Source organism: Alcaligenes sp. 13f (assembly GCF_020496585.1).
In the GTDB taxonomy this organism is placed as follows: domain Bacteria; phylum Pseudomonadota; class Gammaproteobacteria; order Burkholderiales; family Burkholderiaceae_B; genus Alcaligenes; species Alcaligenes phenolicus.
Map to the genome: position 1 here is coordinate 1 of NZ_JAHKKC010000018.1, position 56492 is coordinate 56492.

The window sequence follows — 56492 nt, forward strand, 5'->3', positions numbered from 1 at the left end:
TTCACGCGCCTGCGAGCTTGCCCCCGGCCCGCAAACGGCCTGATGGTGTGATCTGAGGCCTGATCGACCGAAAACCGTAGAATCGTGAGCGACACCTCATCGCCTGGGCGGGAGAACAAAAAAATAAACCCCAGGGCGCAAAACCAGGGGTTTATCAGCAGTCTGAGCCCTCTTTCGAGGGCTTTTTTTTAAGCAAACCTGTTGCTTATTTTTCTTTGCGGTAAGCGTCGTGACAAGTCTTACAGGACTTGCCCACATTACCGAAAGCCACGCGGAAAGCATCAAAGTCGCCCGAATCGGAAGCCACTTTCAGCTTGTCGATGGCAGCGGTGAAATCATCGGTAGCTTGCTTGAAACCCTGAGCATCGCTCCAGGCCTCAGCTTTGGTCTCGCCGCCTTCGGTACCAGCGCCAAATGCGCCCCAAGGCAAAGCCGCCAAAACCGTCAGCACTTCTACGTTTTTAGCGATTGCAGCCGCATCATACGGTGCTTCTTTTTTGGCCACGGGAGCCATACGACCAAAGTGCGAGCCAATCAGCGACATGCTGGCTTGACGGTAGTTCACGGCCTGTTCTGGCTTGGCAAACTGGGCGGTAGCAGGCGTGACAAACGCAGCGCACAAGGCGGCAGCGGCAGTCAGAAACGCGAATTTTTTCATGTGAACTCCTGTGTGATGAAACATAAAACACTTCATAAAGCACTGGCTCAAGAAACCCGGCCGGCTGTGCCCTTGTGCAAGAACACAGCCGTTTGGATTTAGATCGCCTGGGCCAACTTTACTGCCACGCCCAGATAGCTGCGTGGAGTTAGCTCAAGCAAATAGGTTTTAGCGTCGGCGGGCAGTTCCAGACCGCCAATAAACTCGCGCAACGCTTCCTGAGTAATACCACGACCACGTGTCAGGGCTTTGAGTTGCTCGTAAGGCTGGGGCAAACCGTAGCGGCGCATCACCGTTTGAACCGGCTCGGCCAGGATTTCCCAGCATGCGTCGATGTCCGCATCGACAGCCGCGGCGTTCAGTTCCAGTTTGCCCAGACCACGCAGGCAGGCGTCGTAAGCCACCACGCTGTAACCCAGAGCCACGCCCAGGTTACGCAGCACGGTCGAGTCGGTCAGGTCACGCTGCCAACGGGAAATAGGCAGCTTTTCGGACAGGTGGCGCAGCATGGCGTTGGCCAGGCCCAGGTTGCCTTCCGAGTTTTCAAAGTCAATCGGGTTGACCTTGTGCGGCATGGTGGACGAACCGATCTCGCCTTCTTTGAGGCGCTGCTTGAAGTAACCCAGGGAGATGTAGCCCCAGACGTCACGGTTGAAGTCCAGCAAGATGGTGTTGGCGCGAGCGATGGCGTCAAACAGAGCGGCCATCCAGTCGTGGGGTTCGATCTGAATGGTGTAGACGTTTTGCGTCAGACCCAGACCAGCCAGCACTTTCTGGCTGAAGGCTGGCCAATCAATTTCGGGGTAAGCCGAGAAGTGAGCGTTGTAGTTGCCGGTGGCACCATTCATTTTGGCCAGAGGCTGGACCGCAGCAATGGCCGCAATGGCGTTTTGCAGGCGAGCGGCCACGTTGGCAAATTCCTTGCCCATGGTGCTGGGGCTGGCTGGCTGACCGTGGGTGCGCGAGAGCAAAGGCTGCTCGGCGTGCAAGCGGGCCTGAGCCTTGATGGCATCACACACTTCTTGCAGTTGCGGCAGGATCACCTGCTCACGGGCACGCGTCAGCATCAGCGCATGCGAGGTGTTGTTGATGTCTTCAGAGGTGCAGGAAAAATGGATGAATTCAGCCGCAGCGGACAGCTCGGCGTGGTCGGCCACTTTTTCTTTCAACCAGTATTCCACGGCTTTCACGTCGTGGTTCGTAGTGCGCTCGATGGCTTTGATGCGGGCGGCATCGTCTTCCGAGAAGTTCTGCACCAGGCTCTTGAGTACCTCGCGGGCTTCGGCGGAGAAAGTAGGCAGTTCGGGCAGACCCGCGTCGGACAGGCCGATCAACCAGGCCACTTCGACCTCTACGCGATGCCACATAAATGCGGCTTCGGACAACAGGCCACGCAAGGGGGCGGTACGGCTGCCATAACGCCCGTCCAATGGCGACAAGGCATTCAGAGTGCTCAGGGTATCGGCTATGTGCATCGTTCTACAGAAAAGAAGGGGGAATAAAGTCAGCCCGCATTCTAACATTGCAGGCTGGCACCCGTATGCCACACGTTCAGCATGGGGTCAGAATGCGACGGCTGTTCGAGGCTTTGACGAATAAACCACAGTTTTCCAACATTGTTTCCAGCGACAGGTTCAGGCCCGGCCTGCGGGACGTTCGCCCATAGGTTCCTGCTATACTTTTTGAGCCTGCAACTTTTGATAGCTTTTTATGAAACTTCTAGCTTCCCTCACCAGCCCATACGCGCGCAAAGTGCGTGTTGTCATGGCGGAAAAAAAGCTCGACTACGAGCTGATTCTGGAGGATGTGTGGGCCGATGACAGCGATATTCTGAAGCACAATCCACTGGGCAAAGTCCCCTGTCTGATTATGGATGATCAGGCAAATCTGTTTGACTCCCGCGTGATCGTCGAGTATCTGGATACCCTCTCGCCCGTCGGCCGCCTGATTCCCCAAGCCGGACGTGATCGCGCTGCAGTCAAATGCTGGGAAGCCATTGCCGATGGCTTGCTTGATGCCTGCGTTGCCATCGTGGTGGAAAAACGCCGTCCCCAAGAGCTGCGTCTACCCGCCTGGATTGACCGCCAAAACAGCAAGATTACCGCCGCCCTGCAATCCATGAACAACACCTTGGGTGACCAGTCCTTTTGCATGGGCACCAGCTTTAGCCTGGCCGACATTGCCGTAGGCTGCGCACTGGGTTATCTGGATCTGCGCTTTCCTGAACTGGACTGGCGCTCGCAGTACGGCAATCTGCAACGCCTGGATGAAAAACTCCAAGCGCGCCCCTCGTTTGCCAGCACCTTACCGCCTACGCAGTGAGCGTTGCGCCAGCAAGCCAGGGCCCATTCTTTTGAATGGGTTTTTTTATGCCTGCTGGTTCAGGCCTCGCCCAGCAATCGGTACATCCAGAAGGCCTCATCAGACTTCATGCGCTGGGCGAACTGGGCAGGCGAAAAGCCCGAAACCCGTTTGACCTCTCTGCCAAAATGAGACTGGTCACTATACCCGGCTTGCAACGCCACATCAGACCAGACAGGATTTTCCTGCTGCTGCACCAAGGCAAAAGCACGCTCGGCACGCACATACAGCTGCAGCTCACGCTGGCTCTGCCCGGCCCAACGCTTGAATTGCCTTTGCATCTGACGCAAGCCCGTTCCCGTGCGTGTTGCTGCCATCCTCATCCCCAATGCCGTCAACCAATGATGCAAGGTGGCAGCACCTTCTGTCGCCAGACAGCCATGAGCACAACGATGAATTGCCGCCTCCAGTTGTTCGAATAAAGGGCCTTCTTCTGTGCCAGCTTGCCCAAGTGTCTGACAGCTGGCAGCGGGCAAGACCTGCTCCATGGGCAGTACCTGATCCAGAAAGTCGCTGGCCTCGATACCAAACACACGTTTCAAGGCATCCGGGTACAGTCCAATCGAAATCGCATGGACAGGCCCCGGAGACCAGCTAATGGAAGGTGTGCGCGAAGGCCCTGCAAACAGCATGCCGGGCAGGGGCTCTGACAGTACCGGACTCCCTCCATCCACGGGCGTCTGCACCATGTGCAGCTGGCCATGGAAAACCCAGGACAACACCACCAGGGGCGAAGCCGGATAACAGTTCAGACGTTGCTGCGGCAGCAGATCCAGAGCACGGGTATCACGCTCCACGCCCAGATGGATAATGGACGCCGTTTTTCGGCTAGGGTGATGCAAACGGGCACAAGGCAAAGCAGACATGGGAGGTCGTTTCCGTTCTATCCGGCCCAGGCAAGCCGGGCCACACTGAAAGTCCTTTTATCCTACTTCAGCCCCGCCCTTTTATGCCCAAAACTATCTTGCAAGGATCCTGGTCTCATCGTTGCCGAAGCGCCCTCGCCCTCTGGGCCACCACCATAGACGTACTGGCTCGACGTATCATCGCCAAACCGCTAGTGCCCGGCTGGTCCGTGCCTTTTGAAATCGCCACCCTGTTCGATCGCAAGCAGTTCAACCACGCCTTCCGCTTGCCAACCATAGCTGAAGGCCGCGCCTATTTTGACAGCTTGTACACGATTGCCGAACCGGACTTACCCGTCCAGATGCAGGCCAGCACGTCCCCAGAACCACGGGGTGACTGGTTCATTCCAGATCGCCCGAACAGCAGCAAAACCATCTTGTACTTTCATGGCGGCGGCTATGCTTTCTACCCAATCGTGTCGCGCCACTTCATTCGTCTGCTGGCCTACAAGCTGCAAATACCCATCTTCGCCGTGGACTACCGCCTGACCCCGGAGCACCCTCACCCGGCCCAACAGGAAGATGCGCTAGACGCCTACCGCTATCTGCTTGGACGTGGAATCCCCGCCCAGGATATTGTCCTGGCAGGCGACTCGGCAGGCGGACACCTGGTGCTGATGAGCTTGGTCAGCCTGCGTCAAGCGGGACTGCCCCAACCTTCTCTGGCCTTGGCACTAAGCCCCTGGACGGATATAGGACGACGCGGCGCCAGCCAGTTTGGTCATGATCGCTACGATATGGTGCAGGGCTATCAAACGCTGCAATACGGTCAATGGCTAAAGGGCAACGGCCCCTGGAGTGATGATCGGCTCTCGCCCATTGCACAGGATCTGCGCTATCTGGCCCCCATCTACATTCAGGCAGGCGGCAAGGAAATTCTGGTCGACATGATCCGGGATTTTGCCCGAGAGGCGCACAAGCAAGGGGCCAATATACGGCTGGATGTCTGGCCGGATATGACGCACGAATTTCATGCTTACGGCAGCACACTGCCGCAAAGCGAGCAGGCAATGACTGCGCTACGAACAGCAATTCACTGGACAGCTGGGGGAGTTTTTGAGCCGGCAGAAGAAACCGAGCTGAATGGGCTGGACTGTGCGTATGGCAAAGTCCAGCCAGAAAACATCAAGCCTGTGTGATGGCCTGCGTAATCATGTAGATCGCCAGCACAGTCAACATGCCAGCAAAGATGCGCTTGAGCGTCACCTGATCGATCTTGTGGGCCAGACTGGCCCCCAGGGGGGCGGTACAAATACTGGTGGCCGAAACAATCAACAAGGCCGGCCAGTAGATAAAACCAATCATGCCGGGGTGGCTGCCAAAGGTGGCCTGCCCGGACCAGATATAACCCACGCTATTGGCCAGAGCAATGAAAAAGCCCAAGGCGGCCGAGGTGGCGACGGCCTGCCGCACAGGCACATTGCCGCGCAGCATGAAGGGGACAGACAAGAAGGCCCCACCCGCCCCCAGCAGACCGGACACGAAACCGATCAAGGCTCCCATGGCAGCAATCCAGAATGGGGCTGGCAAAGAACGGCCTTGCACCGGGGCCGACTTGCGTGCCATTTTGGAGGCCGAATACAGGACGAACACACCGAACACAATCGCCAGCGCCGTGCTGTTGATCATGGCAAAAATCGCGCCGCCCGACAGCAGCCCACCCAGGATCAGGCCGGGCACCATGACCTTGACCACATCCCAGCGAATGGCACCATGTTTATGGTGCGCCCTCACGCTGGACAAGGAGGTGAACAGAATCGTGGCCATGGCCGTGGCAATGGAAGCATGCACGGCCAGCTCTTGCGGCACACCAAACAGCGGTAGCAGGAAGGTCAGGAACGGCACCAGAATCATGCCTCCGCCAATCCCCAGCAGCCCGGCGGCCAAACCAATACCGGCACCCAGCACCAGCAAACTGATGACAAGAATGGGATCCATGCCCGCCTCTTATTGAATAATGCCGCCGCCCAGGCAGCGGTCACCGTCGTACAGGACCACGGATTGGCCCGGCGTTACGGCCCATTGGGGCTGATCAAAATGAAGAGACAGGCTGTCGCCTTCGGCAGCCAGGATCGTGCAGGCCGCATCGGCCTGGCGATAACGGGTCTTGGCATGAATCGGGCCCAGCGCTGGCGGATGGCCCGCTACCCAACTGGTCTGCTCGGCCTTCAATTCAGACTGCAACAGCCAGGGGTGATCGTGCCCTTGCACCACATACAGCGTGTTCGTGGCCAGATCCTTGCGGGCGGCATACCAGGCGTCGGCGGTACCGTCTTCGCGCTGCTTGCCCTTGACACCACCAATGCCCAAACCCTTGCGCTGACCATAGGTGTGGAAAGCCAGACCCACGTGCTGACCCAATACCTGCCCTTCCGGTGTTTTGATAGGACCGGGTTGAGTGGGCAGATAGCGATTCAGGAACTCGCGGAAAGGACGCTCACCAATAAAGCAAATGCCGGTCGAGTCTTTTTTAGCCGCATTGGGCAGCTTCAGTTCCTCGGCAATACGGCGTACTTCCTGCTTGTTGATCTCGCCCAAGGGGAACAAGGTGCGCGACAGCTGCGCCTGGTTCAGGCGGTGCAGAAAATAACTTTGATCCTTGGAAGCATCCAGACCTTTCAACAATTGATAATCGGTGCCGCCCCCAGCCATGGGCACGCCACGCACACGGGCGTAATGGCCGGTGGCAATCCAGTCGGCGCCCAAGGTCATGGCGTGATCCAGAAAGGCCTTGAACTTGATTTCCGCATTGCACAGAACATCGGGATTCGGGGTGCGACCTGCCGAATATTCCCGCAAGAACTCCGCAAACACGCGGTCCTTATATTCCGCAGCGAAGTTGACCGCCTCGATCTCGACCCCGACCAGATCGGCCACGCTGGCCGCGTCCAGCCAATCCTGGCGCGAAGAGCAAAATTCGGAGTCATCGTCGTCTTCCCAGTTCTTCATGAACAGGCCCACGACTTCATAGCCTTGCTCTTTAAGCAGCCAGGCCGAGACAGAGGAGTCCACGCCGCCGGACATTCCGATAACGACGCGACCTTTTTTGGTGGAAATAGTCATTGCAGTGATGATGAGAGGTGCCGCATTGGCTGGGCTTTGCGCCCAGTGCGCACCTGACTAACTAAAAAAGGCATTGTACGCCTGCCCTGACACATGTACAGGCAGACACCGCCCGTACCTGGGGTTTCTGGAAAACTGTGCTGCCCAAGACACAAAAGCCCAGACGACATGGTCTGGGCTTTCAAGGCGACTACCGCAGAATCAGTCCAGAGGACGCGGGGGCAACATCTTGCCGGGATTCATGATGTTGTGAGGATCCAGCGCCTGCTTGATGCTGCTCATCACATCCAGTGCATCCTGACCGTGCTCGGCCAGCATGAACTCCATCTTGTGCAAGCCCACACCGTGTTCGCCGGTGCAGGTGCCCTGCATGGCAATGGCACGCTCTACCAGACGATGGTTCAAGCGCTCGGACTCGTCCCACTCTTCCTGACTATCGGCGTCCAGCAGCATCAGGACGTGGAAGTTGCCATCACCCACGTGACCCACAATGGTGTACGGGAACGGAGCCTGATCCATATCGGCCGCGGTTTGCGCCACACACTCTGCCAAGGCGGAGATAGGCACACAAACGTCCGTGGTGCTGGAGCGGCAGCCAGGACGCAGTTGCAAACCGGCAAAGTAGGCATTGTGTCGAGCCGTCCACAAGCGGGAACGATCCTCGGCCTTATCGGCCCACTCAAAGTCCATGCCGCCGTTATCACGAGTGATTTCCTGGACAACCTGGGCCTGCTCCTGCACACCGCTGGGGCTGCCGTGGAATTCAAACAGCAGCAAGGGCGATTCTTTCAGCGTCAGCTTGCTGTAGGCATTGGTGGCACGTACGGCGGCCGTATCCATGAATTCGACACGCGCAATCGGGATACCCATTTGAATGACCTCGATCACGCTTTGCACGGCAGAGCGCAGATCGGGGAAATTACAGATAGCCGCCGAAATGGCTTCGGGCTGCGGGTACAGACGCACCGTCACTTCGGTAATGATGCCCAGTGTGCCTTCGCTACCGATAAACAAGCGGGTCAGGTCGTAACCGGCGGAGGATTTCTTGGCACGGTTAGCCGTATCAATAATGCGGCCATCTGCCGTCACAACCTTCAAAGTCAGGACGTTTTCGCGCATGGTGCCGTAACGCACGGCATTGGTACCCGACGCACGCGTTGCGGCCATCCCGCCCAGGCTGGCATCCGCACCGGGGTCGATGGGGAAAAACAAGCCCGTATCACGGATGTGCTCGTTCAAGGCCATGCGTGTCACGCCAGCTTGCACTGTGGCGGTGAAATCTTCGGCATTAATCGCCACGATCTCATCCATACCGGACAAGTCCAGGCTGACGCCACCTTGAATCGCCAGAAAATGCCCTTCCAGCGAGGAACCAGCCCCGTAAGGAATCAGGGGCACATGGTGTTCATGACAATGACGTGCCACCCAGGCCACTTCTTCTGTGCTGCGAGCAAAAACAACCACATCAGGCAGCATGGGTGGATACGGCGATTCATCCCGTCCATGGTGTTCACGCACAGCGTGAGAAAGCGAGCAACGCTCTTGGAACTGAGCCTGCAAGGCTTCTACAAAACCTTCAGGTAAAGGGCGCCGCGCTAGGTCGGCATGACCGGGAGCATTCATGAGCATTCCAAAAAGGCAAAACCCTATTATGAGTGGCTAAGTGCCCCCTCTTCAAGAGCGACTCGCGCCTGACGACGCTGACGCACCGCTTCAGCCAGTTTTTCCAGAACCACCACCGTGTCATCCCAATCGATGCAACCGTCGGTAATGCTTTGGCCGTAGGTCAAAGGCTTGCCTTCCACCACGTCCTGACGGCCGCCTACCAGATGGCTTTCGATCATCACGCCGCAGATACGCATATCGCCGCCCGAGATCTGACCAGCAACATCGGCCAGCACTTCGGGCTGACGGCGGTAGTCTTTATTACTGTTGGCGTGGCTGGCATCGACCATCACACGCGGCACCATGCCGGCCTTGATCATGGCCTGGCTGGTTGCCTCAACGTTTTCAGCATCGTAGTTCGGTGTCTTGCCGCCGCGCAGAATCACGTGGCAATCGTTATTACCCACGGTGGACACAATGGCGGAGTGACCGCCCTTGGTGACCGACAGGAAATGGTGCGGCTGGGAAGCGGCCTTGATCGCGTCCAGAGCAATACGGATATTGCCATCCGTGCCATTCTTGAAGCCGACGGGGCAGGACAATCCGGAGGACAGTTCACGGTGAACCTGGCTCTCTGTCGTGCGAGCACCAATGGCACCCCAGGAAACCAGATCAGCAATGTACTGGGGAGTAATCATGTCCAGGAACTCGCAGCCAGCGGGCAAATCCAGCTGGTTGACGGCCAGCAGCAATTCACGCGCCGTACGCAAACCCTGATTGATGTTGAAGCTGCCATCCATGAAGGGGTCGTTGATCAGCCCTTTCCAGCCCACGGTGGTACGTGGCTTTTCGAAGTACACGCGCATCACAATTTCCAGCTCGGGGGCAAAGCGCTTGCGCTCGACCGTCAGGCGACGCGCGTAGTCCATGGCGGCTTCGGTATCGTGGATGGAACAAGGACCCACCACGACCACCAGACGATCATCGCGTTCGTGAAGGATCTTGTGAATGCTGCGGCGGGCCTTGTGAACCGTCGTCGATACAGCAGAGGTACACGGGAACTCGCGCATCACATGGGATGGGGGAGACAGCTCCTTAATTTCACGAATCCGTAAATCATCAGTATTGTGCGACACGATTGAACTCCAGTTGGTTTGCCAGGTCCGGGGGCAAACGAAAAAAAAGCCGCCCGGTCTATGCTGGCGGCTTATTTCAGGATTTAGGTCTTACTTGTGTTTGGTGCAACCCGTCCTTTCCTCCACCAGCGGCATCGGAAAAGCATAAAAATAAAAGAAGAAAACGGGGGTTGCGAAAGTCATGGGAAAAATCCTAACACAGTTCCTGACGCGCCGCCAACAAAACCAGCAAGATTCATCCACAAAAACGCAGAACAACAAAATATTTATACCAACAGGACCCTAAAAAACACCATCAAACGAAATCATTGTTTCGTTTTGAGTTTTTTATTGGCCCTTTTGTTTCGTGTTATCGCGAAAAACCACGATAAATCGTTTAGATGCCTTGTTTGTCTTATTTTTACATCTACATACAAACCTGATGACACACTGCCAGGCACAAATGCAAAAGGGCCAGAACACTGGGTTCTGGCCCTTAGCCGCCTAATCTAGCAGCAGGCTATACGCCCTTTGCCACCGTACCGGGCTTGCTGTCTCTCCCGGAAAAACTCGGCGTACTCCATCGGTTTCTGATCCGGGTGGTTCACCCGCATATGATTCAGATAGGTTTCGTAATCAGGCACGCCCACCATCAGACGCAAGGTTGTGGCCAGATAACGCCCGGTGCCCCGCCCTGCCTGGGCACTGCGCGAAATGGCTCCTGTCAATAATCCTTTCATATCAAGCTCCTGCTGCCGCTTGAGCCGGCAGTGGCTCGTACGGAGTCTCGGCAGAATGCGGCTCCGTGCTGCGACGTGCTTTCAGCACGCAACGGATGCCAAAGAACACCATGCTCAAGACCACAAAGATGAACAGACCGCACAAGGTGGAGTTCACGTAATCGTTGAAAATCACCTGTTGCATCTGCTCCAGAGATTTGGCCGGCGCCATGACAGTTTGTTCCGCCAGACCTTTTTGATAAACCTTGGCGTGGGCCAAAAAGCCAATCTTGGGGTCGGGGTGGAACATTTTCTGAAAGCCTGCCACCAGCGTGCAAATCAGCAGCCAGATAGTGGGAACCACGGTCACCCATGCGTAGCGGTCTTTCTTCATCTTGAAGAGCACCACCGTACCCAGTACCAATGCCACCGCTGCCAGCATCTGGTTGGCAATACCGAACAAAGGCCACAAGGTGTTGATACCACCCAGTGGATCGACCACACCCTGATACAGGAAGTAGCCCCACGCCGCCACGCACAAGGATGTGGCAATCAGGTTGGCGACCAGCGACTCCGTACGCCGCAAGCCCGGCACAAAAGTACCCATCAAGTCTTGCAGCATGAAGCGGCCTGCACGCGTACCGGCATCTACCGCCGTCAGAATGAACAGGGCCTCAAACAGAATGGCGAAGTGATACCAGAAGCTCATCATCGCCGGCCCGCCGATGACGTTATGCAAGATGAAGGCCATGCCCACCGCCAGGGTAGGAGCACCACCGGCACGGGAAATAATGCTGTTTTCACCCACGTCGCTGGCCATTTGGGTCAGATCAGCGGGAGTAATCAGGAAGCCCCAGCTGGACACCACTTGCGCGGCCTGCTCAGGCGTGGTGCCAATCAAAGCGGCTGGGCTGTTCATGGCGTAGTAAATGCCCGGCTCGATCACGCAAGCCGCAACCAGGGCCATGATGGCTACGAAGGACTCCATCAACATACCGCCATAGCCGATATAGCGCGCCTGGGTTTCGTTTTCGATCATCTTGGGCGTGGTGCCCGAGGAAATCAAAGCGTGGAAACCGGACACGGCACCGCAAGCAATGGTAATGAACAGGAAGGGGAACAAGCTGCCGGACCAGACCGGGCCTGTGCCGTCAATAAACTTGGTGGTCGCTGGCATTTTCAGCTCGGGCGCCACAATCACAATCCCGATGGCCAGACCCACAATCGTGCCAATTTTCAGGAAGGTGGACAGATAGTCACGCGGAGCCAGCAGCAGCCACACGGGCAGCACAGCAGCAATAAAGCCGTAAATAATCAGCGCCCAGGTCAGCTCTTCGCCATTCAGGGTGAAGAACGGCCCCCAGGTCGGGTGCGCCGCTACGTCCTGACCATAGACAATCGCGGCCAGCAGAAAGATCAGTCCGATCACCGAGACTTCGCCAATACGGCCCGGCCTCAGGAAGCGCAGATAAATCCCCATGAAGATAGCCAGCGGAATCGTCGCTGCCACCGTGAAGGTGCCCCATGGCGAGTTAATCAGAGCCTTGACCACAATCAGCGCCAGCACAGCCAGAATGATGACCATGATCATGAAAGCGCCAAACAAGGCGATCACACCGGGCACCGTGCCCAGTTCAGACTTGATCAGATCCCCCAGCGAACGCCCGTCGCGGCGCATGGAAATGAACAGCACCGTGAAGTCCTGCACCGCCCCCGCAAATACCACACCGGCCAGAATCCAGAGCATGCCGGGCAGGTAGCCCATTTGCGCCGCCAGCACTGGCCCGACCAAGGGGCCAGCCCCTGCAATGGCGGCAAAATGGTGCCCAAAAAGCACGTGTTTATTAGTCGGTACGTAGTCCAGACCATCGTTATGACGCCACGCTGGCGTCATGCGGGTCGCGTCCAGCTCAAAGACCTTGCGAGCAATGAAACGGCTGTAATAACGATAGGCAATTAAATAGACGCAGACTGCGGCGACTACGATCCATAGAGCATTGATGCTCTCCCCCCGGCTTAGTGCCACCGTTCCCAGGGCAAAAGCCCCCAGCACTGCAACCAGCACCCAAATCAAATGCTGTTTTATAAAACCGCCCTCTTCTCTGCTCATAGAGCCTCCACGATTTTGCATTAAGTAAGCCTGTCACCAACTTTTTCTTCTGGCCGCGCTTCTGATCTGAAGAAGTCGCCAGCTGCCAGCACAAGAGACGCAATACCGAGTGTGGCAGGCGTTCTTGCGGGGTCTGCACAGTCGCTTGGTACTGTGCATTTCCCAAACCAGCAGGGTTTGAAAGCGCGCCAAAGCGCACTTTCCAAAAGGGTGTCGGCGCGCCCGAAGGCGCGCCGAACTCATTCATGAATCAATCTGGGGTAGGCATAAGCCAGGCGCTTTTGAGAGGACAAGCGCTCTTTAATCCTTGGGAGCATAGTGAAAACACGTACTCAAGACACCACGCATTTTCCCTAAGACCTGCCACTTTCCTTATATAGAAAGGCTAAGCAGGCCCTTTACTTGATAGTTTCTATACATTTAATTTGAGTACGAATGATTTTATAAGCTATGATTTCCCTGCAAATCTTTCGTAAAACAAATCATTTATAACGAAATGGTATAGGCGAGAAAAGGACTCATGATGAAACTACAATCCAAGCCCCTCTGCGCGTTGGCCTTTGCCCTGCTGGGCACCCTGGCTGCCGCCTCCAGCGCCCAGGCAGTCACGCTGGAACAAGTCAAAGAGCGCGGCGTGATTCGCGTCGCCGTTGCTAATGAAATTCCGTACGGATACATGGACATGTCCGGCAAAGCCCAAGGCGCTGGCCCCGAAGTGGCCCAGGCCATCATGGAGCGTCTGGGCGTCAAAGAAATCAAATGGGAAACCGCTAATTTCGGTTCCCTGATCCCCGGCCTGCAAGCCAAACGCTTTGATATGGTGGCCGCCGAAATGGCCATCCTGCCGCAACGTTGCAATACCGTGCTGTTCTCCGAGCCCAACAGCTCCTACGGTGAAGGCCTGCTGGTCGCCAAGGGCAACCCCAAGAACATTCACTCGTACGAAGACTTCGCCAAGACTGATCACAAGATCGCCATCATGGCCGGTGCCGATCAACTGGAAATGATGCAGGCCCTGGGCGTGCCCGATAACCGCATGATCACTATTTCCAACAACGCGGATGCAATCTCCACCGTGGCAACCGGCCGTGCCGATGCCTATGCCGCAACTGGCCAGACTGCCAGTGATCTGGCCTCCAAAGGGGGCGGCAAAGTCGAGCTGGCCGCCGAGTTCAAGGACCCCATCATTGATGGCAACCCGGTTCGTAGCTGGGGCGGCTTTGCCTTTGCCAAGGAATCCGAAGACCTGCGCGACGCCGTGAACAAGGAGCTGGCCGAATTCAAGAAAACCGATGAATGGAAAGCCATCCTGAGCAAACACGGCTTTACCGAAGAAGACGCCAAGCACTCATTTGAGAAATCCACGGAACAGCTGTGTAAAGCCTGATCCTTCACCTGCGGGTAAGGCGGCCGCACGGGCCTGCGCGGCCCCTTGCAAGGGCCGACAGCGCACTGAAGGTGTACCGCCTGCCCTTGTCTGGAACCTGATATGGATTGGTTAAGTTACAGCTCGGCCCTGATGGACGGAGCCTGGGTCACCATACAACTCACCCTGTATTCAACCGTGGTGGGAGCCATCGCCTCCTTTGCCCTGGGCATAGGCAGGCTGTCCCACTCGGTCGCCTTGCGCTCGCTGTCCGTCACGATTATTGAAGTTTTTCGCGGCACCTCTTTATTGGTACAGCTGTTCTGGCTGTACTTTGCCCTGCCTATTCTGGGCGAGTCCATGGGGCTGGACTGGCGTCTGGACCCGGTCGTGGCCGGCACCCTGGCCCTGGGCCTGAACATTGGCGCTTACGGTGCCGAAGTGGTGCGTGGTGCCATCCAGGCCGTGCCACACTCCCAACTGGAAGCGGCCAAGGCCCTGGACTTTACAGAGCGCCAAACCCTGTGGCGCATCAGCCTGCCCCAGGCCATCCCAGAGATGATGCCCAGCTTCGGGAATCTGGCCGTGCAAAATCTGAAAGACACCGCCCTGGTCTCCCTGATCAGTCTGGGCGACTTGAGCTTCAGAGCTGAACAAATACGCAACTTCACCCAGGACAGCACCACTATCTATACCCTGCTCTTGCTGATGTACTTCGGCATGGCACTGGTGCTGACCGTCCTGATGAAATTGCTGGAACGCGCAACCGGCCGCTGGCGTGCGCAAAGGAGCTGAACATGCTGTTTGGTATTGAATGGGACACCAGCAGCAACGGAGCATTTGCGCTGTCTATCCTGCCTATTTTGCTTAAAGGCTTATGGGTCACCATCCAGGCCGCCGTACTGGGCTTTGGTGTTGCGGCTGTCTTGGGACTGATTCTGGCAGGCCTGAAAAGTGTGCGTCTGCGCCTGATTTCCTGGCCCGCCTATGTGCTGACCGAATTCCTGCGCGACACGCCTTTGCTGGTGCAATTATTTTTCCTGTACTACGTGCTACCGGACTACGGGATTGTGCTGCCCGCCTTTCTGACCGGCGCACTGGCGCTGGGGGTGCAGTACAGCGCCTATCTGTCCGAGGTCTACCGAGCCGGTCTGGAGTCCGTTACCCATGGCCAGACTGAAGCAGCCCGCGCACTGGACATTTCCCCGCTGCGTACCTTTATGGTCATCACTCTGCCCCAGGCCATCCCGCGCATCATTCCGGCCATGGGTAATTATCTGGTGTCCATCATGAAAGACGTGCCTGTACTCTCTGTTGTATCGGTACTGGAAGTTCTGAATGTGGCCAAGATTATCGGTGACCGTACCTTTAACTACATCATTCCCCTGTCCATGGTGGGCGGCCTGTATCTGCTGCTGACCCTCCTGGCATCCGCTGGGGTACGAGCGCTGGACCAGCGTTTGCCCAAGCAAGGAATCCCCCTGCGATGACTGACTCTACGAACCCCATCATTCAATTTGACAATGTCACCAAGAAATTTGGTGATGTCACCGTGCTGGACGCCTTGAACTTTCAGGTGGAACCAGGTGAAAAAGTCACCATCATCGGCCCTTCCGGTTCCGGTAAATCCACCGTGCTGCGCATTCTGATGACGCTGGAGACCATCGACGAAGGTGTCATCACGGTAGCGGGCAAACCCCTCTGGCACGAGCGGGTCGATGACAAGCTGGTGCCCGCCAGCCAGAACCACTTGCGCGAGATGCGCAAGGAAATGGGCATGGTGTTCCAGCAATTCAACCTGTTCCCGCATATGACGGTGATGCGCAATGTGACTGAAGCGCCCACCCATGTGCTGGGCCTGTCCAAAGAACAGGCGCGCGAACGGGCCACCAAGTATCTGGATCTAGTGGGCCTGATCGACCATGCCGACAAATTCCCCAGCCAGCTCTCCGGCGGACAGCAACAGCGCGTGGGCATCGCCCGGGCCCTGGCGATGGAACCGAACATTCTGCTGTTTGACGAACCTACCTCGGCTCTGGACCCGGAACTGGTGGGCGAAGTGCTGGGCGTGATTCAAAAGCTGAGTCAGGAACAGGATCTGACGATTCTGCTGGTGACCCACGAAATGCAATTTGCCAAGGAAGTCTCAGACCGCGTCTGCTTCTTTGATAAAGGCGTGATCGTGGAATCCGGCCCACCCGAACAAGTGTTCTGCCATCCGCAGGAAGCGCGGACGCAGGCGTTCTTGAGCAACTTTATTCAGGCGGCTTGAACACTTGCGCTCTACGTCACTTGAAGGTGGCTCTGCCCTGAGCCACCTTCAAGCAGCTTTGGCCGAAAAGGTAGCCATCTCCTGCAAAGGCAGCAGGCGGGAATCCTCAAGCGCTGCGCTACGATGAGCCAGCCCTTTCAAGTAGTCCGTATTATCAGCAAAAGCCAGAAAGGAATCCGCGCTTTGCTGCTTAACCAGCATGGCCAGATCCCAGCGCTCCGCTTCTGGCCCAATCAAGAATGACCCGCCAGAACCCAAAAATAAAAGCTGGCCACCACTTGCGTGCAGAAATGGCAGAGTGTGTTCGATATATCGCTCAAACGCCTCTGCTCCACTGATGGGTGTTTCAGGAGCCAGTTCTGGACAAGCGCAGTAATCCGCCACACGGCGAAAGCGCAGCAGATTTAACATGGTGACGCTGCCCTGCAAATGACGCATGACAAAAGCACGGCCTGACGCCTGTGTCGGCTCCAGATACACACGCGGCTCAGGATTGGCATTCATGATCTTTGTCCTCAAATCTTGTTAGGCCGAAAGTGTCACCGGAGTTTCAGCCAGCTTGATCGCATGCTCCCGCACATCTTCCGGCCAGCCAGCCAGCAGGGTTTTGAAGCGCTCCAGCTCATCAGCAAACAAGGCTCGCATCGCTTCCTCAAAGCCAGGCAAATCTCCACCGATTGCCGTCATGAAGTTATAGGCTCGTTCCTGCGCCTGGCGACGCTGATCTTTGACGGCGCTGGCACGGCGAGCTTCTTCAACCAGTTTGCGTAGCGCAACCGATGCCCCTCCGGGTTGAGTCGCCAGCCAATCCCAATGGCGGGGTAACAAGGTCACTTCACGGGCGACGACGCCCAGCTTAGGGCGGCCACGGCCGCGTGGAGCCTCTTCTTCTGTCTGCTCGACCTCTACTTCAGGAGCATCCACTGGCGCATAGCGTTGCGCCAGCTCTTCGTCCGTCCCTTGGGTGTTCACATCCACAAAACGGCCTGTCACATCGTCAAAGATCAGTACGGGATCGTTAACCCGGCTCTCCAGCACTTTCTTCACGGCCAGCACATTGGTCAGCATGGGACCGGACGCGATACGGCGGTGGCCCATAAAGCTGGTGTAGGTATTGGGGTAAGTCGTTTTCATGTCAAAACCAGAGCTTCAAGTAAGAAGGCTCTATTTTTACCCGGATGATATTAATCCGTCAATATTACCCGGATATAAATAAGCGATTGTTGCTAATTGGGTGCATTAACACAGTTGATCCCGTCCAGCAGCCATCACAAGGACTCCTGGACATGCCGAGTCATATCTGATGAGCATCTCCGATAACTGCTTTTCCGGACGCCGGCCAATCAGTACGGTGCAGACCCGTCATTTACCAACGCCCGCCCCCAGACGCTGGCCGCTCCCCTCTTCTTCACAATCCTGAGCCCACAAAAAAACGCCCCCTGAAATAAATCCAGGGAGCGTCTTATCCGGCCAGGTCTGCGCACAAGGCGCAGACCTTCTTTCTGCCTAGGACTCCAGCAGCGCTCCGTTCAACGGCGTCAGGACAGGGAACTGCCCGCGAGTGGCCACATGCGCAGGACGGGGTGTCAGCCCCTGCTTGGGATCACCCACGCAGTTTTCCACGCTGTTATAGACCGTAAACACATTGGCTCGTGGCCAAGGCGAGATATTGCTGGCCGAGCCGTGCAAGGTATTGCAGTCAAAAAAGATCACCGAACCGGCCTTGGCAGTAATGGCTTCAATGCCACCCTGATCCACCAGCAAACGCAGGCTGATCGGATCGGGTACGCCATACTCCTGCTTGCGCAAGGACTCCTTGTAATGGTTGTCCGGCGTTTGCCCCGTGCAGGAGATGAACTGACGGTGTGAGCCCGGCACCAGCATCAAGGGGCCATTGCACACATTATTGTCCGTCAGCAGCACCGAGCAACTTAAGGCGCGCATTTGCGGCATGCCATCTTCGATATGCCAGGTCTCGAAATCCGAATGCCAGTAAAACTCCTTGCCGGTAAAGCCCGGTTTCAGGTTGGCACGGGACTGATGCACATACACCTCCGAGCCCAGAATCTGGCGGGCCACATCCAGTACACGCGGGTCGCGCACCAGGCGGGCAATCAGCTCGCTTAACTCGTGCACTCGAAAGATCGAGCGCACGGCCTGACTGCCCTTTTCCACCACCGCTTCTTCACGCGACAAGATGCCGGGATCGGTGCTCATGGCTTCCACATTGCCCAGCAAGGCTTGCACTTCCTGCGCATTGAACAAATCAGGCAGCAGCAAAAAGCCATTGTCCTCGTACTCCCGCAGCTGGGACTTGTTCAAAGGCTGGCTACCTACCGGATCCGGATACACCACCGGCTCCTGGCGGCTGACGATGGCCGCCGTTCGTTCTGTACGGGATGTGTACAGATCGCTCATGGTCACTGTCATCATGCTCTCCTTAGGTCTTCAGTCTTCCACGATGGCTGGGTAAACCCCTTTCTCATCGTGAACTTCCTGACCGGTCAGGGGCGGATTGAACACGCAGATCACTCGCAGCGGCTCTTTGCCACCGCGCAGATAGTGTTCATCGTGCTGGTCCAGGGCATAAACTACGCCTGGGCCCAAATCGTATTTCTTGCCGTCGGCAACGGTTTCGATTTCGCCATCGCCCTCGATGCACCACACCGCTTCCAGGTGATTCTGGTAGTGGATGTGAGTCTCGGTGCCAGGAAAAATAACGGTTTCATGAAAGGAAAAACCCATGCCGTCTTTCTTGAGCAAAACACGGCGGCTGACCCAGGTGTCTGTGCGCACCTCGTCACGGGTTCCAATCACATCTTGTACGTTCTTGACCAACATTAGCGTGCTCCTCCAATCTTCAGAATCTTGGCCTGGCTGCCGCGCTTGGACAGGCACTGGGCCACGCTGCGTTCAATAATGTCCAGGCCTTGAGTCAGCTCTTCATTGCTGATCGTCAGGGCAGGCAGCAGCTTCAGAACTTCGTCGTGGGCGCCCGAGGTTTCAATCACCAGACCCTGCTTGAAAGCCTGTGCAGCAATTTCATTGGCCAGACCGGCACCGGGCGGCGTCACCAGGCCCTGGATCAGGCCGCGACCACGTACGCTCAAACCACGATCTGGATAGCTGTGCACCAGGTTTTCCAGCCAGTCGCGCACTTGACGCTCCTTACCCTGGATCTCGGCTTCAAAGTCCTCGTTGGCCCAGTAGCTTTCCAGAGCTTGAGCCGCAGTCACGAAAGCCAGGTTATTGCCACGGAAGGTGCCGTTATGGGCGCTGGGTTTCCATACGTCCAGTTCAGGACGCAACAAAACCAGAGACATGGGCAAGCCAAAACCGGACAAGGATTTGGACAAGGTGATGATGTCAGGGCTGATACCGGCCTGCTCGAAGCTGAAGAAACGGCCCGTGCGACCACAACCGACCTGAATGTCATCGACAATCAGCAGCATGTCGTGCTCGCGGCACAGACGTTGCAGTTCACGCAGCCAGCGCTGTGTAGCAACGTTCACGCCCCCTTCACCTTGCACGGTTTCCACGATGACCGCGGCAGGATGGTCCAGACCACTGCTGGGGTCTTCCAGCAAGCGCTCCAGATAAGCCATCGTATTGACGTCCGGTCCCAAGTAGCCGTCATAGGGCATGAACGAGGTATTGCCCAGGGCCACACCCGCTGCACTACGAAACTTGGAGTTCGCCGTCACTGCCAGGGAACCCGTGCTGACGCCGTGGAAACCGTGCGTAAAGGAAATCACATTCTGGCGGCCCTTGACCTGGCGTGCCAGTTTTAACGCCGCCTCCACGGCATTGGTGCCGGTAGGCCCCGTAAACTGCAAGCGGTAGTCCCACCCGCGCGGTTTGAGCAGCACTTTGTCCACCGTTTCAAGAAAGTATTTCTTGGCGCTGGTGGCCATGTCCAAACCGTGTACCAAGCCGTCGGTGTTCAGGTATTCAATCAGCTTTTCTTTCAGGTGGGGATTGTTATGCCCATAGTTGAGCGTACCGGCTCCACTGAAAAAATCGATGTATTGCCTGCCTGACTCGTCCTCCAAAACCGAGCCTCGGGCTTTGTTGAAAATGACCGGGAAGGACCGGACGTAGCCCCTTACTTCAGACTCCATCCGGTCGAATATTTTTAAATCAGTCATATTTCCTCTCCTGGTTATAGAACGGCGTGTCTTGAGCCGACAAACAACAATCAGCGAACCAGACCGGCTCTACCGTTCATTTGCGTAAAGTCCCCTCTTATCCAGAGTCCAAGGGGCCGATTCGTAATAGAGGTTCTGCCTCGTGAGCCTGTGCGGCAAACAAGGCGGTATCAAAGAATTCCTGTTCCTGCATGGGGGCGCCCCAACGCCGGGCCATGGCCGCAAACAGGCCACGCGAGGCCCGGTTACCGGGGCTGACCGTCGTTTCCAGATAGCGCAGGGAACGGCCACGCAGACGCTGTCGCAGATGCTCCAGCATGGCCTGCCCCAGACGACGCCCACGGGCGCGCTCATGCACGGCCACTTGCCACACAAAGAGCACATCAGGACGGTCGGGGAGAAAGTAGGCAGAGATGAAACCGTCTATTTGTTCCCCACGCTGCGCGACAACGCAGGTCTGGGAAAAGTGCTCGCTGAGCAGCAAATAGAGATATTCAGAATTCAGATCCAGTGGCGGGCTATCGGCAATCAGCTGATGGATTGCGGCCGCATCACGCAACAGGGGCGCACGCAGTATCAGCGCCGGGTCACTGGGGGCAGGGTCGGCGGCAGTCTTGCTGCCTGCCGAGCTGCCCGGACTAGGTCGGTCCGTCAAACCACCAACCCGGATTCGGGGGGTACATCCCCTTCCGGGACCTCAAGAATAGGCGAGGCCGCATCGTCGGCCTCCAGCACAACATCCGGGTCAGCATCGAGCAAGCGCACAATGCGCTCCAGGGACAAGGTCATGGTGGCCTGTTCCAGCTCGGGCAACTCTTTCAAGGCGTCCGACAACTTCTTTTGCAAGGGGGACGGCGTATCGCGTGCCAGGGTCTCCCCTTCTGGTGTCGCACTGACAAATACAATGCGTCGATCTTCACGACCACGCTCGCGCAGCACCAGCTTCTTGTCTTCCAGGCGGTCCAGAATACCAACCACGGTGCTGGGGCTGACGTGCATTTCGCGGCTGATGGCCGTGGCCGTCAACGGGCCTTTTTCGATAATGGTGCGCAGGCAGATCAACTGGGGCGCGGTGATATTGCTGTACGCCGACAGCTGCCTGGAATGCAGGGCAATCGAGCGCGTGATCTGGCGCAAAGCCCGCAAAATTCGTAAATCGTAGTGTTGATCTGTGGTCATTTAATTAGCCAAACAAAATAATTCAGCACGATTAATTCGTGTTGAAATGATATGCCTAGAAAAGATTCAAGTCAAACCGATTTACACTCAAAATCATAGAGAGCATAAACAAGAGGTTCTGACTCAAAGTCCCAAAAATGTAAGTACCCTGGCTTACGGGGGCGGACCAGCAAGGCGCAGAAAATACCCTGCCTGCTCCCCTTTTCGCCATGAGTGGCTCGAGCCGACACGCCGCTTACAGTAAACTGCCACGAGCCCTTGCCGTGGGGGCCTGTCGGTTTTCACTCAAGACCGGGTGTGCCGCGTCACAGCCCTGCTTGCAAACCGGCACAGTCTGATACAAACCCGGTCCATTAACCCATAAGTCTCTTGGCCAAGTAAAGCCTGCTGCTGTTCTCGCCGTGCCTTGCAGACACTGAAACCCGCATGAAGCAATCTGATAAGGCAACCCTGATTGGTCTGATCGCCATTGTTCTTTGGAGCATGATTGTCGGCCTGATACGCAGCGTCAGCGACTACCTGGGTGCGACTGGCGGCGCCGCACTGATCTACACCCTGGCCTCTGTCTTTCTTCTTTTATCGCTTAGCTGGGTACGCTTGCGCGACTTTCCGCGCCGCTACCTTATCTGGGGAAGCGTTCTGTTCGTCTGCTATGAGCTGTGCCTGGCTCTGTCCATTGGCTACGCCCACAACAGCCAGCAAGCGATTGAAGTGGGAATGGTTAATTATCTGTGGCCCACCTTTACCATCGTGGCCGCTATTTTGTTCAACAAGCAAAGAGCCAACTGGCTGATCGCGCCAGGCCTGCTCTTGTCCATGATGGGTATCAGCTGGATTCTGGGCGGTGAGCAAGGTTTGAGCCTGCACGGCATCTGGCTGAATGTGCAGGACAACCCCTTGAGCTACGGCCTGGCCTTTAGTGGCGCACTGATCTGGGCGGGCTACAGCACCATGACTGCACGCATCGGCCAGGGCAAAAATGGCATTACCTTGTTTTTCATGCTGACAGCCACCGTCTTATGGATGAAATATCTAGGCCAAGGAGCACCTGCAATGACCTTTACCCTTCCAGCACTGATCTACTTGCTGCTGGCGGCCATGGCGATGGGCTTTGGCTATGCGGCCTGGAACGTGGGTATTTTGCACGGCAATGTCACCATACTGGCCGGCGCCTCCTACTTCATTCCAGTATTGTCAGCCGCCCTGTCTACTTTTTTGCTGCAGGCTCCCTTGACGTCAAGCTTCTGGCAAGGCTCGGCCATGGTGTGTTCGGGCGCCTTGTTGTGCTGGCTGGCCATCCGGGTCCGCAAACCCAGGCCAACGAAAAGTGCTACCTGAAAAACCATATTCATTAATCCGGGCACGGCTGTGCCTGATGAGCAAAAATCAAAATTAAATTCTATTTGCTGCACTGCAATAAAAGCAGCATAAAAAAACCGCCCAACCTTGAATTAAGGGGGGCGGTTCTTTTTATCTATTTTGATTAGCCAGCAAATTAAATCAGGCGGTTCCACCTACGGTCAGATTTTCCATCCGCACGGTAGGAATACCGACTCCAACCGGAACGCTTTGACCTTCTTTACCGCAAGTCCCCACTCCTGAATCCAACTGCATGTCATTACCGATCATGCTGATTTGGTTCATGGCATCGGGGCCGCTACCAATCAAAGTGGCACCTTTGACGGGATACATCAGTTTGCCGTTTTCAATCACCCAGGCTTCCGAGGCCGAGAAAACAAACTTACCGCTAGTAATATCGACCTGGCCGCCACCGAAGTCTACGGCATATAAACCCTTTTTAACCGAGGCAATAATTTCCTGAGGGTCTTTATCGCCACCCAACATAAAGGTGTTGGTCATGCGTGGCAAAGGAAGGCTGGCGTAGGACTCGCGTCGACCGTTGCCCGTAATGGCAGCGCCCATCAGACGCGCATTATGGGTGTCTTGCAAATAGCCTTTCAAAATACCGTCTTCAATCAAGACGGTACGTTGTGTGGCATTGCCCTCATCATCCATATTCAAGGAGCCACGGCGGTTTTCCAGAGTGCCATCGTCAATGACGGTCACGCCCTTGGACGCCACGCGCTGGCCAATACGACCCGAGAACAGGCTGCTGCCACGACGGTTAAAGTCCCCTTCCAAACCGTGGCCCACGGCTTCGTGCAGCATGACACCTGGCCAACCTGGGCCCAGAACCACCGTCATCTGACCGGCAGGCGCAGGTTTGGCTTCCAGATTCGTCATGGCCGAACGCACGGCCTTATCCACGTAGCTGCGCAGCATATCGTCGGAGAAGTAGGACAGATCAACCCGTCCACCACCTGCCGCCGAGCCGCGTTCACGGCGGCCATTTTGTTCAACAATGACCGACAAGGACAAATGCACCAAGGGGCGTACATCGGCGGCCAGACGACCATCGCTACCAGCTACCAGCACGACATCGTATTCCGCACCCAGACTGGCCATGACCTGCACCACGCGCGGGTCCGCTGCACGAGCCAAGGCATCCAGTCGCCCCAACAGGGCTACTTTGTCAGGAGCAGGCAGGCTGGCAATAGGGTCTGTGCCCGTATACAAGGTGGGGCGCTGCGTGTCGGCTGGCACCAAAATGCCGCTTTTGCCTGAACCGCCCTGGCGGGCAATCGAGCGCACCACACGAGCCGAAGACAGCAAAGCCTCGGGGCTGAGGGAATCCGAATAGGCAAAGGCGGTTTTTTCGCCACTTAATGCGCGCACACCCACGCCCTGCTCAATGGAAAAGCTGCCGCTTTTGACGATTCCTTCGTCCAGCGCCCAGCCTTCGCTGCGGGTGTACTGAAAATACAGGTCGGCATAGTCAGCCTGATGGGTGAAGATCTCACCGAGCGCGCCGGACAAATGGCTTTCATTCAAGCCCCAGGGCTCAAGCAACAGTCCACGGGCGCATTCCAGGGCATTGATAGCCGGATCAACTAACTTCATCGTTTATTCCTACTGACAGATCCCCGGCAAACCCATGGCTGCAAGGGACGAAAATGGGTACCAAAAGACGTGCTGACATCAACTTGGCTTCCGTCCATCTGAGCATTAAAACAGAATGTGCCCCCGTATGCGATGCCGACGTACTGATCGGGCAGTTTCCTGGCTTTCAGAACCATGAATCAGCCTGTTGAACTAATAGGTTCAAAAATTCCAATTACGACATTTTCTGATACGGAATTAAAACTATTTTAAAATCTTCCTAATTAGAAACCCACCTATATGGTTTTGATATAAACCCATTCAAATTCATGATAACCCCTGATTAGATTAAATAATCAAGAGCCATTGAATTGTCTAATGACCTTAAATAATTACAAAAACCAAACACCTTTTTGATTAAGCGTTTATTTTTTATCCAAACCACTTATCTTTTCAAGAAAATCAAAGTACACTGTTTTCGCATGATAAACACGAGCTTGTACAGGCAGGGTTTATCAGATAACTACAATCATGAAACAGGAATCCCATATGTCAGTCGAAACTTACAGCTCCGCGAAGCAAAAGATAGAAAAAGAGATTCTGCGTCTGCAAAAGCAGATGAAATCCCTTCGAGTCAAACAGCGTCGTCCTGTCATCGCGTCTATCGTCAAGTCCATGCAAGATAACGAGATCACGATTGAAGAAGTCGCTGAAGCGCTGGAAAATTCCGCCCGCCGCGGCGCTGGTGCTGGTTCCAACGGCCCTAAAACCAGCCTGCCTCCAAAATACCGCCACCCCGGCACCCAGGACACCTGGACGGGCCGTGGCCGCCCACCACGCTGGATTATCGATGCTGAAGCCAATGGTCGCAGCCGTGAAGAGTTCCTTATCAAATAAGTTTTGGGAACCAAACAAAAGAAAGGGACCGCTTGAAAAAGCGGTCCCTTTCTTATTGATATAAATCCCCTACATAATGCCGGGGTTCTGGCGACTCAATCCCGAGCTAATGGATATCGGATATCAATCACTTGTCCATTATTACCCGGGAAACCATCAAATATGGCCTGGGACAAAAACGGCATCTGCTGGTCCAGGTTGTCGGAATGGCTATAAGACACGGCGGTGGCGCGATACACTTCTGCGCCCGAGTTTTGATTATCTGTAATGATTACATTTAGATAATTTTTATACACAGTGACAGGAACATTCACTACATTCGGAGAATAAAAGAAACCTCCGCCCCAACCATCATTTGGCGCATAATAGCCGCGCCCGATTCCCCACGCCGATGGACCATAAAAACTATCTGCAAATTGAGGCACCCAGCTTTGTTCTTGCGGATTGCCATAATCCATTTGCACCACAAAACGCGCAGACTTCAGATCCGCTGCTTGCACCAGTCCGGTCACACCAATAGAGGCCCGTACAGAATCTGCAAAAGACTGGTATTGCAGACTACTGCTTTTGTCCGGCGAGGACTTGATGTAATAGGTATCGCCACTGGTCGCCGTGGGCCATTGCTGATAACGCGTCAATTTGGCGGACCAGCTAGGCGCAGCGCAAGCCGTGGTCAAAACCGCCAATACCAGGCTCATCAGGCGTAGGGCGCGCCAGGAAAACCCTTCAGAAAATAACGTCATAGTTTCACCCTTGCTTGTTTTTCGCTTGCACGTTCAAGCCCGATTAATGGCAGCGCCGTAGCGCCGACGAACAATTAGTTTACTGCCTGTTTCTGGCGTCCAGTGTGGGCGTTCAAACAACATTACAATAGACCATCTTTTTCGATTGTCGGACCAGGATCACATGCGCACAGACACCTTACCTACGATCTCCCGCCACGATTACCAGCCCTACCCTTATCAAATAGATAAGGTACGGCTGGAATTTGATTTGGCGGCCGAGCAAACCTTGGTTCGTCTGGCTTTTCGAGCCAGCAGCCGGGACGGCCAGATCCGCCCCCTGGTACTGGACGGCGAAGACATTGAACTGCTTGAAGTCAGCCTCAACGGGGTCGCCCTGACCGCCCAGGATTACCAGCTTGATGAACAGGGCCTGACGCTCTCGCCCCAGACCGCAGAATGTGATCTGGTGCTGGTAAGCCGTTGCCGCCCCCAAGACAACACCATGCTGATGGGCTTGTATGTCTCGGGCCAGAACCTGTTTACCCAATGTGAAGCCCAGGGCTTTCGTCGTATTACCTTCTTCCCGGACCGTCCTGATGTGATGTCCCGTTATGAAGTGGTCCTGCGCGGCGATGCCAAGCTCTATCCTTATCTGCTGTCCAACGGCAATTTGCTGGAAAGCACTACGCTGGACGATGGACGCAGCCAGGCCATTTGGGAAGACCCATTTCCAAAGCCTTCTTATTTATTTGCACTGGTTGCTGGCGACTTTGATGTGCGCGAACGCGAAATCAAAAAAGCCAATGGCCAGCCTGCCCTATTGCAGGTTTATTGCGATCGTGGTGACGGCGATAAAACAGAATGGGCCATGGAATGCCTGGAACATTCGGTACGCTGGGATGAGCAACGTTTTGGGCTGGAACTGGATCTGGACCGCTTCATGATTGTGGCCGCTCGCGACTTCAATATGGGCGCGATGGAGAACAAGGGCCTGAACATCTTTAATGCCGCCTACGTGCTGGCCGATGCACAAAGCACTACCGATGCGTCCTTTCACGCCGTGGAAGCAGTTATTGGCCATGAGTACTTCCATAACTGGACCGGCAACCGCGTCACTTGCCGCGACTGGTTCCAGCTATCCCTGAAAGAAGGTCTGACGGTTTTCCGCGATCAGGAGTTTTCGGCCGACATGCTGGCTCAAGGGCTGGACGGCGCTCAAGCCGCCAGCGCCCGCGCCGTCAAACGCATTGATGATGTCAGCGTCCTGCGCGCGGCCCAGTTCCCTGAAGATGCCGGCCCAATGGCTCACCCCATCCGCCCCGAGAGCTATCAGGAAATCAGCAACTTTTACACCGCCACAATTTACGAGAAAGGTGCGGAAGTCATTCGCATGCAGCACACCTTGCTGGGTGAAGAAAACTTCCAGGCTGGTATTCGTGAGTACTTCAAGCGCCATGACGGCCAGGCAGTCACTTGCGACGATTTCGTGGACAGCATGGACAGCGTGTATCGCCAGGTCAAACCCGGCCAAAGCCTGGAGCAGTTCCGCCGCTGGTATCAGCAAGCGGGAACGCCACGCGTTCAGGTCAGCCTGCAGCACGACCCTGCCACTCAAACCGCTACGCTGACCCTGCGTCAAAGCAATGCGCCCGCCGGGATCGAAAACAAATCCACACCCAAGCCACCTTTGCACATCCCCTTTGCCTTGGGCATGCTGGATCAGCAAGGCGCACCACTGACCCTGCACCTGGATGGTCAGCAAGGCGATACGCTGGTACTGGATTTCACGCAAGCCGAACAAAGCTGGACCTTCACGCAGATTCCTGAGGCGCCCGTCCTATCCTTGTTGCGCAATTTCTCTGCGCCTGTGCGGGTGGACTACTACCGTCCGGATTCCGAGCTGGCCTTGCTGGCCCGTCACGACACGGATCCATTTGCACGTTGGGAGGCGGCTCAACTGCTAGCGACCCGTCTGATCTTGTCCTCGGCATCGGGACGCACACCGTCGGCCGCACAATTGGCGACCGTGGTGCAAACCTGGCATGCACTGGTCCAAGACCCGGCCTTGAGCCCTGCTTACAAGGCGCGCATCCTGTCCCTGCCCAGCGAGCGCGAATTGCTGGAACAAACCAAGCCCATGACCCCGCGCGCCGTGGTTCAGGCCCGTCGTCAGCTGCAACGTGAGCTGGGCCTGGCCCTGACTCCCTACTGGCAGGAACTGTATCAGTACCTGAGCCTGGAACAAGCCCCGTACAGCCCCGACGCCTTGCAGGCTGGCCAGCGCTCCTTGCGCAATCTGGCCCTGAATTACCTGCTGGTTGCCGGTGTGAATACCGGCCCGCAGTTGGCACGCAATCAATACGATCAGGCCACCAATATGACTGATCGCATGGGTGCCTTGAGCGCTCTGGTGAATTACGGTGACCAAGAGGATCGTCAAGACGGCCTGGATGACTTTTTCCAGCGCTGGCAGGACAATCCTCTGGTGCTGGACCGCTGGTTCAGCTTGCAGGCCACCGCCCCCAGCACGCAAGTTGCCCAGGTGCGCGCCCTGATGCTGCATCCCGCTTTCTCGATGCGCAATCCCAACCGCGCCCGCTCTCTGATTTTCCAGTTCTGCATGAATAATATGCAGGCTGTACACACGCCGGAAGGCTATGCCTTCTGGGCTGAGCAAGTCATTGCCCTGGACAAGCTCAACCCGGAAATCTCTGCCCGTCTGGCCCGTGTGTTTGATAACTGGGCCCGCTTTGAACCCGAAGCCCGCGACCTGCTCAAGGCAGCGCTGGAGCGTATTCAGGCCGAACCTGGCCTGTCGGGCAATGTGGCCGAAATCGTACATAAAGCATTAACTCTTTGACCTCGGAGTCTGTCTTGAAGAAAAACCTTACTCAGTATCTGGTGGAGCAACAGCGCCAGAAGAAAACGGTCACCGCCGACGTGCGCCTGCTGCTGGAAACAGTGGCTCGCGCATGCAAGGCCATTGGCCATGCCGTCAGCAAAGGAGCGCTGGGCGGCGTTCTGGGTTCTCTGGACTCCGAGAATGTCCAGGGCGAAGTTCAGAAAAAGCTGGATGTGCTGTCCAACGAAATTTTGCTGGAAGCCAATGAATGGGGCGGTAACCTGGCGGCCATGGCCTCCGAGGAAATGGATACCCTGCACCGCATTCCCGATTACTACCCCAAGGGCGAAAACCTGCTCTTGTTCGATCCGCTGGATGGCTCGTCCAATATTGACGTGAACGTGTCCATCGGCACGATCTTCTCGGTCCTGAGCGTCCCACCTGAAGCACGTGATCGCGTCATCGAAGAGCAAGACTTCCTGCAACCCGGCGTGCGTCAGGTTGCCGCCGGCTATGCCATTTACGGCCCGCAAACCATGCTGGTTCTGACTGTCGGTGACGGCGTCGCCGCCTTCACTCTGGACAAGGAAATGGGCTCCTGGGTGCTGACCACCGAGCGCATCACCATCCCCGAGGACACCTCTGAGTTCGCCATCAATATGTCCAATATGCGTCACTGGGAAGCCCCGGTAAAACGCTATATCGACGACTGCCTGGCTGGCCCGGACGGCCCACTGGGCAAAAACTACAATATGCGCTGGATCGCCTCCATGGTGGCCGATGTACACCGCATCCTGACCCGTGGCGGTATCTTCATGTACCCGCGCGATGCCCGTGCCTCCGGTCGCAAGGGCAAGCTGCGTTTGATGTACGAAGCCAACCCCATGAGCTTCCTGGTCGAGCAGGCCGGTGGCATGTCGATTGACGGTACACAGCGTATTCTGGACGTGCAACCTACCGAGCTGCACCAGCGCATTGGCGTGATTCTGGGTTCGCGCAATGAAGTCGAGCGCGTGCGTCAGTACCACGAGCAAGGCTGACTCCTGTCCGCTGAATCTCAGCGGCTGCCGCACTGCTAAATAAAAATGGCCTCCGCTAAGGAGGCCATTTTTTATAAGTAGAACTATTGGGGCTGCGTGCTTATCGGGCTTTCGAAATACCTGACATACAAATCGGGACATCAGGAAAAACAAGCAACGCCAGAAGAGTGGATGCCTGACTTACACCTGTTATATCAAGCGCAGCGCTGAGCAAGGGCTAGCTGTTCATCCCCCTTCTTACCCGATAATCCGCCTTAATCCAGCGTCAACACCGTCGAGCCCGTGGTACGACGCCCTGCCAATTCCTCATGGGCCTTGGCAACCTGATCCAGCGGGAAACGCTGACCGATCAGCGGCTTGATCTTGCCTTGCAGCACCAGCTCGAACATTTCGTCAGCGGCATCTTGCATGGTTTCCTGTGTAGGCACATAAGCCCCCAGCACAGGACGGGTCACATACAAGGAGCCCTTCGATGCCAGCGTCGCCAGATTCACACCGGTTACCGGGCCGGAAGCATTGCCAAAGCTGACCATCAGGCCACGCGGCTGCAAGCAATCCAGCGAGCGCTCCCAGGTATCCTTGCCCACGCCGTCATATACGACAGGTACTTTCTGGCCATTGGTCAGTTCCAGCACGCGCTGCACCACGTCTTCGTGGGAGTAATCAATCACTTCCCACGCACCGTTCTCTTTCGCCAAAGCGGCTTTCTCGGGACTGGACACCGTACCGATCAACTTCACGCCCAAAGCACGTGCCCATTGGCAGGCGTACAAGCCCACGCCACCCGCAGCGGCATGAAACAGAATCGTCTGGCCTTCATGCACGCGATAGGTCTGGCGCAGCAAATACCAGCACGTCAAACCTTTGAGCATCATGGCCGCCGCCTGCTCAAAAGTGACGCCATCAGGAATGCGTACCACACGATCAGCAGGCACATTACGGGCCTCGGCATACGCACCCAGCGGGCTTTGACCGTAGGCAACACGGTCACCCACTTTCAGATGCGTGACACCCGAACCGACTGCTTCCACAATGCCGGACGCTTCAAAACCCAAACCATGCGGCAAGGGATTGCTGTAGAGGCCATTACGGAAATAAATGTCGATAAAGTTCAAGCCCACTGCTTTTTGGCGTATGGTGACTTCCTTCTCCTGAGGAGCGGGCAGCTCTACCGAAGCCCACTGCAATACCTCCGGACCACCATTACGCTCAATCCGTATCGCCTTAACCGTCTGCGTCATTGTTTTACTCCTTTGATGAGGGGCCCGTAGCAATGTCTTAGAATAATGCCTTGCTCTTATTGCCTGCCCGACCCACTAGCCCTATCACTGGCTGATATAAAACACCAGAATAGCCTAAATTGACTCCTTTTTTCTCGGATCGCTTTCCATGACGCATGGACGTGCTCTGGCTGCCATTCATGTGGCCGCCGTTCTGTTCGGACTGACCGGCATTTTTGGTGAACTCATTCAGGTTGGCGCCATGCTGATCACCGCGGGCCGAGCCAGCTTTGCAGTCCTGGCCTTGTTTATCAGCATTCGCTCTCAAGGGCGCGGTTTGGGTCAGGGCATGAAAGCAGCGGACTTTCGCACCCTGCTAATGGCCTCCATCATGCTGGCCATTCACTGGGCCACTTTTTTTGTGGCCGTCAAAGTGGGCGGCGTGGCCATTGCCACCTTGGGCTTTGCCAGCTTCCCGGCCTTTATTACCTTGTGTGAATGGGCCGTACTGCGCGAGCGCGTTACCGTATCGGAGTGGATCATTTTGGCCTTGGTCACCGTGGGCTTGTTGCTGGTGACCCCCTCTTTTGATTTCCAGGATCAATCCACCATTGGCCTGGCCTGGGCCATTGCCTCCGGCTTTACTTTCGCCATGTTCACCCTTATCAACCGACGCGCAGCCAAGCATCTGTCTGCACAGCAAGTCGCTTGGTGGGAAAACCTGTTTGTCGCCCTGATGTGCTGGCCTTTTGCCATACCGCTGCTGGGCGACAGCACGCTGGTGGACTGGGTATGGATTGCACTGCTGGGGGTGTTTTGTACGGCCTTGTCGCACTACCTGCTGGTCTCTGCGCTAACCGTTCTAAATGCTCGCAGTGCCGGGATTGTGATCGCCCTGGAACCTGTCTACGCCATCGCTTTTGCAGCGCTGCTTTTCGCTCAATACCCCAGCAGCCGTGCGCTGCTGGGTGGCGCCATCATGATTGGAGCCATCACTTGGGCAGGCTTGCGCCCACCCAAGTCCAACTGATGGCTTAAGCCATCGCTTCCAACACTTGGGCGATAGCCTCGCCTACTTGTGTTGTGCTGGCCTGACCACCCAAATCAGGGGTACGTGGGCCATTGGCCAGAACCTGCTCAATGGCTTGCACTACTTCGGCGGCTGCCTGGGGGTAACCCAGGAAATCCAGCATCAAGGCACCACTCCAGATCTGACCGACCGGGTTGGCAATGCCCTTGCCATAAATATCCGGAGCCGAGCCGTGCACGGGCTCAAACAAGGAGGGGAATACGCGTTCGGGGTTCAGGTTGGCCGACGGTGCAATGCCGATGGTGCCGGTACATGCCGGGCCCAGATCGGACAAGATATCGCCAAACAGGTTGGAAGCTACAACAACATCAAACCAGTCCGGGTGCTGCACAAAGTGTGCACACAGAATATCGATGTGATACTTGTCCCATTTCACATCCGGGTATTGCTCGCCCATGGCGGCCACGCGGGAATCCCACCAGGGCATGGAAATCGAAATACCGTTGGACTTGGTCGCAGCAGTCACGTGTTTACCGCGTTTTTTAGCCAGTTCAAAAGCGAACTTCAAGACTCGGTCCGTACCCGTGCGGGTAAAGACACTTTCCTGAATGACCACTTCGCGCTGCGTGCCTTCAAACATGATGCCGCCGCTATTGGAGTATTCACCTTCGGTGTTCTCGCGCACGATAAAGAAATCGATATCACCGGGCTCACGACCTGCCAGTGGCGAACACACACCAGGCATCAAACGCACAGGACGCAAGTTGATGTATTGATCAAATTCACGACGGAACTTGAACAGAGATTCCCACAGCGAAACGTGGTCGGGAACCAGATCAGGCCAGCCCATGGCGCCAAAGAAAATGGCCTCGGTATCCATTAATTGGGCTTTCCAGTCCGAAGGCATCATGGTGCCATGCTTTTGGTAGTAGTCCGAGCTCCAGTCCAGCACTTTCCAATCAAAATTGATGGCGTGACGGCGAGCGGCCACTTCCAGAATACGCAGCCCTTCAGGCATGACTTCCTTGCCGATCCCATCTCCCGCGATCACGGCAATACGATGAACTTTACTCATTCCTCTTTCCTTGTGGTTTTACATGGCCTCCACGGCCTTATTCTGAAAAGACGCTGCTCTGTTCACAAAACAGCAATTAGCCTGCCAGCTTCCACGGTGCCGGCAGGCTCGTCCAAATCGGTTCAGGATTAATAGCCCTGACTGTGATTCACCCGACCAGTCGCAGGCTTGCCTTGCTGCAAAAGCTCGATGCGCGAGCCAATTTGCTCCAATGCCAATTCACGAACGGTGATACCCGAAATATGAGGCGTAACCATCACAGAAGGAACACCCCAATACGGATGATCGGCTGGCAACGGCTCCTGGGTAAAAGCATCCAGCAAAGCGCCTGACAGATGACCGCTCTTCAGGGCGTCCAGCACATCGGCATCGACCAAGTGGCCACCGCGAGCCACGTTGATCAAATAGCCACCAGGCTGCAAATTCGACAATACGTCGCGGTTGATCAAACCTTCTGTTTGCGGAGTCAGTGGCAAGGCGTTGACCAGGATACGGCTGGCAGAGACGCACTCTTTCAAGCCCTCTTCACCGGCATAGCAAGGGAACTCCGCCTCGTGCAGACGACGCGACCAGCCATGTACGGGATAGCCCAGACTGGCGATGACCTTGGCAATCTTGCTGCCAATCGCGCCCAGCCCCAGCACAGCGACTGGCCATTGGCGGCGGTCGATCGGACGATAGGCTTTCCACTTTCCTTCACGCGCCTGTTCCTCGTAGGGCTGGAAACGGCCTACCGCACGCAGCACGCCATACAAGGCATATTCGGCCATTTGCTCGGCCATGCCCGCATCTTCCAAGCGGTACAAAGGCATCTCGGCCGGGATGGTCCCTGCGACGGCATCCACACCCGCCCCCAGATTGAAGGTGGCGCGCAAATGGGGTTCTTGCTTGAACAAGGCCGCATCCGGCTGCCAGACGATGGCGTAGGTCGCCCCGGTGCTGGGCTGACCCGCTACAAACTCATCAACTTTCCAATCGGGATAGGCTTTGCGGAATTCATCCGCCCAACGTGTTGTTTCTGATGGCCTTGTGGTGGCAACAATTAAATGAGGCAGTTGCGTGGGCATTAACGTTTCCCTCCAAATAAAGAACCCAATACCCCACGCAGCACTTTGGTGGCAGCCCGTTTGGTCTCGGTTTTGATCATGCTTTGCACCAGGCCGTCCTTCTTGCCACCACGCGGCCCGGTTGATCCAAACAGAAAGTCATTGACGACACCCATCAGGCCTTCGTCCTTGCCTGCCGCCGCTCCCGGCTGCGTGGCACCCGCGGCACCATTGGCAGCCGCATCAGCCGCTTTTTTGGCCAGCACCTCGTAGGCGGATTCACGGTCAATTGCCTGGTCGTACTTCAAGCCAAACAAGGACGCTTGTCGTACCGTTTGCCGCTCCGCATCGGTAGCGGGCCCAATTCGGCTGCCCGGGGCCACCAGCCAAGCACGCTCGGTAGGCGTGGGAATCCCCTTGGCATCCAGCATGGACACCAGGGCCTCGCCCACACCCAATTCGGTAATGGCCGCTTCAATATCCAGACCGGGATTGGGGCGCATGGTTTGCGCTGCTGTCTTGACGGCTTTCTGATCACGCGGTGTAAAGGCGCGCAAGGCGTGCTGTACTCGATTACCCAGCTGACCCAGAACGGTATCGGGAATATCCAGCGGGTTTTGTGTCACGAAATAAATACCCACACCTTTGGAGCGGATCAGACGCACAACCTGCTCGACTTTCTCCAGCAAGGCCTTTGGTGCACCTGTAAACAATAAGTGGGCTTCGTCAAAGAAGAAAACCAGACGCGGTTTGTCCAGATCGCCCACTTCCGGCAGACGCTCGTACAGATCGGCCAGCATCCACAGCAGGAAGACCGCGTACAAGCGGGGTGACTGCATCAGCTTGTCGGCTGCCAGCACATGGATCATGCCGCGCCCGGCCGAGTCGGTACGAATCCAGTCCATCACATCCAGCGCTGGCTCACCAAAGAAGCGATCCGCCCCCTGCGTTTCCAGGCGCAGCAAGGCGCGTTGGATTGCCCCCACACTGGCTGCCGCGATATTGCCATACTGATTGCGCAGCTCGGCAGCACGGTCCGATACGTCTTGCAGCACGGCGCGCAAATCCTTCAGGTCCAGAATCAACTGGCCCTCGTCGTCTGCCAGACGAAAGACGATATTGAGAATCCCTTCCTGGGTATCGTTCAACTCCAGAATCTGGGACAGCAGCAAAGGCCCCATGTCGGAAATCGTGGCCCGGACCGGATGGCCCTGCTCGCCAAAAATATCCCAGAAGGTGACCGGGTTCGCCCCCCAGGCTGGCTCGGGCAGGCCCAGCTTTTGCAGACGCTCCTGCAACTTGGGATTGGGTTGGGCGGCCTGGGAAATCCCGCTCAAGTCGCCTTTGGCGTCGGCCAGAAAAACCGGCGTTCCCAGACGGGAAAAGGCTTCGGCCAGTACCTGCAAGGTGACGGTTTTCCCCGTCCCGGTGGCCCCCGTAATACAACCATGCCGATTGGCCAGCGCAGGCAACAGGTAAATGGGAGTATCGCTATTCTGAGCAAGCAAAATTGGATCAGCCATGATTGTTTGTTCTCTTCCGGATAGAATGCCAAGTGCCTAGATTCTAGCGACTTTCGCCCAAGCTCGGGCCTTGTCGCGCAGACAGGTTAAAATAGATCTGTTTTTCTTTGAACGTAGTCTACTGAATTGGTAATACTTTATGGCCGGACATAGTAAATGGGCGAATATTCAGCACCGTAAAGGTCGTCAAGACGCAAAACGGGGCAAACTTTGGACCAAGATCATTCGTGAGGTCACCGTGGCCGCACGTGCCGGCGGCCCTGACCCCGAGTCCAACCCACGTTTGCGCATGGCCTGGGACAAGGCAACCGCTGCCAATATGCCCAAAGACAACATTCTGCGCGCCATCCAGCGCGGCGCAGGCGGCGCGGACGATGCCAACTACGAAGAAATTCGCTACGAAGGCTACGGTATTAACGGCGCGGCCGTGATTGTGGACTGCATGACCGACAACCGTCAGCGCACGGTCTCGGATGTGCGTCACGCCTTTACAAAAAATGGCGGCAATCTGGGTCTGGATGGCTCGGTCGTGTTTCAATTCCGCCACTGCGGTCAGTTTCTGTTCGCTCCGGGCACTTCGGAAGACACGATTATGGAAATCGGCCTGGAAGCTGGTGCCGACGATATCGTGACCGACGAAGAAGGCCTGATCGAAGTGCTGTGCGCTCCTACGGACTACCCGGCTGTGCAAGCCGCGTTCCAGGCCGCTGGCCTGACGCCTGAAGTGGAAGGCGTGGTCATGAAAGCCCTGAACGAAACCGAACTGAGCGGCGACGATGCCGTCAAGATGCAAAAACTTCTGGACGCACTGGAAGGCCTGGACGATGTCCAAGAGGTCTACACCACCGCCGTCATGGACGAAGCCGAATAAGCTATTTCTGAAAACTCCTCTTTGCGGGCCCTGCCCGACTCATCACTATGAAGCTACTTGTTGTCGGCAGCGGCGGCCGTGAACACGCCTTGGCATGGCGCCTGGCCCAATCTGCACGCGTGCAGACTGTCTACGTTGCCCCGGGCAATGGCGGTACCGCGCGTGCCGAACGTATTGAAAACCTGGCCATCACCGATATCCAGGAACTGATTGCCTTTGTGAAGCAAGAAAAAATTGCCTTCACTGTCGTCGGCCCGGAAGCACCGCTGGCCGCCGGCATTGTGGACGCCTTCCGTGCGGCCGGTCTGAAAATCTTTGGTCCCACCCAGGCTGCCGCGCAGCTGGAAAGCTCCAAGGACTACGCCAAAGCCTTCATGGTGCGCCACAACATCCCGACGGCAGCCTACGCGACCTTTACCGATCCGGACGCCGCCAAGGATTACATCCGTCAGCAAGGCGCTCCCATTGTGGTCAAGGCCGATGGCCTGGCCGCTGGCAAGGGCGTGATTGTGGCCACCACGCTGGAAGAAGCATTGGGCGCCATTGACGACATTCTGGGCGATGGCCGCTTTGGTGCCGCCGGTGCCCGCGTGGTCGTGGAAGAATGCCTGACCGGCGAAGAAGCCAGCTTCATCGTGATGTGTGACGGCAAGAATGTGCTGCCCATGGCCACCAGCCAGGACCACAAACGCCTGAAAGACGGCGATCAGGGGCCGAACACAGGCGGCATGGGTGCTTACTCCCCCGCCCCTATCGTCAGCCCCACGCTGCATAACCGCATCATGCGCGAAGTCATTCACCCCACCATGCAAGGCATGGCCAAGGAAGGTTTGCCCTACTCCGGCTTTCTGTACGCGGGCGTGATGATTGACGATGGCCCGGACGCTACCCGCCCCATCAAGGTGCTGGAATTCAACTGCCGCATGGGCGACCCTGAAACCCAGCCCATCATGATGCGCATCAAGAGCGATCTAACCGAAACCTTCGAACTGGCTCTGGCTGGCAAGCTGGACGAGGCCACCATCGAATGGGATCGTCGTACCGCCATTGGCGTGGTACTGGCCGCGGCCAACTACCCCGAAGAGCCTCGTACTGGTGATGCCATCACGCAATTTGCGAAAGACACCGACGAGTGCATCACCTTCCATGCAGGTACGCAAATGAAAGACGGCACCGTGGTCACCACGGGTGGTCGTGTACTGTGTGTCACCGCCATGGCCGACTCCATCCGTCGCGCTCAGGAAGCCGCTTACGAGGCCATTTCCCAAACGCATTTCGACGGCAAGCAATTTCGCACCGATATCGGCTGGCGCGCTCTGCCCAGCAGTGAATCCTGATTGTCGCAGCAAGGTCTTTTCATGTCTTTACCCATTGATACCGTCCAGGCTTATTTCCGTCAGTTGCAAAGCCACATCGTGGACACTCTGGAGCAGCTGGATGGCACGCCTTTCGAGTCGGACCAGTGGGATCGTCCAGAAGGCGGTGGCGGTCTGTCCCGCCTGCTGGAGAACGGCCCTGTTTTTGAACGGGCTGCCGTTCTGTTCAGCCATGTCAAAGGCCACACCCTACCTCCGTCGGCCAGCGCCCACCGCCCCGAACTGGCTGGACGCCCCTGGGAGGCCATGGGTGTTTCGCTGGTGATTCACCCGCGCAATCCCTTTGTGCCCACCACGCACATGAATGTGCGCATGTTTGTGGCCCAGGCCCAAACAGCGGATCAAGAGGATGTGTTCTGGTTTGGCGGCGGTCTGGACTTGACGCCCTACTACCTGCACGAAGACGATGCCCGCCATTTCCATCAGGTATGCCACGATGCTCTGGCCCCACACGGTGCGGATTACTACCCGCGCTACAAGCGCTGGTGCGACGAATATTTTTATCTGAAGCACCGCAACGAAACCCGTGGCATTGGCGGCATTTTCTACGACGATCTGAACGAACCCGGCTTTGAAGCCAGCTTCGCCCTGACCCGTTCCGTGGGCAATTCCTTTACCGATGCCTATGCACCTATCGTGCGTGCCCGCATGGATCAGGAATACACCCAGGCGCACCGTGACTTCCAGGCCATTCGTCGCGGCCGCTATGTCGAATTCAATCTGGTCTTTGACCGTGGCACCCTGTTTGGCCTGCAATCAGGTGGGCGTACGGAATCCATCCTGCTGTCCATGCCACCCCAGGCGAACTGGCGCTACAACTGGTCGCCTGAACCCGGTACGCCAGAAGCGGCCCTGGCGCAATACCTGGTGCCTCGCGAATGGATTTAAAGCGTGTCGGGCTCCTGGGTGGCAGTTTCGACCCCATCCATAAAGCTCATGTGGCGCTGGCGCTTGCTGCGTTTGACCAACTGCAGCTGGACCAGGTTCAGTTGCTGCCCGCTGCCCAGCCCTGGCAACGCGACGCCTTGGGTGCCAGCACCCAGGATCGTTTGGTCATGGCCGAGCTGGCCGCCCAAAGCCATCCGGGCTTGCAGGTCAACCCCGTAGAGATCGAGCGCGGTGGCCCAACCTACACCATCGACACGGTGCGCAGCTTGCCCGCCGGGTCGCGCTACTACTGGATTTTAGGCAGCGACCAACTGCATAATTTTTGCAGCTGGAATGACTGGCAAGAAATTCTTGAATACGTCGAGCTGGCTGTTGCCCAGCGCCCCGGCAGTCCTTTGGAGACGCCCGTCGCCTTGCAGCAGGAACTGAGTCGACTTCAGCGCCGTTTGCATCAGATTGACTTTCTGCCCATGGACATCTCGGCCACCCAGATTCGGGAGCGAGTGCAGCGCGGTGACAACATCACCGCCCTGGTCCCGGAAGAAGTCGCTCAATACATTGACAAAAAACGGCTCTATCTTTCCCACCCACAGGCGCGCCCTGTATAGTTCTTTTTATGAATATAGAAACACTTCAACGACTCGTCATCGATGCCCTCGAGGACGTCAAAGCTCAAGACATCAAGGTCTTTAGCACTACCCACATGACCGGCCTGTTCGATCGTGTGGTCATTGCCAGTGGTACTTCCAACCGGCAAACCCGCGCTCTGGCCCAGAGCGTGTTTGACAAGGCCCGCCAAAACAAGGTCGAAGTCCTGGCCCATGAAGGCGAGGACACCGGCGAATGGGTGTTGCTGGATTTGGGTGACATCGTGGTGCATTGCATGCAGCCGGCCATCCGCCAGTACTACAACCTGGAAGAACTTTGGGGCGAGCGCCCTGTCGAAGTGGAACTGCTGCCGCAATCGCGCCAGGTTCCACCGGCTGGCTTTTTTGCCAGCGCCGACGAAGACGAAGACTAAACCCTTCCTCTGCCCTGTCGGCAATACCCGGGCCGCAGCTTACGATGCGGCCTTTTTTCTTTTACGACATTCCATGAAACTCATTGTCATCGCGGTAGGTCAGCGCATGCCCGACTGGGTGGAACAAGGCTGGCAGGAATATGCACGTCGCATGCCTCAGGACTGCGCCATAGAACTGCGCGAAATCAAGGCCGAACCCCGTACCAGCGGCAAGACGCCCGCCCAAATGATGCAGGCCGAGGCCAAGCGCATTGAAGCAACCATTCCCGCCCAAGCAATGCGCATCGCTCTGGACGAACGCGGCAAGGACCTCACCACCGTCAAGCTGGCCCAGGAACTGGAGCGTTGGCGCAGCAGCGGTCAGGATATTGCGATTCTGGTCGGAGGCCCGGACGGGCTGGATGCGGCCTTGAAGCAAAGCTGCCACGGCATGCTGCGCCTGTCTTCCCTGACGCTGCCCCACCCTCTGGTACGTATTTTTCTGGCCGAACAGCTGTATCGCGCCTGGTCCGTCATGACCGGGCATCCCTATCATCGCGCCTGAACCTTCTTTTAGTCCTGTTTTTTCTTATGCCTTTTCAGCCCATCTACCTGGCCTCTGCCAGCCCACGTCGCCACGACTTGCTCAACAGTATCCAGATCACGCATGAAGTCCTGAACGTGCCCAGCCCTCCGGGCGAGGATGAGCCGCGCCTCGAACAGGAAGCCGTGCTGGACTATGTCCGTCGCACGGCCCGCGACAAGCTGCTGCGCGCCCTGGAATGGCGAGCACAAAATAGTGGCCTGGATCAGGAACGCGCTATTTTGAGTGCCGACACTACGGTCTGCATGGGCGAAGACATTTTTGGCAAACCTGCTGATGTGGCCGATGCCGCACGTATCTTGCGCGAGCTCTCGGGCCGCCGTCACAAAGTGATGACCGCCCTGTCATTGGGCGTGGGCGGGGTGGAATTTGAAAGCATCAGCATCAGCGAAGTCAGCTTCAAGACCCTGAACGAACAGGAAATTGCAGAGTACTGCGCCAGCGGCGAGCCTATGGGCAAAGCCGGGGCCTATGGCATTCAGGGTCTGGGCGGCGCATTCATCAGCCACTTGAGTGGCAGCTATACCGGCGTAATGGGCTTGCCCGTGCACGAAACCTACCGCTTGCTGGAACTGGCCAATCTGAAGATTCGCACACCCGGCTAAACCGGAGAAACAGCCTGATCAGAACAGGAATGGGGAACTATCCGCACAAGGCCTAGTCCCATTCTTTTATTCCATTTGGCTCTTAGTATATATTTTATGGATATATACATTCACCGACTGTTTTGCAGGATTTAACCACCATGTCGCTTTCTTCTTTTTCGATTCGTCTTGCCTTGGCCGGTTTGCTATGTACCAGCACTCTTGCTCACGCCGCCGACCGCCCCGCTGCCCTGAAGGCTCTGGAAGAACAAGGACTGTCCATTGTGGGCGAGTTTGATGCTCCCGGTGGCCTGAAAGCCTGGGGCGCGTATAGCGGGAATCGGGCACTGGCCATCTACAACTTGCCCGATGGGCAGCACATGATGGTGGGCACCATGATCGATGCCAATGGCGAAGAGGTGCGACCTGCCGGCCTGGACGAGCTGGTTCAACCGGCTATCGCCAAAGACATGCTGGGCAAGCTGGAAAAATCCCGCTGGATCAAGGATGGCGACGACAAGGCCCCTCGCGTGGTCTACGTCTTTACCGATCCAAACTGCCCTTATTGCATGCAATTCTGGCAAATGGCCCGCCCGTGGGTGGAGTCCGGCAAGGTACAGCTGCGCCACATCATGGTTGGCATTCTGGCCCCCAGCAGCAGCCTGAAATCCGCCGCCATCCTGGCCGCCAAAGATCCTACCAAGGCCTTGAACGAGCACTCTCTGGCCATGCTGAAAGATCGCAGCGCCGGTGTGAAAGGTCTGGACAGCGTGCCCAGCGACATCGAGGCCGACCTGACCCGCAATGAAGATCTGATGATGGGCTGGGATTTGCGTGCTACCCCCGCCATGGTCTGGCAGGATGAGCAGGGTCGCATCCAAATGCAGACCGGCGCTTCACCCGACATCACCGAACGCGTTTTTGGCCCACGTTAATTTCAAGCAGGACGTTTATTCATGAGCAGTCGTGTTCTCTTGCATGCCCCCACCGCCGATGCCCTGGAGCGCGCTCGCAGCAATGCGCGCAACTTGCTCAAGGACATACCGGATGCGCAGATTCGCATCATCGCCAATGCGCAGGCGGTTAAAGCCTGCGTAGAAGGCACAGAACACGAGTGCGACGCCTATACCTATCTGTGCCCCAACACACTGCGCAACCAAGCGCTCAGCGCACCAGAGCGCTTCCAAACCCTGGAGCAAGGAGCGATCACGGCGCTGGTGAAACTGCAGGCAGAGAACTGGATTTATATTCGGGCCTGAGCAGATGTAGGCTTGGCACAACAGACCATACAGGCCGGTCATGATTTTGCCTAAGCCCGTTCAAACCTTGATACGATAGCTAGGCCCGCGGCAAGCGGGCCTGTTTTTATCCCGTATCACAAGGAAATCTGTCATGCCCACCCTCGCCCGCTCTGCTCTGCGCCCCTGCCTGCTACTGGCTTTATGTGCTTTAGGAACCAGTCAGGCGCTGGCGCAGCAAACCACGGTTGGCGTGGGTGTGGGTTTCGCCCCCAAATACGAAGGGGCTGACAGTTACGATGGCCGCTTTTACCCCCTGCTGTCGCACCGCAATGGCCACTTCTTTCTGGCCCCCAAGGCAGGCATGCCTGCCATTGGTCTGCAGACCAACCTGACCGACAACTGGACTATCGGCACGTACGCCGCCCTGGCCCGCGCACGTAAATCCGGTGATGCTGACAGCCTGTATGGTACTGACGATATTGATCGTCACGGCAATCTGGGTGTTTTTACCGCCTATCAACTGGGCAATGCCAAGATCGAAGGCAGCTACTACCAGGCACTGAAAAGCGGTTACGGCGCCACTGCCGTTCTGGATCTGAGCTACCGCCTCTGGAACGACCAGGACAGCAGCTTCTCGCTGGGTGCGGAATTGAAATGGTCCAACGAAAAAGCCATGCGCACCTACTTTGGCGTGAAATCTCATGAAGCCGCTGGCAGCAATGGCCAACTGCGCACGTACCGCCCTGACGCTGGTTTGCGCTCTTACGCCTTTTACGGCCAGTACACCCACAAGATCAGCGAAAGCTGGTCCCTGCAAGGCTTGCTGGGCGTGAACACCTTGGGTGAAGAAGCCAAAGACAGCCCGCTGGTCGAGAAGAAAAGCAGCGTCTTTGGTGGCATAGGCTTGGGCTACAGCTTCTAAGTCCCGTCAGGGTCTGCCGACCCGCTTGACCGTCAAGCCGTTGTGTTCCAGGCGCGCCTGCACAACGGCTCGATGATCACCCTGAATCTCCAGCGTTCCCTCTTTCAGCGTCCCGCCCGCTCCACAGGCGTTCTTCAATTCCTTGACCAGCGCCTTGAGCTGCTCCTGCGGCATCACCAGGCCCGATACCACGGTCACGCCCTTCCCTTTTCGTCCCTTGGTTTCCAGACTCAAGCGCACCGGCCCCTGAGCCTGAGACAAAGCGTGTTCGCGCCTGTTTTCTTCGCAGCGGCACTGGTTTTGCGGCTGCCCGCAATCCGGACACATGCGTCCTTGCTCCGTGCTGTACACCAGCCGAGACAACTGATCCGATAAGCTGGCCATAAAATCTGGCTCCCTTTCCTGATTAAATAAATAAAGGCCCCCACGCTGCGCCTTTGGCTTGCGCTCCACCTCGCGGCTTGCATGCCGCTCGGATTCGCCAGGCACACAGCAGTCCGCAATGGACTGCTGTGTGTCCGGGCTCATCCCCAAGGGGGCTTTTTACCGGGGGCGCCGAGCCTTGGGGCGGCCCGACGGTAAAAAAAGCCCCCACGCTGCGCCTTCAGCTTGCGGCCCGGTGGTAAAAAAAAGCCCACCGAATTTCGGTGGGCTTTACGCTGGACCAGGCCCAGACGAATTACATCATGCCCATCAGGACCAGACCAAGCAATTGCTCCGAAGTGAAGCGCTGGCCGTTGATGTCGAACACGCGATCCTTGCCATCGTACTTGATAGCAGTGGAGATGCCGTTCTCGTCATTCTTGACCATATTGGACTCGGCGTAAGGAGCCACAGCAGCGTCCAGAATCATGTCCAGCATGGCAGCATTGCCTTCTTCAGGCGACAGGCCTTCAGCCTTGTCCATATCGGCAGCCAGACCACGCAGCATGGGTTTGGAGATCAGAAGATCCAGCTGAGCAGCAGGAATGGCTTCGACCCACATCTCGGGGCTGGTTTGCAGCTCTTGCAACGTCGCATCAGGCTTTTGGAAATCCACACGCAACGTGGCCTTGGACTCACCAGCGGCCGTGTACCAACGCAGAGGCTCAACACGCAGCACAGGCTTGTGCTCCAGTGCTTGCAAAACCAGTTCCATCATCTTCTGAGCCGTTGGGCCATCAACCGAATCCATATCGTTTTGCAGATTGGAGTCGGAAATCAGCTTGGACAGCGCGGAGATAGCGGGTGCGTACACACGATCAAAATTCATCGACAGTTCGACCGAACCCAGCTTGACCTTGTCTTCAAACACCAGATCGGTCAGCGCGTAGACAACCTTGGTATCGCTGATGGAGTCTTTGGTCACCGCATCGGAATTGATGGCGATCTGCTTGAAGGTGATGCCATCGGTCTCGGCCGTTTGCATCTTCACGCCATCGACGCTCAGCTTGCCGACCTGGGTGCCGTTCACGTTGATGTCGCCATCTTGCTTGAAGTCCACCACGAAGTTGGAGGCTTCCAGCTTCAATGGATCGTCGCTGATGTCATCAACGAACAGCTTGGGGAAGCTGCCGGTCACGACAATATCTTTGCTCTTGCCACCGGCCTTGGTGCGCAGTTGACCACCGCTGAAATCCACTTTGATTTCGTCGCCTTGGTGCTTGATGGCTTCAAAGTGCACGTTGGAGTCCACGGCACCGTCAAAACCAACCAGGCTGTCTGCCCACAAAGGGGTCTTGTCGCCAGTCAGCTTGTACCAGCCTTCCGTGTCCTTGGTCTTGACCAGGGTGCTGTGCGACAAGGCGGCAACAGGAGTGAAGTTACCCAGAGCCATTGCCGACACAGGCAAAGGACCGTGGCTGATCTTGTCATCAAAAGTCAGCTCCAGAGGCTTCTCTTCAGCGTCGGAAGGCTTGATGGTGATGGTGTAGCGAGCGGTAGAGGAAAACACGCCACGCTGGTAGTCCACCACGTTCATGACGACCGACTCGCTCATGCCCATTTGCTGCATCTGCTCGGCAGCCAGGGTATTGAACTGGGCCACTTTCTCACCCACCAGCGCTTCAGTTTTCTTACCGGTGTACCAAGTCGAACCGCCATATGCGGCCGCTAACACGACAACCAGTGTGACCAGCCCTGTACTTTTCTTCATGACTTCCCTTTTGTAGACCTACAGTCCCAACTTCAAATAGCCGACATAATACCGAAACTAAGTTTGACTGATGGTAGTTTATTCCCCGTAATTGTAACTATTCACTTGCGTAATGCGGGCGACGTCTTCTTCACCCAAACCCAAGCGATGGGCTGCACGATAGGTTTGCTGGGCCGCATGAGCCACAGGCATGCTGGTATGACTGACACTGGCCAGCCCCGCCACCGTATTCAAGTCCTTCAACATGGTGTCTACCGACGCCTTTACCTGATTGTCCTGCCGGGTCATGCGTGGCACGAACAATTGCAGCAAAATCGAATCCGCCCAGCCGCCCCCCAGGGCTTCACTGATTTTGGAGGCATCCACCCCATTGTCATTGGCCAGGCTCAATGCCTCGGCGATTGCAGTCAAGGTGGTGGCCACAATGGTCTGATTGCATAACTTTGTTACTTGGCCAGCCCCTACTGCCCCCATCAAGGTGACGCGCTGCGAATACGCCGCCAGCACGGGGCGTACCCGATCAAGCTGCGCCGCTGCTCCACCCACCATGATGGCCAAGGTGCCTTGCTCAGCCCCGCCGACTCCCCCCGAGACAGGAGCATCCAGCCAATCCGCCCCGCAACGCTGCTGCAGTTGAACAGCCATCTCGCGCGTGGCCTGAGGTGGAATCGAGGAATGGTCCATCACAATCTGCAAGGCTCCCTGCACAGTGGCCAGGCCCTGCTCGCCCAGAACAGTATCGTGCACCGCTTGCGCATCGAATACACACAAGAACACGGCCTCACATTGCTCGGCCATCTGTGCCGGGGTATCGCACCAGCGGGCACCCGCTTCAATCAAGGCCTGCGCCTTGTCCTTGGAACGATTCCAGATACGAACCTGATGACCGGCATTCAGCAAACGACGCACCATCGGTTGTCCCATACGGCCCAAACCACAAAAACCAATATTCATGTCTCGTCCTTTACGCCCCCACCGCAATTGATCTGGCTGAAACGGGGCAAGAAAAACCCGCCTGTCCGGCGGGTGGGTTCTGGTCGGCCCAAGTCCGGGCCGCCTTCATGCTGATGCTCAAGCTGCGTCGGGCTGACGGTCGGGAGCGGCTTCCTGGAAAGCGGACAGCTCAAGGCATTTCTCTTCGACGGCCAGCAGGCGGGGAAACGCGCTCAGATCGATTTCAAAGCGACGCGCATTGAACATTTGGGGAATCAGGCAAATTTCAGCAACACCGGGGGTATCACCGAAGATAAAGGGATGATCCTTTTTGCCATGACGCTGCACCAGGGCCTCCAGACCCTCCAGCCCTACCTGGACCCAATGGCGGTACCACTGATTGCGAGCATCCTCTTGGGCGTGCAGTTCGTTTTTCAAATACTGCAACACGCGCAGATTATTCAGCGGGTGAATATCGCAAGCCACCGTTTGAGCCATGGAACGTGCCCATGCCCGCTCTGCGGAGGCCTTGGGCAGCAAAGGCAGCTCGGGATAGCGTTCGTCCAGATATTCCAGAATGGCCAGGGATTGCGTAATGATCAGGCCATCATCGTCCAATGCAGGCAGCAACTGCACGGGATTGATCTGCACATAATCCGGCTGATGCTGCTGACCGCCATCTTTAAGCAGATGAACAGGCTTGATCTGGTAATCCAGACCCTTGAGGTTCAGACCAATCCGTACCCGGTAAGCGGCGGAACTGCGAAAGTAGCTATACAAAATCATCTTGTCTCCTGTCCACCCTGCAAAATTCGTTTTTTTATTTGTTCAGGCTTTCAATCTTGCGCGACAGCTCTCGGGGGAGCGGGAAGGCAATATTTTCTTCCACCCCATCCAGGGCACGCACTTTGCCTACGCCCAATTCCTGCAAGCGCTGAATCACCTGATTGACCAGAACTTCCGGTGCCGACGCGCCTGCCGTCACGCCCACGCGCTTCTTACCCACCAGCCAGGCTGGATCAATCATTTCCGGTTTATCCAGCAAATAAGCTTCCGCGCCCTTGCGTTCGGCCACTTCACGCAAACGATTGGAGTTCGAGCTGTTGGTACTGCCCACCACCAGGACCAGGTCACACTGTGGAGCCATGATCTTGACCGCATCCTGACGGTTCTGTGTGGCGTAACAGATATCGCTTTTCTTGGGTTCCACGATATTGGGGAAGCGATCACGCAAGGCCTGGGCCACCACCGCCGCATCGTCCACGGACAAGGTAGTTTGCGTCACAAAGGCCAGCTTGTCGGGATCAGCCACTTTCAGATTGGCGACGTCCTCGGGCGTTTCCACCAGGTACATGCCGCCATCGGCCTGCCCCAAGGTACCCTCAACCTCAGGGTGACCAACGTGACCAATCATGATGATCTCCCGGCCTTCGGCACGCATGCGAGAGACCTCGATATGCACTTTGGTCACCAGCGGACATGTGGCATCAAACACTTTCAGGCCACGCTTTTCGGCATCGTCACGCACCTGACGCGAGACGCCGTGAGCCGAGAAAATAACGATAGCGCCCGAAGGAGCCTCGTCCAGCTCTTTAATAAAGATCGCCCCTTTGTTGCGCAGGTCTTCGACCACGTAACGGTTATGGACGATTTCATGACGCACGTAAATCGGTGCGCCGTGCAATTCCAAGGCGCGTTCGACAATATCAATCGCGCGGTCGACCCCAGCACAGAATCCACGGGGCTGGGCCAGAACAACCTCAGCGTTCTGAACGGGAGTAGCTTGACTCATTACAGAATCCCCAAAATATGTACATCCAGGCGCAAGGCCACGCCGGCCAAAGGATGGTTGAAATCGAACAAGGCCGTCTTGTCGTCGATTTCCTTGAGTACACCCGAATAGCGGCTGCCATTAGGGGCGGCAAACTCCACCATATCACCGGGTACGAACTCCACGCCTTCGGCGGCATTGCTGGCCAGCATTTCGCGAGTGATGCGCTGCAAGAGGTCCGGGTTACGAGCGCCGTAAGCATCTTCAGGGGTGATGTCGAGCTGAAAGCGCTCGTCTTCACGATGCCCCAGCAATTTCTCTTCCATGCCAGGAGCCCACTGACCATTGCCCAGTTGCAAGGTCGCCGGGCGGCCCGTAAAGGTATCCGCAAACACAGAGCCTGCCGCCGGGCCACTGGCCAGCTCTATACGATAGTGCAAAGTCAGGTAGGAATCCTGACGGACAATTCCAAGCTCGGAACTAGCAGAGTTACTCACGATCGCTCACTATAGAAAATCATTCAATTACCGCATTTTAGCGTTTCTTATGGCCACATCCACTTTACGCCGCCAAGGGCCCCGTGAGCGCATGTTGGCGCACGGTCCTGCCTGTCTGAGCACCCCGGAACTGCTGGGTATTGTCCTGCGCACCGGTACACGCGAGCGCAATGCTGTCGAGCTGGGCCAGATGTTGCTGGACCATTTTAACGGACTCAAAGGATTATTATCGGCCGATGCGTCTGCCCTGCGCCAACTGGACGGAATCGGCCCGGCCAAATGCGCGGAACTGTTGGTTATCCGGGAACTGCAACGCCGCTGTGCCCTGGAGTCGCTCACTGACTTGCCAGTCCTGAACCAGGCAGACAAGGTGCGCGAATATTGTCTGGCCCATATCGGACACTTACCCGTGGAGCACTGCCTGGCCCTGTTTCTGGACAATCAGCTGCGACTGATCTGCGCCGAGGAAATCAGCCGGGGAACGGTGAACCAGGCCTCGGTCTACCCCCGGGAGATTCTGCGCGCCGCCCTGCGTCACCACAGCTGCGCCATCATTCTGGCGCACAACCATCCTTCCGGCGCGGCCTATCCCAGCGCTGCCGATATACGGCTGACCCGGCACATACGGCAGGCCTTGGCTCTGGTAGACATACGTTTGCTGGACCACATTATCGTCACGCCCAGCCAGACTGTCTCCATGGCCGAGCGCGGGGATCTGTAAACCATTCGGCCCGGCGGAAACTGCCGGATTTTTGATACAGTTCCATGAGCTTCCCCGTAAAATCCAGAACACACTACAAGAGTACGGAGCGCCATGTCTGATCCCGCCGTGAAGTCCTTTGTTGGACGCGTACGTGACATTCTTCACGATCTATCCCCATCAGAGCGACGTCTGGCGGAGTTTGCCCTGGATTTCCCAGGCGATCTGGCTGGCTACAGCGCGTCTGAGCTGGCGTCTCTGGCCCATGTATCCAACGCTACGGTTACCCGCTTTATTCGGCGTCTGGGCTATAGCAATTACGAAGCGGCCCGCAAGCAAGTGCGCTCTGAAAAGAAAGCCGGCTCCCCCCTGCTGCTGGCCGCGACCGAGACAGAAGCCGAACGTTCACTGGCCACGCAGCTGCAACAGAGCCAGAACAATCTGGCCTCTACCTACAGACGCATTCCCGACTCGCTGCTGCAAGAGATCGCCCAGGCCATTCTGGCTGCACGGAAAGTGTGGGTGCTGGGGTTTCGCTCCAGCCACGCCCTGGCCAACTACTTTCGCTGGCAGTTGCTGCAAATCGTCCCTGAAGCTCAACTGATTCCCGGTCCTGGTGAAACCATGGGAGAGCATCTGGCCGGCATACACGCCGACGATATGGTGGTGATCTTTGCCCTGCGTCGCCGGGTGCGCAATATGGATCAGCTTATTGGTCAAATGGCTCAGTTGAACCCGAATGTGCTGCATATCACCGATCAACTCAGCGCCGAGAAAAGCGCCTGTCGCTGGACGTTGCGATGTGATGTCCAGTCACCCGGTGTGCTGGACAACCACGTGGCGGTAATTGGCTTATGCCATTTGATTCTGAGCCAGGTAATGGATCAGGCCGGGCCGGCCGGACGTCGCCATCTAGGTATGGTGGAAGCTTTCCACGACAGTTTTCTGGAGCTGTAGGTCGCTGAGACTGGCATCACAAACCCGCCCACTCCTCCTGCAGCCAAGGAAAATCAGCTCAGCCCAAGTCAGGCTGCCAGCGGCTATCCCAGGAATCGAATAAGGATCATATGCAAAATGCGATGATCCTTTTTTTATTAAAATTCCTTTTATATCAATCGATTAATCAATCCAACGTAAAGCCCTGCAAAATCTTTCTCGTTAACCCTAGTTTTGAAAATATTTTTTCATACCAATAATGGCTGAAAAAATAATGTTATGGGCGGACGTGCCCTGCATGTCCTGAAACGAGGAGAAACCATGTCTAGCAAGCAGCAAACCTTGCCGGCCGACACCGGGCAGGCACAGGCCAGTTCTACGGCCAACAACCACACGGTTCAGCAGCAACTGGAAAACTCGCTGGAGACCATAGGCGTCACCAACTCGCACCGCAAAGTGCTGGCCCTGATTTTGCTGGGCGTGCTGTTTGACGTGCTGGAGCAAAATGCCGTGGGCCTGGTCGGTCCGCTTCTTCAGGAACATTGGGGGCTGACGCCTCGCGATGTCGGGTTTCTGAACACCCTGACCTTTGCCGCTGCGGCCCTGGGGCGCTTGCTGTCCGGCTATATCGCCGACCACTATGGTCGCCGCGTCATGTTGACCATCAATCTGGCCCTGTTCACGTTGGGCGCGCTGATCTGCGCCCTGGCCCCCAGCTACTGGGTACTGGGCCTGGGTCGCATGATTGTCGGCTTTGGTCTGGGTGGCGAGATCTCGATTGCCGTCACCATGCTGGCCGAGTTCTGCTCCTCGCGCTTTCGCGGCACCGCCGTCGGCACGATCAACGTCGCGGGTGGTGGTCTGGGCAATATGCTGGCCCCTGCCTTCGGCTTGCTGGTCTTTACCCTCTTTCCCGGCCCCGAGAGCTGGCGCTGGGTGTTTGGCCTGCTGGTCATGCCCGCCTTCATGGTGCTGTTCTACCGTCGCTACATTCCTGAAACACCTCGCTTTCTGGTGTCACAAGGGCGTATCGACGAGGCCAATCAGGTTTTGAATATTCTGGCCTCGGGCAAGCTGGGCCGACACGTTGCCAACCCCTACCCTTATCTGCACAGCGGCCCGCAAGCGCAAAAAGCAGAGCGCGTACGCTTGAGCGAGATTTTCCAGGGCCCGCTGGCGATGCGCACGCTGGTTACCGGTATTGCCGTGTGCATGACCTACGGCGCGCAGTTGACGGTTCTGACCCTGATGCCGACTCTGCTGGTAGAACAAGGCTACTCCCTGGTGAAAAGCTATACCTTCACCATCCTGATGCAGTCGGGCAGCTTGCTGGGTGCCCTGACTGCCTCTTACCTGGGCTCTCGCGTGCCTCGCAAACGCGTCTTCACCTTCGGGGCCTTGCTGGCCTGCGCCAGTGGTCTGGCCTTTGGCTTTCTGAGCTTCAATATTTATCTGGTGCTGCTGTTCGGTGCGGCCTTCCAGTTCTGCGTACTGCTGCTGAACACCACGATCTGGATTTTCTCCCCCGAGCTGTATCCCACCCGCGTCCGCGCCTTTGGCACCGCCTTCATTCTGGCATTGGGCACCTTGGCGGGCGCATTTATCCCTACGCTTAGCGGCTGGGTGCTGGAAGGTTATGGTGTCGCCGGCATGTTCACCTTGATGGCTGGCATGTATGTCACCTTTGCCGCCGTCCTGCAGCTGGCGCCCGAAACCTTTGGCCGCCCCCTGGATACCTGATTCACTTGATAAGCCGCGTTACGGCGGCCCCTTTATTTATGTCTCATACCGTACTGCTCATCAACCCCAATACTTCCCGTCCCACCACCGACATGATGGTTGCCCTTGCCCAGGCTTGCTTCCAGAGCCTGCAGCGCAAAGATATCCAGGTCCGTGGGCTGACTGCCCCCGAAGGACCGGGCATGTTGACCGAAATGAAGGAGCTGGAGCAGGCCGCCACCATGGCCAGGCACCCGCTGGTGCTGGCGCAGGCACAGGACGCTGATGGCGTCATCGTCGGTGCTTTTGGTGATCCCGGCCTGCAAGCCCTGGCTGAGCACGTAACGGTGCCCGTCATCGGCATAGGCCAGGCTTCCATGATGCAGGCCGCCCGAGCAGGCAGCCCTTTTGGCATTGCCACCACGACGCCCGGCCTGGAGCAATCCATTCTGGACCAGGTACAGCGCTACGGCTGGAGCGACCAGTTCTCCGGCCTGCGCCTGACCCCTACCGCCCCGCTGGATCTGGCCCAGGCCCCTGAACGTCAGGATCAGGAACTGGCCGACAGTGTCGTGGCATGTATCGAACAAGACGGTGCTCGCGCCGTCATCATCGGCGGTGGCCCGCTGGCTCAAAGCGCACAAGCGCTGCAAAGCCGGCTGGCTGTGCCGGTGATCAATCCCATCATTGCTGCCTGCGAGCTCATGGCCGAGCGCCTGCCCCCAGATCAGCCATAACACGCGCTACCACACAAGGAGACACCCCATGACAAGCAGCACCCTTGGGGACGGAGCCCAGGCCCCGTCCGCCAGCAAGCAGGAACTGGATCAGATTTACAAGAAAGTGATGTGGCGCATTTTGCCCTTCATTTTCTTGCTTTGGATGCTGGCCTGGATAGACAGGCTCAACATTGGTTTTGCCAAGCTGCAAATGCAGCCCGAACTGGGGTTTTCCGAAACGGTTTACGGCATCGGTGCCGGTATTTTCTTTTTGGGCTACTTCTTTTTTGAAGTGCCCAGCAACTGGTTGCTGCTGCGTATTGGTGCACGCAAGACCCTGGCCCGTATTGCCTTTGGCTGGGGCCTGATCTGCGTGCTGATGATGTTTACCAAAACAGCCGCCTACTTTTATGTGATGCGTTTTTTGCTGGGCGCTTTTGAGGCAGGTTTCCAGCCCGGCGTATTGCTGTTCCTGACCTTCTGGTTTCCAGCCCATCGTCGCGCCAAAGCTTTTGCGGTGTTTATTTCCGCCTCGGCGGTGGCCTCGGTTGTGGGCGCACCGCTGGCCGGTTTCATCATGACGCGTCTGGATGGCGTCAATGACTGGTCTGGTTGGCAATGGCTGTTCTTGCTGGAAGGCCTGCCGACGATTTTCGCAGGCATTCTGGCGGTGATGTTCATTGTGGACAGCCCGGAAAAAGCCAGCTGGTTAAGCCAGCGTGAGAAGGACCTGATCAAGCAGGAGCTGGTGCTGGACGCCAAGGCCGCAGGCCCGCGCGAGCACAGCTTCAAGAAAGCCTTGGGTAATGCCGATCTGTGGACCCTGACCCTGATGTTCTTTGGCATCGTGGCCGCGAACTCCACACTGGCCTTTTTTGCGCCCACCCTGGTGCGCTCGCTGGGCCCGACCGATCCGCTACAGGTGGGCTTGCTGGTTGGTCTGGTCTATGTATTTGGGGCCATCTTCCAGTTGGCACTGGGCTTTAGTGCCGACCGTCGCCGCGAAGCCCGTCTGCACACAGGTATTCCCGTCATCATCGGCGCGATCGGTCTGGCTGGTGTGGGGCTGTTCCTGGGCAACAATACGACCCTGGCTTTTATCAGCCTGATTGTGGCCGTGTCCGGCACCATGGGTTGCATTCCGGTGTACTGGCAGTTACCTAATGCCGTACTGGCTGGCTCGGCAGCCGCTATTGGCGTGGCCTTCATCAACTCCGTCGCTAATCTGGCCGGCTTCGGCGCTCCCTTCATGTTGGGCGCTCTGAAAGACGCCAGCGGCAATTTCCAAAGCGGTTTATGGATTATTGCGGCGCTGGAACTGGCCGTCGGTATCTGGATTCTGTCTTTCCGCAAGCGCAGGCAAGCCACCTGAGCGCCTTGCCAATCATGGACCAGGGCCCCGAAAAAGCCGACAAACTGGCCGTTTTCGGGGCCTGCCCACCCGCCAGAGAACCAGCTCCTGTTGCACTTGTGCCGCGCTCGTACGGAGTTTTCTTTGAAAAGCGGCGGCTCGATGCTAAAATTTCAGGCTTCATCGGATACGTGGCAAAAAGTCTTTAGGCATTATTCAATCGGGCGGGATTAAAAAAATCCAAACCCGGTTAAAAAAACAGCCCTCTAGCTTTTTAGTGCCGGTACTTACAAGACTGAAAATCTGCCCTGTGCAGCTTTATTTTTGTAAATACGTGCCTTGCTGGCGGTCCTTATTTGTCAAAACAGGAATCATCATGAAAGAAGGCATTCACCCAGAATACCGTGACGTGGTGTTTCTGGACCTGCAAACGGGCAACTCCTTTATCACCCGTTCCACTGTCCAGACTCGCGAAACCACCGAAAAAGACGGTAAGACTTACCCGCTGTTCAAGTGTGACGTGACGTCCGAGTCGCACCCCTTCTACACGGGCGCTCAAACCCGTATCGTGGAAACTGGCCGCGTTGAAAAATTCCGCGCCCGTTTTGCCCGTACGGCTGGTACCGTCAAGAAAGGCGAATAAGCTCTCTTTCGCGACATACCGCGTTCAGCGCAAAAAAGGCAGCTTCGGCTGCCTTTTTTTTAGCGTACATTTCCCGGCCAAGGCGCCCCCTTTGCATTAAGATAGGGCGAATCAACAGACTGTTTTACCCTAGACGTGTCATCCAGCCTCATACCCACCTCCACCCCTGCCCGCCTGACTGCTACCGCTGCCGTCAAACTTCCCCGACTGGTCCTGCTTGTTGTGGGGACAATTTACATTCTTGCGGGTCTGTTTTTCCGTGATCCCTGGAAGGCAGACGATGTCATCGGGCTTGCGACCATGCTTACCGCTTTGTCTGATCCCAGCGGTCAGGCCTTGCTGTTGCCGCAGGTAGGCGACCTGGCGCACGCCCAGGATGGGCCGCTGACGACCTGGCTGGGTGCGCTGTTCATTACACTGTTTGCGCCGCTGCTCAAGCTGTTCACTTCCGAGCTGAACGCCAATATTGTGGCGTCCCGCCTGCCCAATTTACTGTGGTTCGGCATGCTGGCGGCCTCAGTCTGGCACAGTGCCTACTGGCTGGCCCGTCGTCCTGAAGCCCAGCCGCTGCGCCTGCCCTTTGGGGGCGAGCCCTCTCCCACCGCCTATGGACGCATGATTGCCGATGCCACCTTGCTGCTGACAGTAGCCACGGTTGGCATCATCTGGCGCATGCATGAAACCTCGGAAGTGCCGGCCATCATCGCTTTTCAGGCACTGGCCTTGTACAGTCTGGTGCGCATGTTCGACCGCCCTGCCTCGGGCGCGATCATGCTGGGCCTGTCTTTGGGTGCCTGCTTTCTGACCCGCGGCTGGCTGGGTGCGGGCCCCATCATGCTGGCCACCGCGCTGTGTTTCATTCCGCGCGGCCCCTTGCGCCAGCACAGCCAATGGCTGGCTCTGAGCGCCGTGCTGACCCTGGCCATCATCATGGCCTGGTGGATTCCGGCCAAGCGTGTCAGCGTGTACTGGACCGAACAATGGCGTCTGTGGCATCTGGCTGCCTGGGGCTGGGCTGGTTTCAAGGAACAACTGAATAATCTGCGTGACCTGCTGTGGTTCCTCTGGCCCATCTGGCCCTTGGCACTGCTGGCCCTGTGGCAATGGCGCAGCTGGTTCAAGGCGCCACATATTTATGTGCCCGCCATCAGTTTTCTGGTGCCGCTGTTCAGCCTGCTGTTCATGCGCGATGCCTTCGAGCCCGAATACGCCTTGCTGGTCGTGCCTTGCGCCATCCTGGCTGCTTTCTCGCTGCCCACCCTGCGCCGTGGCGTCATCAATACGCTGGACTGGTTTGCCATCATGTGTTTCTCGCTGACGGCGGCAACCGTCTGGCTGGGCTGGTTTGCTCAGCAAACCGGATGGCCACGCCAGATTTCGCACAATATTGCCCGCCAGACACAAGGCTATGACACCTTTATCTCCTGGCCGGTCATGATTATTGCCGTGCTGGGTACTGTCGCCTGGATTGCCCTGGTACGCTGGCGCTTGTCCACCAACCCTCCCGGGCTGCTGCGTGGCACCGTCCTGTCTGCAGGCGGTCTGATTACCACCTGGCTCTTGCTGGTGACCTTGTGGATGCCCTCGCTGGACTACGTACGCAGTTACCGTGATGTCTCCGGCGAACTGTCCGCCGCCCTGCGCGTACACAAACAGCCCGGCGAGTGCCTGCGCTCCTGGGGCCTGGGTTCGGGGCAACGTGCCTCCTTCCTGGTGTTCAACAACATCAATATCAATTTCGACAACCGCTGCTCTTTGGTGCTG

At 56.8% G+C, this 56492-nt stretch carries 56 protein-coding genes (1 of these 56 running past the window's edge); 28 read left to right on the forward strand and 28 right to left on the reverse strand.

What is annotated here, in order from left to right:
• Positions 1-205 precede the first annotated feature (205 nt).
• Positions 206-658, reverse strand: coding sequence for a c-type cytochrome (locus KOE80_RS14885; protein WP_083053307.1), 453 nt, complete (start codon positions 656-658; stop codon positions 206-208).
• A 98-nt stretch (positions 659-756) separates the two neighbouring features.
• Positions 757-2133, reverse strand: a complete 1377-nt coding sequence (gene purB, locus KOE80_RS14890) for an adenylosuccinate lyase (protein WP_009456227.1) — start codon at positions 2131-2133, stop codon at positions 757-759.
• Between the two features lie 235 nt (positions 2134-2368).
• Between purB and KOE80_RS14895 the strand changes: the two genes are divergently transcribed.
• Complete coding sequence (locus KOE80_RS14895; RefSeq protein ID WP_009456225.1) at positions 2369-2980, forward strand: glutathione S-transferase family protein; 612 nt, start codon at positions 2369-2371, stop codon at positions 2978-2980.
• Between the two features lie 59 nt (positions 2981-3039).
• Here KOE80_RS14895 and KOE80_RS14900 read toward each other — a convergent pair whose 3' ends face one another.
• On the reverse strand, positions 3040-3885 hold the full coding sequence (locus tag KOE80_RS14900; RefSeq protein ID WP_009456223.1) for a helix-turn-helix domain-containing protein: 846 nt from the start codon (positions 3883-3885) through the stop codon (positions 3040-3042).
• A gap of 83 nt (positions 3886-3968) precedes the next feature.
• On the opposite strand from KOE80_RS14900, the gene KOE80_RS14905 reads away from it, so the two are divergent.
• Positions 3969-5063, forward strand: coding sequence for an alpha/beta hydrolase (locus tag KOE80_RS14905; RefSeq protein WP_226349437.1), 1095 nt, complete (start codon positions 3969-3971; stop codon positions 5061-5063).
• Here the strand turns inward: KOE80_RS14905 and KOE80_RS14910 are convergent.
• From KOE80_RS14910 to KOE80_RS14935, 6 genes are all read right to left on the reverse strand, one after another.
• Positions 5050-5862, reverse strand: a complete 813-nt coding sequence (locus KOE80_RS14910; RefSeq protein WP_009456212.1) for a sulfite exporter TauE/SafE family protein — start codon at positions 5860-5862, stop codon at positions 5050-5052. The two genes, KOE80_RS14905 and KOE80_RS14910, sit on opposite strands and share 14 nt — an antisense overlap.
• 9 nt (positions 5863-5871) lie before the next feature.
• On the reverse strand, positions 5872-6987 hold the full coding sequence (mnmA, locus tag KOE80_RS14915; RefSeq protein ID WP_009456210.1) for a tRNA 2-thiouridine(34) synthase MnmA: 1116 nt from the start codon (positions 6985-6987) through the stop codon (positions 5872-5874).
• 201 nt (positions 6988-7188) lie between these two features.
• On the reverse strand, positions 7189-8610 hold the full coding sequence (locus KOE80_RS14920; protein WP_022983265.1) for an FAD-binding oxidoreductase: 1422 nt from the start codon (positions 8608-8610) through the stop codon (positions 7189-7191).
• A gap of 26 nt (positions 8611-8636) precedes the next feature.
• Positions 8637-9731: a 3-deoxy-7-phosphoheptulonate synthase AroG gene (aroG, locus tag KOE80_RS14925; RefSeq protein ID WP_269465265.1), complete on the reverse strand. Its 1095-nt coding sequence runs from the start codon at positions 9729-9731 to the stop codon at positions 8637-8639.
• 485 nt (positions 9732-10216) lie between these two features.
• The gene (locus KOE80_RS14930) at positions 10217-10447 is read right to left on the reverse strand and encodes a YbdD/YjiX family protein (protein WP_009456207.1); all 231 of its coding nucleotides are present in this window, start codon (positions 10445-10447) and stop codon (positions 10217-10219) included.
• A 1-nt stretch (position 10448) separates the two neighbouring features.
• On the reverse strand, positions 10449-12536 hold the full coding sequence (locus KOE80_RS14935) for a carbon starvation CstA family protein (RefSeq protein WP_088450435.1): 2088 nt from the start codon (positions 12534-12536) through the stop codon (positions 10449-10451).
• A gap of 520 nt (positions 12537-13056) precedes the next feature.
• Here KOE80_RS14935 and ehuB point away from each other — a divergent pair.
• From ehuB to ehuA, 4 genes are all read left to right on the forward strand, one after another.
• The gene (gene ehuB, locus KOE80_RS14940) at positions 13057-13923 is read left to right on the forward strand and encodes an ectoine/hydroxyectoine ABC transporter substrate-binding protein EhuB (RefSeq protein WP_035272602.1); all 867 of its coding nucleotides are present in this window, start codon (positions 13057-13059) and stop codon (positions 13921-13923) included.
• A 102-nt stretch (positions 13924-14025) separates the two neighbouring features.
• Positions 14026-14697, forward strand: a complete 672-nt coding sequence (ehuC, locus tag KOE80_RS14945) for an ectoine/hydroxyectoine ABC transporter permease subunit EhuC (RefSeq protein WP_009456199.1) — start codon at positions 14026-14028, stop codon at positions 14695-14697.
• A 2-nt stretch (positions 14698-14699) separates the two neighbouring features.
• Entirely contained in the window at positions 14700-15392 is a 693-nt protein-coding gene (gene ehuD, locus KOE80_RS14950) for an ectoine/hydroxyectoine ABC transporter permease subunit EhuD (protein ID WP_083053302.1), read from the forward strand.
• Positions 15389-16174, forward strand: coding sequence for an ectoine/hydroxyectoine ABC transporter ATP-binding protein EhuA (ehuA, locus tag KOE80_RS14955; protein ID WP_009456195.1), 786 nt, complete (start codon positions 15389-15391; stop codon positions 16172-16174). Before ehuD ends, ehuA begins: the two co-directional genes overlap by 4 nt.
• A 48-nt stretch (positions 16175-16222) precedes the next feature.
• On the opposite strand, the gene KOE80_RS14960 is transcribed toward ehuA, so the two are convergent.
• The 7 genes from KOE80_RS14960 to KOE80_RS14990 form a co-directional block, all read right to left on the reverse strand.
• Positions 16223-16678 carry a DUF1330 domain-containing protein gene (locus KOE80_RS14960; protein WP_226349438.1) on the reverse strand — a complete coding sequence of 152 codons (456 nt, stop codon included), beginning with the start codon at positions 16676-16678 and terminating at the stop codon, positions 16223-16225.
• A 21-nt stretch (positions 16679-16699) separates the two neighbouring features.
• A complete protein-coding gene (locus KOE80_RS14965) occupies positions 16700-17308 on the reverse strand; it encodes a DUF2239 family protein (protein ID WP_226349439.1) in 609 nt (202 codons plus the stop codon).
• 372 nt (positions 17309-17680) lie between these two features.
• On the reverse strand, positions 17681-18604 hold the full coding sequence (thpD, locus tag KOE80_RS14970) for an ectoine hydroxylase (protein ID WP_226349453.1): 924 nt from the start codon (positions 18602-18604) through the stop codon (positions 17681-17683).
• An 18-nt stretch (positions 18605-18622) separates the two neighbouring features.
• Positions 18623-19015, reverse strand: a complete 393-nt coding sequence (locus KOE80_RS14975; protein WP_009456191.1) for an ectoine synthase — start codon at positions 19013-19015, stop codon at positions 18623-18625.
• Entirely contained in the window at positions 19015-20322 is a 1308-nt protein-coding gene (ectB, locus tag KOE80_RS14980; protein ID WP_009456189.1) for a diaminobutyrate--2-oxoglutarate transaminase, read from the reverse strand. Before ectB ends, KOE80_RS14975 begins: the two co-directional genes overlap by 1 nt.
• 97 nt (positions 20323-20419) lie before the next feature.
• Complete coding sequence (ectA, locus tag KOE80_RS14985; RefSeq protein ID WP_035272586.1) at positions 20420-20977, reverse strand: diaminobutyrate acetyltransferase; 558 nt, start codon at positions 20975-20977, stop codon at positions 20420-20422.
• The gene (locus KOE80_RS14990) at positions 20974-21501 is read right to left on the reverse strand and encodes a MarR family winged helix-turn-helix transcriptional regulator (RefSeq protein ID WP_226349440.1); all 528 of its coding nucleotides are present in this window, start codon (positions 21499-21501) and stop codon (positions 20974-20976) included. The genes ectA and KOE80_RS14990 overlap by 4 nt, the downstream gene beginning before the upstream one ends.
• A 426-nt stretch (positions 21502-21927) precedes the next feature.
• On the opposite strand from KOE80_RS14990, the gene yddG reads away from it, so the two are divergent.
• Entirely contained in the window at positions 21928-22839 is a 912-nt protein-coding gene (yddG, locus tag KOE80_RS14995; protein ID WP_035272585.1) for an aromatic amino acid DMT transporter YddG, read from the forward strand.
• 162 nt (positions 22840-23001) lie between these two features.
• Here yddG and tldD read toward each other — a convergent pair whose 3' ends face one another.
• On the reverse strand, positions 23002-24462 hold the full coding sequence (tldD, locus tag KOE80_RS15000; protein WP_226349441.1) for a metalloprotease TldD: 1461 nt from the start codon (positions 24460-24462) through the stop codon (positions 23002-23004).
• Between the two features lie 528 nt (positions 24463-24990).
• Between tldD and KOE80_RS15005 the strand changes: the two genes are divergently transcribed.
• The gene (locus tag KOE80_RS15005) at positions 24991-25338 is read left to right on the forward strand and encodes an H-NS family nucleoid-associated regulatory protein (protein ID WP_009456182.1); all 348 of its coding nucleotides are present in this window, start codon (positions 24991-24993) and stop codon (positions 25336-25338) included.
• Positions 25339-25433: 95 nt separating this feature from the next.
• Here KOE80_RS15005 and KOE80_RS15010 read toward each other — a convergent pair whose 3' ends face one another.
• Positions 25434-26081 carry a DUF4136 domain-containing protein gene (locus KOE80_RS15010; RefSeq protein ID WP_026483038.1) on the reverse strand — a complete coding sequence of 216 codons (648 nt, stop codon included), beginning with the start codon at positions 26079-26081 and terminating at the stop codon, positions 25434-25436.
• A 163-nt stretch (positions 26082-26244) separates the two neighbouring features.
• Here KOE80_RS15010 and pepN point away from each other — a divergent pair, with 163 nt between their 5' ends.
• Together pepN and KOE80_RS15020 are read left to right on the forward strand one after the other, a co-directional pair.
• Complete coding sequence (gene pepN / locus KOE80_RS15015) at positions 26245-28923, forward strand: aminopeptidase N (RefSeq protein ID WP_083053297.1); 2679 nt, start codon at positions 26245-26247, stop codon at positions 28921-28923.
• Entirely contained in the window at positions 28920-29945 is a 1026-nt protein-coding gene (locus KOE80_RS15020; RefSeq protein WP_009456167.1) for a class 1 fructose-bisphosphatase, read from the forward strand. The genes pepN and KOE80_RS15020 overlap by 4 nt, the downstream gene beginning before the upstream one ends.
• A 254-nt stretch (positions 29946-30199) precedes the next feature.
• Here KOE80_RS15020 and KOE80_RS15025 read toward each other — a convergent pair whose 3' ends face one another.
• Positions 30200-31186, reverse strand: coding sequence for a quinone oxidoreductase family protein (locus tag KOE80_RS15025; RefSeq protein WP_035272583.1), 987 nt, complete (start codon positions 31184-31186; stop codon positions 30200-30202).
• A 148-nt stretch (positions 31187-31334) separates the two neighbouring features.
• Here KOE80_RS15025 and KOE80_RS15030 point away from each other — a divergent pair, with 148 nt between their 5' ends.
• Positions 31335-32195, forward strand: coding sequence for a DMT family transporter (locus KOE80_RS15030; RefSeq protein ID WP_203145633.1), 861 nt, complete (start codon positions 31335-31337; stop codon positions 32193-32195).
• 4 nt (positions 32196-32199) lie between these two features.
• Here KOE80_RS15030 and KOE80_RS15035 read toward each other — a convergent pair whose 3' ends face one another.
• The 3 genes from KOE80_RS15035 to KOE80_RS15045 all read right to left on the reverse strand — a co-directional run bounded on the left by KOE80_RS15035 (position 32200) and on the right by KOE80_RS15045 (position 35839).
• The gene (locus KOE80_RS15035; protein ID WP_226349442.1) at positions 32200-33270 is read right to left on the reverse strand and encodes a tartrate dehydrogenase; all 1071 of its coding nucleotides are present in this window, start codon (positions 33268-33270) and stop codon (positions 32200-32202) included.
• Positions 33271-33398: 128 nt separating this feature from the next.
• Positions 33399-34337, reverse strand: coding sequence for a 2-hydroxyacid dehydrogenase (locus KOE80_RS15040; protein WP_226349443.1), 939 nt, complete (start codon positions 34335-34337; stop codon positions 33399-33401).
• On the reverse strand, positions 34337-35839 hold the full coding sequence (locus KOE80_RS15045) for a helicase HerA-like domain-containing protein (RefSeq protein WP_083053295.1): 1503 nt from the start codon (positions 35837-35839) through the stop codon (positions 34337-34339). The genes KOE80_RS15040 and KOE80_RS15045 overlap by 1 nt, the downstream gene beginning before the upstream one ends.
• Before the next feature lie 139 nt (positions 35840-35978).
• On the opposite strand from KOE80_RS15045, the gene KOE80_RS15050 reads away from it, so the two are divergent.
• The 10 genes from KOE80_RS15050 to KOE80_RS15095 all read left to right on the forward strand — a co-directional run bounded on the left by KOE80_RS15050 (position 35979) and on the right by KOE80_RS15095 (position 43325).
• A complete protein-coding gene (locus KOE80_RS15050; RefSeq protein ID WP_026483044.1) occupies positions 35979-36710 on the forward strand; it encodes a YebC/PmpR family DNA-binding transcriptional regulator in 732 nt (243 codons plus the stop codon).
• A gap of 47 nt (positions 36711-36757) precedes the next feature.
• Positions 36758-38047: a phosphoribosylamine--glycine ligase gene (gene purD, locus KOE80_RS15055; RefSeq protein WP_022983309.1), complete on the forward strand. Its 1290-nt coding sequence runs from the start codon at positions 36758-36760 to the stop codon at positions 38045-38047.
• Positions 38048-38068: 21 nt separating this feature from the next.
• On the forward strand, positions 38069-38974 hold the full coding sequence (gene hemF, locus KOE80_RS15060) for an oxygen-dependent coproporphyrinogen oxidase (protein ID WP_060186928.1): 906 nt from the start codon (positions 38069-38071) through the stop codon (positions 38972-38974).
• The gene (gene nadD, locus KOE80_RS15065) at positions 38965-39582 is read left to right on the forward strand and encodes a nicotinate (nicotinamide) nucleotide adenylyltransferase (protein WP_009456143.1); all 618 of its coding nucleotides are present in this window, start codon (positions 38965-38967) and stop codon (positions 39580-39582) included. The genes hemF and nadD overlap by 10 nt, the downstream gene beginning before the upstream one ends.
• An 8-nt stretch (positions 39583-39590) precedes the next feature.
• Positions 39591-39995: a ribosome silencing factor gene (rsfS, locus tag KOE80_RS15070; protein ID WP_009456142.1), complete on the forward strand. Its 405-nt coding sequence runs from the start codon at positions 39591-39593 to the stop codon at positions 39993-39995.
• Positions 39996-40068: 73 nt separating this feature from the next.
• On the forward strand, positions 40069-40539 hold the full coding sequence (rlmH, locus tag KOE80_RS15075; protein ID WP_226349444.1) for a 23S rRNA (pseudouridine(1915)-N(3))-methyltransferase RlmH: 471 nt from the start codon (positions 40069-40071) through the stop codon (positions 40537-40539).
• Positions 40540-40565: 26 nt separating this feature from the next.
• The gene (locus tag KOE80_RS15080) at positions 40566-41183 is read left to right on the forward strand and encodes a Maf family protein (RefSeq protein ID WP_086060316.1); all 618 of its coding nucleotides are present in this window, start codon (positions 40566-40568) and stop codon (positions 41181-41183) included.
• A gap of 140 nt (positions 41184-41323) precedes the next feature.
• Positions 41324-42097, forward strand: coding sequence for a thiol:disulfide interchange protein DsbG (gene dsbG / locus KOE80_RS15085; protein ID WP_042481972.1), 774 nt, complete (start codon positions 41324-41326; stop codon positions 42095-42097).
• Positions 42098-42118: 21 nt separating this feature from the next.
• Complete coding sequence (locus tag KOE80_RS15090) at positions 42119-42421, forward strand: hypothetical protein (protein ID WP_210938246.1); 303 nt, start codon at positions 42119-42121, stop codon at positions 42419-42421.
• Positions 42422-42554: 133 nt separating this feature from the next.
• On the forward strand, positions 42555-43325 hold the full coding sequence (locus KOE80_RS15095; RefSeq protein WP_226349445.1) for a MipA/OmpV family protein: 771 nt from the start codon (positions 42555-42557) through the stop codon (positions 43323-43325).
• 6 nt (positions 43326-43331) lie between these two features.
• Here the strand turns inward: KOE80_RS15095 and KOE80_RS15100 are convergent, their stop codons facing one another.
• The 6 genes from KOE80_RS15100 to KOE80_RS15125 form a co-directional block, all read right to left on the reverse strand.
• Positions 43332-43709, reverse strand: coding sequence for a hypothetical protein (locus KOE80_RS15100; protein ID WP_042481979.1), 378 nt, complete (start codon positions 43707-43709; stop codon positions 43332-43334).
• A gap of 295 nt (positions 43710-44004) precedes the next feature.
• Positions 44005-45459 carry a YdgA family protein gene (locus tag KOE80_RS15105; protein ID WP_045930198.1) on the reverse strand — a complete coding sequence of 485 codons (1455 nt, stop codon included), beginning with the start codon at positions 45457-45459 and terminating at the stop codon, positions 44005-44007.
• Between the two features lie 78 nt (positions 45460-45537).
• The gene (locus KOE80_RS15110) at positions 45538-46440 is read right to left on the reverse strand and encodes an NAD(P)-dependent oxidoreductase (RefSeq protein ID WP_413228941.1); all 903 of its coding nucleotides are present in this window, start codon (positions 46438-46440) and stop codon (positions 45538-45540) included.
• 90 nt (positions 46441-46530) lie between these two features.
• Entirely contained in the window at positions 46531-47178 is a 648-nt protein-coding gene (maiA, locus tag KOE80_RS15115; RefSeq protein ID WP_063690865.1) for a maleylacetoacetate isomerase, read from the reverse strand.
• 34 nt (positions 47179-47212) lie between these two features.
• On the reverse strand, positions 47213-48184 hold the full coding sequence (ispH, locus tag KOE80_RS15120) for a 4-hydroxy-3-methylbut-2-enyl diphosphate reductase (protein WP_045930201.1): 972 nt from the start codon (positions 48182-48184) through the stop codon (positions 47213-47215).
• On the reverse strand, positions 48184-48660 hold the full coding sequence (locus KOE80_RS15125; RefSeq protein ID WP_223254057.1) for an FKBP-type peptidyl-prolyl cis-trans isomerase: 477 nt from the start codon (positions 48658-48660) through the stop codon (positions 48184-48186). Before KOE80_RS15125 ends, ispH begins: the two co-directional genes overlap by 1 nt.
• Positions 48661-48709: 49 nt before the next feature.
• On the opposite strand from KOE80_RS15125, the gene radC reads away from it, so the two are divergent.
• From radC to KOE80_RS15160, 7 genes are all read left to right on the forward strand, one after another.
• Positions 48710-49381: a RadC family protein gene (gene radC / locus KOE80_RS15130; protein WP_042481991.1), complete on the forward strand. Its 672-nt coding sequence runs from the start codon at positions 48710-48712 to the stop codon at positions 49379-49381.
• Positions 49382-49474: 93 nt separating this feature from the next.
• Positions 49475-50317 carry a MurR/RpiR family transcriptional regulator gene (locus tag KOE80_RS15135; protein WP_045930202.1) on the forward strand — a complete coding sequence of 281 codons (843 nt, stop codon included), beginning with the start codon at positions 49475-49477 and terminating at the stop codon, positions 50315-50317.
• A gap of 300 nt (positions 50318-50617) precedes the next feature.
• On the forward strand, positions 50618-52036 hold the full coding sequence (locus KOE80_RS15140; RefSeq protein WP_222653481.1) for an MFS transporter: 1419 nt from the start codon (positions 50618-50620) through the stop codon (positions 52034-52036).
• Positions 52037-52074: 38 nt separating this feature from the next.
• Positions 52075-52752 carry an aspartate/glutamate racemase family protein gene (locus tag KOE80_RS15145; RefSeq protein WP_226349447.1) on the forward strand — a complete coding sequence of 226 codons (678 nt, stop codon included), beginning with the start codon at positions 52075-52077 and terminating at the stop codon, positions 52750-52752.
• A 28-nt stretch (positions 52753-52780) separates the two neighbouring features.
• The gene (locus tag KOE80_RS15150) at positions 52781-54106 is read left to right on the forward strand and encodes an MFS transporter (RefSeq protein WP_045930204.1); all 1326 of its coding nucleotides are present in this window, start codon (positions 52781-52783) and stop codon (positions 54104-54106) included.
• Between the two features lie 355 nt (positions 54107-54461).
• On the forward strand, positions 54462-54728 hold the full coding sequence (locus KOE80_RS15155) for a type B 50S ribosomal protein L31 (protein ID WP_003802796.1): 267 nt from the start codon (positions 54462-54464) through the stop codon (positions 54726-54728).
• A gap of 135 nt (positions 54729-54863) precedes the next feature.
• Positions 54864-56492, forward strand: partial view of an ArnT family glycosyltransferase gene (locus tag KOE80_RS15160; RefSeq protein ID WP_086060323.1) — the 5' portion only. 132 nt of this gene lie beyond the right edge of the window; the window shows 1629 of its 1761 coding nt (coding positions 1-1629); its start codon is at positions 54864-54866; the stop codon falls past the right edge of the window.

Excerpts from the sequence above, each read along its gene's own strand:
- KOE80_RS14885 (WP_083053307.1), bottom strand. The coding sequence starts at position 658 with ATGAAAAAATTCGCGTTTCTGACTGCCGCTGCCGCCTTGTGCGCTGCG.
- KOE80_RS15050 (WP_026483044.1), top strand. The coding sequence starts at position 35,979 with ATGGCCGGACATAGTAAATGGGCGAATATTCAGCACCGTAAAGGTCGT.
- KOE80_RS14965 (WP_226349439.1), bottom strand. The coding sequence starts at position 17,308 with ATGAAAACGACTTACCCCAATACCTACACCAGCTTTATGGGCCACCGC.
- nadD (WP_009456143.1), top strand. The coding sequence starts at position 38,965 with ATGGATTTAAAGCGTGTCGGGCTCCTGGGTGGCAGTTTCGACCCCATC.
- ehuB (WP_035272602.1), top strand. The coding sequence starts at position 13,057 with ATGATGAAACTACAATCCAAGCCCCTCTGCGCGTTGGCCTTTGCCCTG.
- ehuC (WP_009456199.1), top strand. The coding sequence starts at position 14,026 with ATGGATTGGTTAAGTTACAGCTCGGCCCTGATGGACGGAGCCTGGGTC.
- KOE80_RS14905 (WP_226349437.1), top strand. The coding sequence starts at position 3,969 with ATGCCCAAAACTATCTTGCAAGGATCCTGGTCTCATCGTTGCCGAAGC.
- KOE80_RS14975 (WP_009456191.1), bottom strand. The coding sequence starts at position 19,015 with ATGTTGGTCAAGAACGTACAAGATGTGATTGGAACCCGTGACGAGGTG.
- yddG (WP_035272585.1), top strand. The coding sequence starts at position 21,928 with ATGAAGCAATCTGATAAGGCAACCCTGATTGGTCTGATCGCCATTGTT.
- KOE80_RS15150 (WP_045930204.1), top strand. The coding sequence starts at position 52,781 with ATGACAAGCAGCACCCTTGGGGACGGAGCCCAGGCCCCGTCCGCCAGC.
- KOE80_RS14990 (WP_226349440.1), bottom strand. The coding sequence starts at position 21,501 with ATGACCACAGATCAACACTACGATTTACGAATTTTGCGGGCTTTGCGC.
- ehuA (WP_009456195.1), top strand. The coding sequence starts at position 15,389 with ATGACTGACTCTACGAACCCCATCATTCAATTTGACAATGTCACCAAG.
- KOE80_RS15095 (WP_226349445.1), top strand. The coding sequence starts at position 42,555 with ATGCCCACCCTCGCCCGCTCTGCTCTGCGCCCCTGCCTGCTACTGGCT.
- KOE80_RS15025 (WP_035272583.1), bottom strand. The coding sequence starts at position 31,186 with ATGACGCAGACGGTTAAGGCGATACGGATTGAGCGTAATGGTGGTCCG.
- KOE80_RS15135 (WP_045930202.1), top strand. The coding sequence starts at position 49,475 with ATGTCTGATCCCGCCGTGAAGTCCTTTGTTGGACGCGTACGTGACATT.
- dsbG (WP_042481972.1), top strand. The coding sequence starts at position 41,324 with ATGTCGCTTTCTTCTTTTTCGATTCGTCTTGCCTTGGCCGGTTTGCTA.
- KOE80_RS15030 (WP_203145633.1), top strand. The coding sequence starts at position 31,335 with ATGACGCATGGACGTGCTCTGGCTGCCATTCATGTGGCCGCCGTTCTG.
- pepN (WP_083053297.1), top strand. The coding sequence starts at position 26,245 with ATGCGCACAGACACCTTACCTACGATCTCCCGCCACGATTACCAGCCC.
- purB (WP_009456227.1), bottom strand. The coding sequence starts at position 2,133 with ATGCACATAGCCGATACCCTGAGCACTCTGAATGCCTTGTCGCCATTG.
- purD (WP_022983309.1), top strand. The coding sequence starts at position 36,758 with ATGAAGCTACTTGTTGTCGGCAGCGGCGGCCGTGAACACGCCTTGGCA.
- KOE80_RS15100 (WP_042481979.1), bottom strand. The coding sequence starts at position 43,709 with ATGGCCAGCTTATCGGATCAGTTGTCTCGGCTGGTGTACAGCACGGAG.
- thpD (WP_226349453.1), bottom strand. The coding sequence starts at position 18,604 with ATGACAGTGACCATGAGCGATCTGTACACATCCCGTACAGAACGAACG.
- hemF (WP_060186928.1), top strand. The coding sequence starts at position 38,069 with ATGTCTTTACCCATTGATACCGTCCAGGCTTATTTCCGTCAGTTGCAA.
- rlmH (WP_226349444.1), top strand. The coding sequence starts at position 40,069 with ATGAAACTCATTGTCATCGCGGTAGGTCAGCGCATGCCCGACTGGGTG.
- mnmA (WP_009456210.1), bottom strand. The coding sequence starts at position 6,987 with ATGACTATTTCCACCAAAAAAGGTCGCGTCGTTATCGGAATGTCCGGC.
- KOE80_RS15140 (WP_222653481.1), top strand. The coding sequence starts at position 50,618 with ATGTCTAGCAAGCAGCAAACCTTGCCGGCCGACACCGGGCAGGCACAG.
- KOE80_RS14935 (WP_088450435.1), bottom strand. The coding sequence starts at position 12,536 with ATGAGCAGAGAAGAGGGCGGTTTTATAAAACAGCATTTGATTTGGGTG.
- KOE80_RS15105 (WP_045930198.1), bottom strand. The coding sequence starts at position 45,459 with ATGAAGAAAAGTACAGGGCTGGTCACACTGGTTGTCGTGTTAGCGGCC.
- KOE80_RS14900 (WP_009456223.1), bottom strand. The coding sequence starts at position 3,885 with ATGTCTGCTTTGCCTTGTGCCCGTTTGCATCACCCTAGCCGAAAAACG.
- KOE80_RS15005 (WP_009456182.1), top strand. The coding sequence starts at position 24,991 with ATGTCAGTCGAAACTTACAGCTCCGCGAAGCAAAAGATAGAAAAAGAG.
- KOE80_RS15145 (WP_226349447.1), top strand. The coding sequence starts at position 52,075 with ATGTCTCATACCGTACTGCTCATCAACCCCAATACTTCCCGTCCCACC.
- KOE80_RS14930 (WP_009456207.1), bottom strand. The coding sequence starts at position 10,447 with ATGAAAGGATTATTGACAGGAGCCATTTCGCGCAGTGCCCAGGCAGGG.
- KOE80_RS15010 (WP_026483038.1), bottom strand. The coding sequence starts at position 26,081 with ATGACGTTATTTTCTGAAGGGTTTTCCTGGCGCGCCCTACGCCTGATG.
- maiA (WP_063690865.1), bottom strand. The coding sequence starts at position 47,178 with ATGATTTTGTATAGCTACTTTCGCAGTTCCGCCGCTTACCGGGTACGG.
- KOE80_RS15040 (WP_226349443.1), bottom strand. The coding sequence starts at position 34,337 with ATGCCCACGCAACTGCCTCATTTAATTGTTGCCACCACAAGGCCATCA.
- ehuD (WP_083053302.1), top strand. The coding sequence starts at position 14,700 with ATGCTGTTTGGTATTGAATGGGACACCAGCAGCAACGGAGCATTTGCG.
- KOE80_RS15155 (WP_003802796.1), top strand. The coding sequence starts at position 54,462 with ATGAAAGAAGGCATTCACCCAGAATACCGTGACGTGGTGTTTCTGGAC.
- KOE80_RS14960 (WP_226349438.1), bottom strand. The coding sequence starts at position 16,678 with ATGAATGCCAATCCTGAGCCGCGTGTGTATCTGGAGCCGACACAGGCG.
- KOE80_RS15035 (WP_226349442.1), bottom strand. The coding sequence starts at position 33,270 with ATGAGTAAAGTTCATCGTATTGCCGTGATCGCGGGAGATGGGATCGGC.
- ectB (WP_009456189.1), bottom strand. The coding sequence starts at position 20,322 with ATGACTGATTTAAAAATATTCGACCGGATGGAGTCTGAAGTAAGGGGC.
- KOE80_RS14920 (WP_022983265.1), bottom strand. The coding sequence starts at position 8,610 with ATGAATGCTCCCGGTCATGCCGACCTAGCGCGGCGCCCTTTACCTGAA.
- KOE80_RS14895 (WP_009456225.1), top strand. The coding sequence starts at position 2,369 with ATGAAACTTCTAGCTTCCCTCACCAGCCCATACGCGCGCAAAGTGCGT.
- KOE80_RS15090 (WP_210938246.1), top strand. The coding sequence starts at position 42,119 with ATGAGCAGTCGTGTTCTCTTGCATGCCCCCACCGCCGATGCCCTGGAG.
- tldD (WP_226349441.1), bottom strand. The coding sequence starts at position 24,462 with ATGAAGTTAGTTGATCCGGCTATCAATGCCCTGGAATGCGCCCGTGGA.
- ispH (WP_045930201.1), bottom strand. The coding sequence starts at position 48,184 with ATGAGTCAAGCTACTCCCGTTCAGAACGCTGAGGTTGTTCTGGCCCAG.
- KOE80_RS14910 (WP_009456212.1), bottom strand. The coding sequence starts at position 5,862 with ATGGATCCCATTCTTGTCATCAGTTTGCTGGTGCTGGGTGCCGGTATT.
- rsfS (WP_009456142.1), top strand. The coding sequence starts at position 39,591 with ATGAATATAGAAACACTTCAACGACTCGTCATCGATGCCCTCGAGGAC.
- radC (WP_042481991.1), top strand. The coding sequence starts at position 48,710 with ATGGCCACATCCACTTTACGCCGCCAAGGGCCCCGTGAGCGCATGTTG.
- KOE80_RS15080 (WP_086060316.1), top strand. The coding sequence starts at position 40,566 with ATGCCTTTTCAGCCCATCTACCTGGCCTCTGCCAGCCCACGTCGCCAC.
- KOE80_RS15045 (WP_083053295.1), bottom strand. The coding sequence starts at position 35,839 with ATGGCTGATCCAATTTTGCTTGCTCAGAATAGCGATACTCCCATTTAC.